Source organism: Nocardia asteroides, assembly GCA_019930625.1.
GTDB classification, from domain to species: Bacteria; Actinomycetota; Actinomycetes; order Mycobacteriales; family Mycobacteriaceae; genus Nocardia; species Nocardia sputi.
The window spans coordinates 6670101-6727771 of record CP082844.1; the positions used below are offsets into that span (position 1 = coordinate 6670101).

The following is a 57671-nucleotide window of genomic DNA, read 5'->3' on the forward strand; positions in this document are numbered from 1 at the left end:
GCATCGAGAACGCCGACGCAACCGGCATCGCCACTGCCAACGCCCGGCTGGCCAGATCGGCAGGCTGAGCGCCTTTTAGTAGGAATCCTGAGTGCCATACAACAGACCCAGGAACCCGACCCTCGCCCCACACGGCATGCCCCGAATCCCCTCACCACCGAACAGGAGTACCGAATGACAAGCAATCCCCCCAACCGCCACCACGACGCCGAGCAGACGCCTCGTCGTTCGCACGCCGGGGAAATCGCGCACGCGCTACCCCCGCACAGACGGGAAAGATGAAATGCGCAAAGCCCCGGCACTCGACGGGATGCCCGACTTCCACGACTCGCTCGAATGGCTGCGCCACCACCATCACCTCTCCCGCGAGTCCGCCGCCCAACAAGCCGGCTTCAGCAGCTCCTACCTCCACCAGCTCGTCCGGGATCGGACCTACCCCGGCCCTCGTATCTTCACCAAACTGGCCGACGCCTTCGACCTCGACCCCTCACAGCGACGACACCTGCACGAACTGTGGCACCCCTCCCTCGACCTGCCACCCGCCGAGGAACTACGTCAGCACCTCATGCTCCTGGGCATCCAAGCCCACCTCGACCACCTCGATACCCGCCAGGTCCTCGCCGTCTACCTCGACCCCCTCCGAACCGTGCTGCACGGCAACCGAATCTTCCACCGCATGGTGCCCAGCCTCGCCGAGGCCGGCAACAACTACTTCCAGTGGATGTTCTCCCCCGCCGCCCGCGACCACATCGACAACTGGGACAACGAGGCCCGCTACACCGTCACCATCCTGCGCGGAACGCTCGGTCGATACCGCGACCTCCCCCGCGCACGATCCCTGTTCCGGAAACTGCGGACCACCCCCGAATTCCCCCGCGTCTGGGAATCCACACCCATGCAAGTCACCTACGACCGCCCCCGCCCGACACCGATCCACATTCGTACACCCGGCACCGACCAGCCCCTCTCACTCAGCCTCGAGATCAGCGACTACCCCGACTGCCCCGATGTCCTCCTCGCCTACGGCCTCTACGACACATCGGCCATCGCCCGCTAAGGCGGCCCCGTGCGACGGTGGGTGTCCACGACGCTCGCCGCCTGCTGCGATCGATCAAATGGTCAGTCAAACAGTCGCCCGAGCAGGGCGCCCTGGCCGGATTGCAAATACCTCCTCTACGCGCTCAGGCAGGACGATCTCGCACGCCACGAGCAGGATGCAGCCGAATTGTCTTGGTGCATGGAGTCGTTCAACGAGCTGGTGGCTGCGGTACAGGCCGGACGGTTGCAGCTGCCGACGAAACAAAGCAGCGGCAGCCACTTCCGGCGCGCGAGCCCGAAAGTTCGGGCTCCGAATGACCTCGGTGTAGGTCCTGCCCCCTTTGAGCAAACTCGGACCGACTACTGTGGTCGATCGTTTGAGGTACGGGTCGATGTCTCCAGTTCGCGCTCATCGCTACGAACGACCGCGCCGTCTACCAGTTGAAGAATCGCGAACGATCCAAAAGAGGCCGCCTCCAGGCGCTTCAGTTGAGCGCCGAGCTTGCCGCTACGCCGGACAACTTCAACCGTGCGGCTATCGTGCCGCAACTCGCGCGCTGCCGAGAGTGCCTCCGCAACGGGGACGTCGGGTTCGACGAGGATCGCGAGGGCGTCGTGGCGAGCCTGGTGGCCGAGTAGGTTCACAATGCGTTCGAATCCGATGGAGAAGCCGCAGGCGGGTACGTCTTTACCGAGGGATCGGCCGATCAGCTGGTCATAGCGTCCGCCACCAGCGACCGAGCTGGACGACTCGGGGTGGGCGATCTCGTAGATCTGGCCAGTGTAGTAGCCCATGCCACGCACCAGGGTGGGGTCGAATTGCCAAGCGAGCGAACGTTCTTCCGCGAGGAGGTCCAGGCTGGCGGTGGTGGCAGCGAAGTCGTCGAGGGACTGCTGGGGCACGCTTGGCAGCGCGTCGGCCAACACGTCAAGGAGTTTGCCTGTCGGGGTGTCCTGGAGCGCGGCGATCTTGTCCAGTGCTGCGGCCACGGCCTCTCCGGGCATCTCTGACTTGGCGAGTTCGGCGCGGACGCCGTCCCAGCTGATCTTGTCGAGCTTATCCAAGGCGATGAAGAACTTGTCCCAGCAGGCTTCGGGCAGGCCGGAGTCTGCGGCGACAGCGGTGAGGAACCGGCGGTCGGACAGCCGCACGGTCACGTTGTCGAGGCCAACGGCGGCCAGGGCGCTGGTGGTGGCTTCGATCAACTCGGCTTCGGCCAGCACGCCGGGTTCGCCGATCATGTCGATGTCGCATTGGTAGAACTGGCGGTAGCGGCCCTTCTGGGGCCGTTCGGCACGCCAGACGGGGCCGACTTGCAGGGCGCGGAACGGGGTGGGCAATTGAGCGTGATTGTTGCCGTAGAACCGGGTCAGCGGCACTGTGAGGTCGAACCGCAGCCCGAGGTCGACCAGATCGGCGACGATGCTGCGAGGTTCGACTTCGGGGGGCAGGCCGCGACGCAGGACCTGGTAGATCAGCTTCTCGTTCTCGCCGCCCTGGCCCCCCTGCAAGCGGGTGATGTCCTCCAGGGCGGGAGTCTCGATGCGCTGATAGCCGTAGCTGCGGTAAATCTCTGTGATGGTCGACAGCACATGGTCCCGCGTGGCGACCTCTGCGGGGAGCAGATCGCGCATTCCGCGGGCAGGACTGTTGTCGACTTTCACAGGGCATCCTTCGCTGCGTTGGTGGGAGTAGCCCGGCTCACCAGAGTGGGGCCGGTGGCAGGTACATGGACATGCAGGTACTTGGACATGTTAGTCAGGCTGGGATCATGTCCGGTCGGCGACGTGTTCGGCGGCGGCATCGTGCTCAGGCAGCTGTTGGCCTGTGACTGCGAGGTTGGCGCGGGGAATCGCGTGCGGAACGGTCCGCCAGCGGTGACTAGAGGGTCTCGTAGGCATGGAGGCTTTGTTGTGCCTGGCAGAAGTCGGCTCGGGCTTGGTCAGTATCCGACCAGTCGTCGCCGTAGATCAGCTCCAGTTGATCGGGGATCGCGCCGTAGACGTCGCCGGGGCGGCTGCGCGCCCCGAAATCGCCCAGTAGCCGGCGGCGGCGCGGCGTTTGGCGATCGAGGATATCGACGTCGGGAGTTATCCAATAGTCGACGGGTCGGCAGAATAGTTGGCCGTAGCGCAGGACCACGCTAATGCGGGTGGTGTCGCTGGTGTTGGCTGCGACGCCATGACCGAGTGAGAGCGGGAACAACACCACGTCACCGGCATGCGCAAGGATCTGTCTGGGCTCGGCAACCTGTTCGAACGCGATCTTGCCCGGAAAGTTCGCCTGGTGGGAGCCAGGAGCGACGGTGAAGTTCCCAGCATCGGGCCTGGTGAGTTCGGTGAGGAAGAACTGGGCTTTGATCTGCACTTCCTTGACGCTGGGTGCGGCGTGGATGAGCGACGGGCCTTGGTCGGTATGGAAGGCCACGAGAGGCTCGGGTGCGGGGTATCGGAAGAAGATCTCCGAGCCGAGCACCTGCACGTACGGGCCGATGAGCCCGAGAATCCGGCCGAACACCCCAGGGTGATCGAGCAGCAGATCCAGTTCTGGGCACCAGCGCAGCGCATTCGCGATGCTCAGGTCTCGATTGTTGCCAGCGTCGAAGACATCGGCAAAATCGACGGCAGCGTCGCTGCTGTGCAGGTCGAGCAGCGCAGCGTGAAGCGTTTGTACTTCGGCAGGCGCGAGCGCGCCGCGGATGTGCAGATAGCCCTGTTCGGCCCATTGCTCGCGTTCGTCGTCGGTCATCAGCCGTTGTGTCATCGCTCGATGCCTCCATACAGCGTGGTGATCGAGAAGCGGGATCCGTGTTGGACCGGCCGGACAGCATGCGCTCGTGTGGGTGCTAGCGGGAGAAGCAACGCGGAGTTGAATCGCGGTCGCAACTGCCGTGTTTCGGGTCGCAGGGTCCATTTCTTCAGGGGAAAGAACCAGTCCGGATCGTCGTATTCGACGACCTCTTCGACCAGACCGACGACGGTTTCCCCGCCGTCACCTGAAGTCCAGTCCGCCGTGAGATTGCACACGACCGAGAGCCGGTACTCGGGTGCTGGACAATCATCGTGCGGGTCGACGTAGTCACCGACATCCATACGGTAGGGCGTCGTGGGCCGCAGCACCTCGAGAGGTTGCCCGAGCCATCGGCTCAGCTGGTCCAGCCACCACGGGCTAACGAACATGTCGAGGGCATCGAGCGCAGTCATATCGGGCGCGGCGGCCGTTGCGATGGGACTGTCCGGCATGTCGCCCAGACGCATTGCACGGCTTACACGTTTCGTGTCGCCGATTTCGTCGCGCTCGTAGTGGATTCCACGAGCCAGATGGTCGGCAAGGGAGCTGGCGTAGTCGGGATCGAGCACGTCATCTACACGGATGGCGACAAGTTCATCGGCGATGACCACCGTGTCCTCGATGAAGCAGCGGCCTGCAGCGACCGGACGCGTCTCCAGTTCGAATTGCAGTATTCGCATTGTCTTTTCTCCTCCGTTCAGCAGGCGCCGTTGAGCCGACCGAGGGCCTTCCCTCGTGGCCGGATCCAACGGGAGGTGGATCGCTCCGCGTGGTCATAGGCGGCGGTCACGAGCACGCTGATCTGCTCGACGTCACTCAGCCGGGAACCCATCGGCGGCTCACCTACTGCGATCCGGTGCAGGTCAGTGACCGGGCGCAGCATGGGCTCGGGCGCGATCACGGTGGGTTCTGGCGCGTCGAAAGTGCAGCCGTTCTCGTTCAGGAGGGCGGCACCTTGGTCCGCTTCGAGGGCGATCTGCCAGTCTCCGCAGCCAGGCCCCTCCTCCGCGTCGGCGAGCACCAGGCGCACCTCGACGGCCCCAGCACGGAAACAGAGGTCCGCTTCGACGTCCGCGCCGCGTTCGTTACGGCCAAAGACCGCCGTGATCGTGTTGGGGGTGGGGGCCGGAACGTCGGCGGGCAGGAACATGGCAATGACATCCAGTGCGTGGCTACCGTTGTCGATCAGTACGCCGTGCCGGGGGCCGGCGGACGCCCTGTAGGTGGGTGCTGTGTGGGCATACCTCGTTGCGTACGGTCCCGTCCAGCGAGCCTCGATTCGGCACAGTGACCCGATTGCCCCCTGTGCGACCAGCTCGGCGCTCTCGCGGATGTGCGGCTGATAGCGTCGGTTGAACGGGGCGACCCAGTACGGTCGTTCGCCGGCCAGACGCCGCAGCCGGGGAAGTTCGCTGGAGGTCGCGGCGACAGGCTTCTCGACCAGGCATGGCAGTGTGGCGGGAAGCCCCTCGAGTACATCGAACACCGCTCGCGGCGGCACCGCCACCACGACGGCATCGAGCACGCCAGCGTGCACCATCGAATCGACATCGTGATACGCGGTGCTGCCGAAGTCCTCGGCTGTTGCGGCCGCCGAACTGTGGCGAGCGGCGGCTACGCCAGCGAGGTTCATGGTTGGGTCGGTCACGATGTCGAGGGCATGCGAGCGCGCCGCGAGTCCGGCGCCGACGAGTCCGATTTGGAGGCTCATGCCGGTCTCCCGACGAACGGAAGGTGTTTCTGCACCTGCTCAGCCGCGTGGTCCCATTGGCTGCGGATCGGTTCCAGGCGTCGCAGATTGGCGGTATCGCGGAAGTCGGGAGAGCAGAACTCGTCGTAGCAGCGGCTGACCCAGTCGCGAATGTCCGTGGTGGACATGGCTTCGTTGTGGCAGACGGGCATGTCGAGCCAACTGGTTGTTTCGTACCAGTACTTGTCGGGAATCGTGATGCCGTACCGTCCGGGATTTGCGTACACGTCCGTGCCGGGGCGGGGCTCCATGACGTTGAACGTGGCGACCGTGGGATTCACGAGCCGGATGAAATCCATGGTGGCCGCCAGGGTTTCGGGGGTGTCCCCTGGCGCACCGACAATGAATGACGCATGCAGCTCCAGCCCCGCCGCCATGATCCGCGCAGCCGTCTTGTACAGCCGCGCAGGCGAGGTGCCCTTTTTCACCAGTCGCAGTGTCTGTTCCTGAACGGACTCGAATCCGACGAACACCCGATATGCGCCCGCCTCGATCATCGCGTCGAGCACTTGCGGGCGCGCGTCCTGTGCCCGCATGTTGCTGGTCCACGGGATCGTCAGGCCACGCCCCGTGATCTCCTCGCAGATCGCAACTGCTCGGCGCGGGTCGCCGGAGAAGGTGTCGTCACCGAAGAAGATCGAGGAGAACCCCATCTCGGCGACGGTTTCCATCTCGTCCGCGACGTGCGTCGGGCTGTTCCACCGGGCCGTACGACCAGCGATCGTCGTCGAGCAGAAGGTGCAGCGACTTGGGCATCCTCGGGCGGTCATGACGACCGTCTCGTAGTCGTAGTCGAGGTAGTTGCGCATGTCGAAGATGCTGCGGTCGGGTCGTCCGTATCGGTCGAGATCCATCTCCGGAGGCGCGGGCGCCGTCGTCCGGACGCCGGGTCCGTCTCGGAAGACCAGGCCGGGTACCTTCGCCAGCGTCGAGGTGCCGGCGCCGGAACCAAGAGCGTCAGCGAGGTCGACGATGCTGTCCTCGGCGTCGAACAGCAGCACGAAGTCGACGCAGTCGTGGCGGGAGAGGCATTCGGTGCCGATGAACGAGACATGCGGGCCACCGAACACAATCGGGGTCGTCGGCCGCCAGCTGCGAACGGCTCGCGCGATCTCGAGCGCGTGAAAGTAGCTCTGAGCGACGGAGGTGACGCCGACCAGGTCCGGGTAGATGTCGTCGAGCCTTGCAATCAGCGCATCGACGTTGTTGCCCTCGAAAGGCAGGTCCACGTGCACCACTTCGTGTCCTGCCCTGCGCAGCGAGCGCGCCATGTAGGCGTAGCCGAGAGGGGGATGCAACAGCAACGTATGCGGGTCGTGCGTGTAGTGCGGATTGACGAACAGAATCTTCATCACTCAGCTCCCAAGCGTAGCCGAGGCAGGCCCACGAAGACCCCCGGAGCCCGTTGCGGGGCGGTCGCAGAAATGGTCTGCTGCGCGGTGTCGAGTCCGTGAGGGTTGGAGTCCACGAATCGCTGTGCACCGCAACGCTCGTCGTACTTGCCGTTGTAGTGAAACGCCTTACAGCCGCCCATGCACGGCCCGAGCGCCGAGCAGGAGCCGCATGGTCCGGACGGCGGTTCCCGGCGGTCGGAGTAGCGGTCGACCAGCCTTTGCCAGATGTCGGCGAACGGCTCGTCGCGAACGTTCCCGATGGCTTCTTCTATGAAGTTGCAGCCGGACACGTTACCAACCGGGTCGATCGACACCATGCTGGTCCCCACATTGCACAGATTCGATCCGATGAACAACTCGCGGGCCGCCTGGTCAGTCAGCCGGTCGTCAATCAGCGTCAGCATGAAAGGGTCGTGGGTGTAGATGTCCAGCACGCCTCGGTGATCGAGGATCGACTGATACAACCGCTTACACACTTGCTGGTAACGGGGCCACAGGGTGCGATCGAAGACGCTGTGCAGGTTGTACCGGTTCTGCATGAAACTGATCGCGTCGACTCCGATGTCTAGGGCGAAGTCGACGATGCGGTCGACATCCTCATAGTTGTGGGAGTCGATGGTGGTCGAAAAACCCACCGTTGCCATGCCTTCCTGCTTGAGCATCCGGAGAGCCCGGACGGCGACGTCGAACGCCCCGGCCTTGCCGCGGACCCGATCGTGCACGGCGGGGTCAGTGCTGTCGATCGACACCATCGCGCGACTGATCCCTGCTCGGATGAGCTTCTCCGCGTCCTCGGGCTGGCGGACGTAGAAGCCGTTGAGCATCAGGGTCTGGTAGAAATCCAGGTCCCGGAAGACCGCTGCTGCCTCGTGGAAATCCCGACGGATCATGTTCTCGCCGTGCGAGTACACCAGGCTTGCCGCGCCCTCGCTGTGCAGTTGCTGTGCTAACTGCTCGATCTCGGCGAGCGTGAACTCATCCCGGTTGCGCCGGTACAGGGCGTAGCAGTGACTGCATTTCAGGTTGCATCGATAGGTCAGACCCAGCTGGACCAGGATCGGAAGCGGATGATCGGGAAGCTGGAAGTCGTCGGGCCTGACGAGCACGGCCTCATGCTGCATCGTCGCCCCGCTTCAGCAGCCCGGCATCGGTGAAGTCGGCGATGAAGGCGGTGACGTCGGCGGCGATCTCTTCGGGCGCCGCGTCGAATTCGAGGGTTAGCGCTTCGACGATTTCGCCGAATTCCTGGGGGCCTTCCGCCAGCAGACCGACGATGGCCGACGCGGATTCGTTCAGCTCGTACATCACGCCCTTGGCTCTGTCGAACAGCATTGTCAGGCCAGCGCTTGTCTTTCGCGCCACGGCGTGGGTGTGAAGAGAGATCTTGGTGCTTTCGAGTTTTGCGGACATGGCGGCCTCGCCTTCGAGCAGGAACGGCTTGTCTTTCTGGGTCGGTGCCCGCCTTCGACGACTCGGGCGGGCACCGACAGTCCGACCGGATCAGCAATGAGTCCGGACGTTGCGGGCGCGCCACTGCGGACGACGCCAGGGTCGCTTGACCTTGGCCATGGAGATCCTCCTTCCCCGCTGTTCAACTCGTTGTGACGGTTCGCCACAACGACTTTCAGGATCGCCACTTTCCATGTCCGACGTTGGCCGAATCGGGGCTGTCAGTGCGGACAAACACGCTTGTCCGCATGGCACCGGCCCCAGGGGTTCGATCTCGGTAGACACCTCGGAGGCACTTGAAGGAGACAAACGAGTAGCGGACACGCCGTCGCGATTGCGACAATCGACGTCGTGGGGCGGGCGCCGGATCATCTGCACGGACTATCCGCGAGCGGCGGGTTCGGAGCCGAGTTGCGACGACGACGGGAAGCCGGAGGCTATTCTCTCGCTAACCTGGGCCGACTCGTGCATGTCAGCGGCGACCTGATCGGCAAGATCGAGAAGGGGCAGCGGACGGCGAGCCATGACCTGATCCGGCAGCTGGATGACATCCTCGGCGCGGCGGGCGCTCTGGTTGAGTCAGTGCACCGCCCGCAGCCTCGGGCAGAAGATGTCGTGCTCACCACCAAATACGCTGCCGCAGCGATTCCATGGGCGCGAAAGATGCGACGTCCGTTGGGCCAGATCGCCATCGAAACCCCAGCTGGCCAACGCTTCACTGGTACATCCATCCCGGCCCTCGTTCTGCCTGCCGACAGTAAACAGGAGCGCATTCTTCTTGACGGCGGATCGCAGCGGGTTCGCGATCATGCCCGCATCCGGAGCGGGCTCGTGGTCGCCGCCGTGGAAACCAACGGGTCTTCGCGGTACTTCGGGCTCTCCGCCAGGGCCAGTCGACAACAGGAACTGGTGCTGCCGAGGGCATACGAGCTCGACGAGATCACGTTGGGAATGCTGTGGGCCGTCAGCAACCTCGATGAGGGCCTGCTCGATAGCGATGCGGAACTCGACGCGGCGGTTGCTGTACGTCATCTCTATGACGGTGCCACGGCTTCGGCGATCAGCCGGGACGACTCCCTTTCCCTGGTAGCTCAAATGTGGCTCGGTTCCGACTTCTGCGCCCGCCACATTCTCCACCATGCCGACCGGCTCGGCCAGACACCGCTGTACTGGACGTCAGAACGAACCGGAGAAGAGGCAAGTGCCTGGCTGCTGTTCGCACACAAACTCGAATATCTCCAAGAGACAGCCGCGCGCCATGCATCTGGCACCCCATCGATTCGCGCCTTCCACGTCTCGCCAGATCCATCCGGATCAATGCTGCCGGAGCGGATTCTGCTGCTCCTTGCCGCAGCGTTGATGGAATCGTTCCGCATTCGCGTCGTGGTGTGCCCGGACCCGCTATTCGATGACACGCCCGGATTTGTCTTGGACCCTGGCGCGACAGCCATACTCGCCAACTGGGTGCGGAGCGACGACGTCTGGTTGGTGGACATCACCGACAAACGAACGACCGTCCGTCAGTTCGCCGACGTCATTGGGCACGCCACGGCTCACTCAGCGATCGACGCGCCGGAACCCCTTCAGCGCCTGCACCGCCTCGCCCAGTACCTCGATATCGACTGGAACTGGGTCACCCGCAGATGCCGCGGGCTGGCCGGTACAGGCATAGCTGGACTGGTCCGGCCGAGGAGTCGCCTATTGTCCCTGGCTGGACTCGAACGGGCCTGCGCCTTCCTGGGCATGGCGGCGGTAGCGGGCGGATAGTCTGGCTGGCGTGTCGAACCCTGAAAGCCTCAGCCGAGTCGTCGTGTTCGGACTCGGTGGAACGATCGCCATGACGCCGACCGGCTCGGGGGGAGTCGCGCCCAGCCTCACAGCCGAACAGCTCGTCGCCGCCGTGCCGGGCCTGAACGATGCTGGGGTGAAACTAGATGTAGTGCAGTTCCGGCAGATCCCTGGGGCCTCGCTGAGCTTCGCCGACATCGCCGCGCTCCACGAGGCCGTCGCCGCAGAACTACCGAACGCCGCGGGCGTCGTCGTGACCCAGGGAACCGACACCATCGAGGAGACCAGCTACCTCCTCGACCTCCTTCACAATCGGCCTGAGCCCGTGGTCGTGACCGGCGCGATGCGCAACCCGAGTATGGCTGGAGCTGACGGTCCGGCCAACCTCCTCGCCGCAGTCCAGGTAGCCGCGTCCCCACAGGCGCGGAAACTGGGCTGTGTGGTCGTCTTCGCCGACGAAATCCACGCCGCACGCCGCGTCCGCAAAACCCACACCACCCGCTGCGCCGCATTCGAATCGCCGGACGGTGGGCCGCTCGGCTGGGTTTCAGAAGGCCGCGTGCACTTGGCTAACCGCCTATCTTTCCGAACTTGTCTGCCCGCACCGCCGACCGACGATGTCCGCGTAGCCCTGGTGTCCACCGCGCTCGGCGACGACGGCACCGTCCTGGACGCTGTCGCCGACCATGTCGACGGGATCGTCGTGGCCGCCGTGGGAGGCGGACATGTACCTGCCCACGTTGCTCCGCGCCTCGGCGCGATCGCCGAACGCAAACCGGTAATTCTCGCGTCCCGCACGTGCGGCGGAACGGTGCTGGCCGAGACCTACGGATTCTCAGGCTCCGAACGCGACCTGCTCGCTCGCGGCCTGATTTCCGCTGGGTTCCTCGACCCGGTCAAGGCCCGCCTGCTGCTGCACACCCTGATATGCAACCAAGCCGACCGCGACACCATCGCGTCGGCCTTCGCCGTAGCCAGCGGCCACGCCGATCCAGCCTTGTGGCCCTGGGCCGTACAGATGGCGGGTGCGGACAATGCGTAGCACCGAAGTCGCCATCGGCAGAACGTTTTTGGTCGTGTTCGATCACGGCGACGACTTCTTCCCTGCGCTGCAGGACTTCTGCCGCTCCAACAACGTCAAGCAGGGATTCATCCCGTCCTTCATCGCCGGATTCTCCGAAGTCTCCATCGTCGGCACCTGCGAGAAACTCGAAAACCCCGCAGCCCCGGTTTGGTCCAAGGTCCAGCTCGCCAATGTCGAGGCGTACGGCGGCGGCACCCTCGCCTACGATCCGGACCACGACATCATCCGACCGCACATCCACGTTGCAGTCGGCCTCAAGGAGTTCAGCGCCGCCGGCCACACCAGCCATCTCCTCGAGGCCTCAGTCCAGTTCCTGACCGAAATGATGCTTATAGAAGTGACCTCCCCCGACCTGAGACGCATCCCACGCCCGGACCTATTCGACGTTCCGCTTCTCCGGTTCAATCGGCAAGCAGACCACGAGTGAACCTCCGTTGTCCCAGCCGCCCAGGCAATTGGGCTGGCTTCAGCACCGACGAGTGTGACCTTCAGAAGATCCATTATTGATGGCCCCTGCAAGCCTCTGTCTCACGGCCGCAGAGATCCTTGAGATACCAGTCCCAGGGGACCGCGCTCATCGACGGCATAGTGACTGAAGTGGAATCCGCACCGGGACGCGACGGCCGCGGGGCTCGGTTGCACGATCGCGCAGGCGACAGCGGCGTTCGCGGCTGGCCCCCCAGCACCCAGGAACTCTTCTAGCGCTAGACTTTTGGTGTCCTCACCTGGATAGTGGTGAACAGCGTACGTGATGTAGAGGGTAGCCAGACCCACGAACAGTGCTGCGGTCACCGAGTGTCTCCTCCGGATTAGCGGAGCCAGGCAGCGTTGACTACGCGGTCGGCGCATCGAGGCGTGCGGATCAGTGGGGCATCAGGAATGGTCCCTAGCTGTTGCGGGTCGTGACGTCGGTGACGCGGGAGATCCGGTTTTCGCCGCCAAGTGCCGCTCCACCGATACCACCTTGCCGGTCAGAGCGTCGGTGACGCCCGGCCGAATATCACCCTTCAGCACGATGCTGCATCGGGGTGCGACAGCCATGACCGCGCCAATCGCCTGCTTGATCACCGCCATGACTTCGTCCCATTCCCCCTCGATCGTGGTGAAGAGGGCGTTCGTTTCGTTCGGCAGTCCGCTCGCTCGAATCACGCGGACAGCCTCGGCAACTCCTTCGCCGACGCTCTCGCCGGTCCCCATCGGCGTGACTGAGAAAGCGATGATCACGGCAGCTCCTATCGGTAAGGGCCTGAGGTCATGAGGCGTGGAGCAGATCGGCGATTTCGCGCCGAAGGTTTTGGGCGCCAGCGGAAGATGTCAGATGATCGGCGCTGGCGGCACGGTACACCAGCTTCAGGCCATCGAGGACGCGCGCCGAGCTAGTGCCGCCAGCGCTTTCGACCGCCTGGATTCCAAGCGCCAATCCTTCATCGCCATCCCCGTGGCGCAACTCCAGGGCAGCCAGCCGGATCAGGCTGAGCTGACGTGACCGGGCATGCTCATCGGACAAGTGGAGCGCTGTCCGGAGCCTGGCGGTCGCGCCTCGCACTTCGGCATTTTGGTGGTACGCGAGGTCAAACAGTCCTTGCGCCGTGTCCCCCTGAAGCAGCGACTCGGTGTAGTAGGACTTGAAGCCTTCCTGGTCGGTATCCGGATGGTCCTGCGCCTGCGCTTCGGCAAAGAACTGCTCGGCCTGGTCGACAGCCCGCATACACTCGACCGCATTACCGAGCTTGCCGAATGCTCGTGCCTGCACCGCCGCGATGTCGGCGCGGCGCAGCAGCGACAGCCGGTCGGATCGAACCGATGCCAGCCCAAGCAACGTCAGCGCGTTGTCGGCATTCCCGAGATAAATATCCTGACGGGCCAAGCATGTCAGGACTGCCGCGCGCAGCCACCACTCGTCAGCTTGCTCGGCGCAGTGCCACCCCGCGCGAAAGCTGGTGCGGGCTGCCTCGTGGTCGCCGCGGTCGTACTGTGCCCAACCGACGACCCGAAAGAACGTCCCCACCACCGTGTGCATGGCGCTGCGTACCGGCTCCGACATATCCGCCCGTAGGTAGTCCACTGCCACCCGGAGCTGCGCGACCATGCCGTCCCCGATGTGCATGCCAGCGTCGTCCGCGGCACGGAACAAGAAGGCCCAGTCACGGACGCGGTTGACGTGATCCATACCCACGCGTGCGGGTGCGTGGTCGATTGAGCGGGTGGCCATCGCGACCACATCGTCGGTTACAGCCGTGGCAGATACGGCTACCAGACCGCGAAGAAACTCAGCGCGACGCACATCATCCACCTGATGTTCTGGGGGCCATGCCTCCCCATCATAGGGTGCGCGAACGGCAGGTCCGGCGAACGAACGGCGACTACGATTGTGCCGCTCACGCCACACCGCCTCCCCCTCAGCCACGATCTGCTCGAAGCGGTCGCGGTCCTCGGGTGTCGCCCGCTGCTGGTAGGTCGTATCCAGGATGGCTTGGGTACCAGATCGCGGCGTGACTGCGCTCAGCCCGCTGCGCCAGTTCGTGATCGTGGTGGTCTCGACACCTAGCAGTGCGGCGAACTCACGGATCGACTTGCGCATGGCTTCTTGGAGTGCGGCGGCTTCGAAGCCGGTCCACTGTCGCGCTCGTACCATCGCCTTTGCCTATGTTTTTGAGCCTGACCTGGGCAAATACCTACGCAATGCCCACACTACCCCATCACCGCGCGGTGACGGCCGAAACCGCATGTGCGCCAGGGTCAAAAGCGGTACCCGGTACCGGGCCGACGCCGCAAACCCCTCACGCGGCGCACCGGCGGCCAGGGTGGCGGGCCGGTGGCGAAAGCCCCCGGTGCCGGGTACCACCCGAACTTTTGCCGCCTTGGACCCGGAAAGAAGCACTGCGCGATGCCCACCAGTTCCCTCGCTATCTATCAACTGATCGCCATGACCGGACAGGCGGCGCATCAAGCGCCCCTAGTGCCGTTCACGATCTCGCAGGCGCACACCGTAATGCGCTACCGCGTTGCCTGCCGGGCGAGGTGCTGCCCGCACAAGGCCGCCGCCCTCGACACGCTCGTTCAAGCCGGCCGGGTGGTGCCATCCGAGACGAAGCCGCGGTGAGCCACGATGACCACACTGCCCAGTAGCGGCTCCCCGGACGACCACCTGCCCGATATCAGCGGCAGCGATCCGGCCGGAGTGACGCCGGAATGGGCGCCGGTCGAGCCGCTGCCGTCGAGCGAGATGCTGCTGGCGGCACTCGCTGGACCGATGCAAGTTACAGCCACGGACAGCCTCGATCCGGCGAGCGACTTGGTGATCTGCCAGGAGCGACATCGGTTGGCGATCAGCGTGTTGGCGAGTGGCGCCGTCGCGGGCGAACGGGTGCAATCTGTTGCGACGGCTCTGGATTCGGCGCGCGACCTGCTAGTGACGATCGTCGACGACGCTGTGGGCAATCGACTACTGCGCCGTCGGCGGGATGGGAGGCACCTTGCGGGCACGGATGGGGATGCCCGGCCTGTGTCGGTACATACGGAGTCGATCGGGGAGATCCCGGCTCGGATGGCCGCGCTGTGGGTCGTGGGCTTCCTACCTGGTCGGACGCTGTCGCAGGAGCAAGCGCGAGCCGCGCTGCGAGTGGCAGGGGAGCTAGACGCGCTGCGGGGGTACGCGGCTGTGCTGGGTTTGACGGTGCTCGAACTCATCGGGGTGGCCATGATGGATTGCTCCGGGCAGCAGGCGTATGCGCACGGTAATGCCCCGCAGGCTCTCTCGCGATTGGGGCGAGCGCAGTGACCGGCGAGCAGGCCGCCGCCTCGGCTGCGGCGGTCGCGGCGTTCAGCGCGGGAGCTGCACGAGGCCACCAGGCTGCCGCCCTCGAGCTGGCGGAGCTGGATGCCGCCTTGGATGCGGCGGCATGGCATGTGTTCGAGGCTCGGGCGGTGGTGCGGTGATGTTCGAGAGATGTCACAGTGCGCGGGAGGTCGCCGAGGTTTACCGCAGGCGTGGGTTCATCGTGTCGTGCGCGTTCGATCGAGTGTTCCTGATCGCGTCGCTGACGTTGGGCGCGGTGGCGATGCCCGCGCCGCTGGGTAGGCGGGTGCGGAAGGCACTGCTCGACACGGGCAAGTTCGCCTCGGTGCCGATCCTGACCCATGCCCGCCCGGATCGGGAGTGGGTGTTCCTGGTCGGCCCGGCCTGGGGTGCGGGAATGTCGACGCCGACCGTGGCGAGCCTCGAGGCGCACGGGGTGCGAGTCCTCGACGCTCGGCAACGGATCTGGTTGCCGATGACCGATCACCCGACCGGCTGGCATTGGATCTCGGAGCCGGTCAACGCCACCTCGATCCCGTCGCGCACCACCGTGGCGTGCCGCGCCCGCGACCTCCTCAGCCCCACGCCGTCGTCGCGGACGCGGAGGTGAGTGATGGTCTTCACCCCAGACGACGATGCGAGGGTGCTGCCCTCGGGGGAATCGCTGCTCTCAGCCATCCGTGGCCATCACGTCGACGCCCACCGGCTGACACGGTTCGCCGCCGAGTTCGGGAGGCTGTATCGGGGCTACCGGGCGTGGTTAGTGTGCGGATGTCGCTGCGGCAGTGACGAACTCGTGCTCGCCGTCGACACGTGGGCGGCCATGCATCTGCCGGTGCCGCATTCGGGGGCGCGGTTGCACACCGAGACTCTCGGCGCGGTCATCGACCGCCTCGCTCGCAGCCAGGTGCGCGCCTACCACCTGTTGATGACTGTGGATGTATCCGACCCGCAGGTGCACGCGGCCTGGTATCGGCTGGCGGAACTGGTGGATGGCTACACCGATCTTGCCGACGCGCTGACTCAGCGGTCGGTGCGGTTGCCCGCGCTCGGAGACGGTGGCTGATGAGACCTGTGCTGCCGGGCAAGGATGAACTGCTCATGGCCTGCCGTGGCTTCCCGCTGCCCGCCGACGACCCGGTACTGAGCGCGGCTGCCGAACTGGCCGTGCTGCATCAGCGGCGTGAACAGACAGCGTGGGAAGCGCTGGCGGTGATCGACACTCACCGCGCCCGGTTGATGGACACCATCGACACCTGGGTGCAGGTGCTGATCCCGCAACCGGTCTCGGGCGCACAGGTACACACCGAGACGATGGGCCAGGTCATCGACCGCATCGCCCAGTTGACCGCCCACACCTATACCGCGCTGGCGGGCGCTTCCGAAGAGGTGTTCTGCGAATCAGCGGAAGTGGTCGATGACCTCGCCATCGCCTACACCGACCTGGTCGAAGAACTCCTCGCCGGTTCCCGCCGCTTACCGATGACCCCGACCTCGGTGTAGCCCGCCGCTCGGCTTCCCACCTTCCCCCTACCTGCACGCGGCTTCGGTTCGAGGTCGCCCGTGCAGACACCGCCCACCCATTTGATGAAGGGAGCAACCCCGTGTCCGCGAATTCTGATCTTCGTGACCGCCCCGATCCGCTGCCGAGTATGGATCGGCTACTGCGGGTGTGGGACGGGGGTGGAGAAATCGACATCATCGCTGGAGCACGCCACCCGCGTGTTCCTCACGGTGTGGATCATCCAGTTCGAGGGGATCGACCTGCGCACGGTCGAGGACTGGAGCTTCACCGACCATCAGGCAGCCGTGCGCGAGAAGGCCGTGGCGCTCGCGCGTGCCATCGATGACGAGGTGACCTGGCATCTGGGAAATCGCCCGGAGCTGGTCACGCTGGTCGATGACGATGCCGACGCGCTCACCGTGGGCGAGCTGCTCGGCCAGATCACGATGTATGCGGCCCTGTTCGACAAATGGCCTCCCGGCCACGGCCAGATCCCGTTCGGTCCCACGTTCATGGTGCTCGGCCGCCTCTACGACGCGCTCGTCACGAACTTGGTGACCGGCAGCGCCCGCCAGCCTCGCCGCCGCTCCCACGGCGCGCCTCCAGTCCCCGAACCCCGCCGCGTCGACCTGATCGCCGCCCCACCGGATGGACGGTGACGAACGTGATCCGGTTCCCGCTGGCCGGTGACCCCTGCCGCACCGTCACGATCCGGCTACCGGCGTCGCCACAACCCCCACAGCACAACCTGTTTGACCCCGATGAAGGAGAACCGAATATGACCGACCATGTCCCCTCGACCGACTTGTGGACCGCCGAATCCGAACCCGCGACCGGTGGCCTGGTGGTGCTGTCGACCGACATCGCCTATGACCCGGACGATTTCGTGGCGTTGGTGCTCGCGGCGCGGCTGGTGCCGCCGAGCCAGCTGGTGGTAGTGACCGCGGATGAGGTCGGCGGCCTGCGCGCGCAGTTCGCCCGCCGCGTGCTGGACTCGCTGGACCGCAGCGAGGTACCGGTCATCGAAGGCATCGACCTGGGCGGCAAACGCCGGTTCCTGGCCGATCCCGGCCAACAGATCCCCGACTACATACGCCCGACACCCGAGGAACGCGAGAACCGTCACCACGCGATGATCGATGTCCTCACCGACATGATCGCCTCAGCTGACGGCCCGGTGCGGTGGGTGGGCTGCGGTCCGATGGCCGAGCTGGCCGCTGTGCTCACCGCCGCACCGGAGTACGCCGAGCAAGTGGTCGTCACCCAGATGGGCGGATGGCTCGACCACTACCGCGACCTCGAACGCTCGTCCCACAACTTCCACACCGACATGAGTTCAGCCGGCCTCGCCCTGCGGATACTGTCCCGCCCCAGGTTGGTGATGTCCGAGCACACCAACCATCCCGCGATCCGGGTGACCGAGGACTGGGCGCTGGTCGATGCCCTGAACGCCGATTCCGCCCCGGAGTGGGCGCGATGGCTGTCCACGCATTTCCACCGCTGGTTCGCTATCAAGGACGGCTCCTGGATGCACGACCCACTGCCCCTGTCCGCCGCCCTCGGCTATCCGTTCGTGACCTTCACCAGCGAACGGATCCGCATCGGCCACGACGCACGCCTGTACCGCAACCCGTACGGACGCCCGATGCAAGTATCGGCCCAGGTCGACTACGAAGGGTTCCTGGACTGGATGCGGTCGGTGGTGACGAACTGGTGACGTGCCCCACATGCGGTCAGACAACCCAACCGGCCTGTGACCCGGACAAAATCCGGGCGCGTGAGCGCGCGGTCAACGCCGAGCTGTCAGGACCGACCCACGCTCGCGTCCTCGATGCTCTGCTGCCCTACGACCTCGACCGCCCCTACGACCCCGACCAGATATCCGGCAAGGACAACTTTGCCTGCGACCGCGACATCGCCGCGCTGTTGGACCGTCGCGCGCCGGGATTCCGGGCCAGCGTCCACGCCGGGCACATGTTCTTGCGGCGCGCGGTCGCGGAACTGGCGCGGGCGGGGGTCTCACAGTTCGCGGTCATTGGGTGCGGATATCCGCGCAAACGCAACGTGCACACCGTCGCACGCGAGATCAACCCAGCCGCCGACGTCCTTTACCTCGATCACGACGCGCTCGTGTCTGCGTACGGGCGCGCCCTGCTCGAGACCGAATCCCGATTCGCGCAGGCCGATCCGAGCGACCCGGCCGCGATCTTGGCCGCCATCGGCCACCCGCACGCCCCGACAGGCTGGCTCGACCCCGGCGAACCGATCGCGCTGGTGTTCGGGTCGCTGGTCCTCGAACAACTCGACGCACCCGGACAGCTAATCGCCGAGTTGGTCACCGCACTGGCGAGTGGGTACGTGGCGGTGACCCACATCTGCACCGACACCGCCACCGACGTCGCCCGGCGCGCAGCCGCCGTCTACACCGCCCACAACCTCACACTGCGGCCCCGCACAACCCGCGACGTCACGACCATGCTGACAGGGGTGGAATTGCTCGGCCCCGGCCTGACGGTCGCCCAGGACTGGACACCCGGCCACGCCGCCAGCCCCGGCACGGGCGAGGCGAGCTGGCGGTGCTGCTGGGCCGCGCTCGGAACCTGGGGAGCGACCCGATGAGACCCGAGGACCTACCAGGGCGCAGTGGCCGCGACGCGGGCAGGATCGCCCACCGGCCCACACTGCTGGCCGCCCCGGACAGCAACATCACCGGCACCGATTGCGCGGTCGATCCCGGTGACCTCAGTCCCGACGAGGCGATCCGCACCCTCAGCGTCCACCACCAGTGCCCGTCGCCCTGTCATCCGCGTGACCGTGCGCTGGCGGTACTGGGCACCGAATACAGCGCGGCGGCAACACTGGGCGCGCGTCGGCCCGCGCGTGCACTGGACGAACTGGACCGACGGCTAGCCGAGCTGATCCGCGAATACCTACGCCGAGTCGCCGACCGGTAACCGCAGCCGCGACAGACCGAGCCCGGACGCCATCACCGTCCGGGCTCGTCTAATTCCTGCCCGCAGACACCTTTCCAGACAGAAAGCCGGGCGGCCCATCACCCCTGACACCGTCCCGGCTCGGTCACAGTGACAGCAGCCAACAGCCTCGAGGCGGTAAGGGCGAGCGCCACGGGGATGACACCGAACATCGCGGCCGCGGTCATCGGGTTGCGATCCTCAGGCACCCGTGAGGCCGACCGCCACTGTGGGCACGCGCCCAGCGAACCAACGAGAATGGCCGTTGCGATCCTCGGTCACCGGTCAGGCGACCGCCACGGCCACAAACCCAGAGCAGTCGAACGAGTCGCCGACGTTGCGATCCTCGATCACCCGTGAGAGCGACCGCCACGCATCGAAGGGTGCGCGTTGTCCATTTCATCGAAGTGGTTGCGATCCACGGTCACCCGTAAGGTTGACCGCCACGTGTTCAGCGGCGGAAACATGACCCGACGGCAGATGTTGCGATCCTCGGCCGCCCGTGAGGACGACCGCCACACCACGTTCCCGCAGATCTGACCCGGCCCGGTCGGGTTGCGATCCTCGGCCGCCTATGAGGGCGACCGCCACACGCTGCGCACCAGCACCGCGCGGTGCCCGGAAATGTTGCGATCCTCGGCCGCCTGTGAGGGCGACCGCCACCCCTGGCGATCTCGGAGGTGGGGCCATGGGAGCCGTAGTTGCGATCCTCGGCCGCCGGTGAGGGCGACCGCCACGTCGTTGATGCGGTCCAGCAAGTCCAGGTGGGGCTCGTTGCGATCCTCGGCCGCCCGTGAGGGCGACCGCCACTAGCGGCGACGTTGGGGGCAACACGCACTGCCGAGCAGTTGCGATCCTCGGCCGCCCGTGAGGGCGACCGCCACCTCGTCAGCTGGCTGAGCACGTCCTCGGTGGTGGTGTTGCGATCCTCGGCCGCCCGTGAGGGCGACCGCCACGAGATGGTCGCCCGCGAGGAGCTCGACCAGTCGGTGTTGCGATCCTCGGCCGCCCGTGAGGGCGACCGCCACGGTGCGCGAACTGGGCGAACGTCGACCGGGCCCCGCGACGGAGTCTGTTTGGGGCGCCTCGGTTTCCATAACTGCTGTTCGTCAGTTCGGAACCTCCTTGGGAATCCGTGTGCACTGGGGGTTCTTAAGTGTGGGAACGCCTGCGGTGTGTTCATCGGCGGGTAGCCAGGGCTATCTGACGATTCTGGTGAGTGTGACGCCGTCGGGGATGGCGGCTTCGTCGATGGTGATGGTGTAGTCGGTAAAGTTGCGGATGGGGGTTGTCGGGGTTTGGCGGGTGTCGGGGGTGATGTGGACGGTGTCGGTGAGGGTGTGGGCGGGTGCGGTTCCGTAGGCGTCGTGGTGGGTGAAGATGTAGAGGCCACGCAGGGCCATTTCGCCTCGGGTGGAGGCGCGGTCATGTTCGAACATCAGGGTCATGCAGCGCCAGAGCAGGGCGAGGTCGTCGGTGGTGACACCGGTGCGGGTGGCCAGGGGGGCGCTGAAGTGTCCGATGCCACGGTAGAGGCCGTAGGGAACGGTGTGTTTGCTGCCCATTTCGGTTTGTTTGGTGTCGTCTTCTTTGGTGCGGGTGACGCGGGTAATGCCGTGTTCTTGGGCGAGGACGGGATGGATGCTGCGAGAGAAGGTCAGCTGCAGCGGTCCCTGGACACGACCCGCGGTTTTCGTGCCGGTGGTCATGACGGCTCCGAACATGCGGACGTCGTAGAAGTTTTCACACATCCAGCGCTTCGCGACCGGTTCGGAGGGTTTGTCGCCGGGCAGGTCGAGTTCTTTGTAGGCTCGTTCGTGTTGGGAGTTGAGTGATACTCCGGCTTCGACGTAGATGGCGTTGCCGGGTTTGCCTTCGCCGAGCAGACCGACCATATTGCGGATTTTGCGTTTGATCGCGACGTCGGTGACCAGACCTTGCATGGTTTCGGGGTCGGTTCGGGGGATACCGCCACCGTCGGGGTCGCCGTTGGGGTTGCCGTCGGTGACGTCGAACAGGAACACGAAGTCGTGTTTACGGGTGGGGTCCAGATGCGGGGACGTGGTCATGATCGAAAGCTCCTTGTCGGTCTCTCTCAGGCGGTGAGTTCGGCGGCGGTTTCTTCCGCGGCTATGTCTTCGACGGTTGTTATGTTCTCGACGGCAGCGTTTTTGGCGTCTTTCGCTGCTTTGGCGGCGCGGGCAGCGGTCATGTCGGCGGCTCGTTGGTGGTCGTAGCCGAGGATGAACCGGATCTGGGCTGTGGTGTCGAGGTGTGCGGGCAGCGCGGTTTCGTAACCGAGTAGCTCGGAGATCTTGGCCAGACGGGTGTCGAGGGCCCGCCCGGCGGGGCGGGTGGCTTCTTTGCCGATGAGTTTTTTGAGGTGGCCGTTGGCGTTGAGACGCAGCATCCGCATGGTGGCGGCCGGCTGGCTCATGGCAAGCCCGAAGTAGCGGTCGCGGATGGTCGCATTGATGTCGGGGATCGCTCGCCGTTGGACGGATTCGAGGACGGCGAACATCCGGCCCCACACGTAGGCGGGGTCGGTGGCGGTTTCGTCGAGTCCTGGCATGACTTTCTCTTTCAGGTATGGGGGGCGGTTGAGGGCCAGGCGCAGCATCGCGACGCGGGGCAGGTCGACGTGGTGGTCGTTGCGGATGCGATGCAACAGCCTCACAACCAGGTGCGGTGGTGGTGAACCGCCGTGTAGCGCGCAGCGCAGCAGGTCTCGTTCGATGCCGCGGGCCGCGCTGCCGACGACGTAGGAGCCACGGCGTTTGTCCCAGCGACCGGTGGCCTGGACCATCCGCTTCAGCCCGACTTCGTGAACGCCATCTGCCCAGAGCTGTGTGGTGCCGTGGTCGTCGAACCAATCCCGGAAGCGTTTCTTGATTTCCAGAACCGGGACATCGATCCAGTCCCGCACTACGACGCGGCTTTGATTCGCCGACAGAGTGATGGCGTAGAAGTCGGTGCCCTCGACGACGGTGCCCGACTCCCCTTTCCACACTTCCCGGCGCAGTGCCGCGACCTGCCCAGGGTGGGGTGCGTCGATGATACGGACGTCGAATTCGACGGCGGGGTCGCGCAGCCACCAGGTCAGCACGGTGTCCTCGCCGCGGCGGTGACGCTGTGGGTCCGACAGCAGACTGTTCAGCGCAGCCATGGCCTGGCCTCCGCAGTCCTCGCACAGCGGGGTGTTGGCCAGCTGTAAGGTTCCCATCCGCCCTTGGGCGGAGGTGTTGACCGACACCAGCGCCGCGTCCCTGCCGCGTTTGGGCCGCCCCGACGCGTCGACACCCACAGGGATCAGGCTGCCTTTGACCATCTCCGGAACCGTCTTCAACAGCGGCCCTAGGTTCATACACGACAAGCAGAACCCCTCGCCGCCAGAGCTCTTGCGGATTCGTGCCACTGCTGCCCACAACTTGGTCGCCGACTCCCGCAGGTGCACCAGCTCACCCGCGACGAGGAACATGACCAGATCCGACGACTTGGCCTCCCGCAGCCTCAAATCGGCCAGAACATCGAGATACCTTCCACCAGTGAAGAATTCACACAACTTCTGCGCGACGGGGTCACCGCTGGACTCCTGGTACTCCCGTAGCATGGCGAGGTAGGCGTCGTGACGCCGGCCGGAGTCGCAGCGGGCCTTGTCATCGTCCTTCTTGGCGAGAGCGAAGGCGTATTCGAGGGTGTCGACCAGCAGCATCGCCGCGATACCGCTGGTGCGTGTCAGATACGGTGTCGCCAAAGGTGATCCGGCCTTGTGCTCGGCGTCGGCGCGGTCGATCAGACTCGGATTCCCGGCATCATCGAGCACGACCGACCACCGCACCGTCCTGATCCGGTAGTAGCGGGGCACGCTGTCATCGGTGGTGCGGCTTTTGACGAGTCGGTCAATCAGCATCGGTTCGCCTCCCGCGTTTGGCCGGACCGGCCGAGGGAAGTCGGGTGCCGTTGGGCGGGACGCGCAGGACCCCGTTGGTCAGCTTGGCGGGAAACCAACTGTAGGTTTCGCCTCCGTGCTCGTCGTAGTGGATGCTGTGCAGCATTATCCCGAGTTCTTTGTCCTTGTCGCGGCAGTCCGAAATGGGTTCGGCTGCGGTAGCTTTGCCGAAGCGGGCCGAGAATTCGCGGGTACCGAGGTACGGCTGGGAGTAGCAAGCGCCCTTGTCGACGCGGCGGCGGAACTGCTCCCGGTAGGCCACCTCTGTCGCTGTGGCGTGTGGCCGGAGCTTGATCTGTGCGTGGATGCGGTAGGCGACATCGCGCAGTCCGACGGTGTTGCGTTGATCGCGGTCGTCCTCGACGTCGTAGTGCAGGCCGGCATCGGCCATCGCGCGACGGACCCAATCATCGGAAACAGTCGATTTGACCTCGTTGCGGCGGATGGAGAACCAGCGGATCGGTTTGAGGACCTCTATCTTGACGATGATGTAGTCGAATTCAGGTTTCCAGAAGATGGCGTCCAGGATTCCCCGGGCGGCCGACGGGGTCATTACTTCGTAGCTGAAGCGTTCGGATTTCATCTCCGGGCGGGTGAAGCAGGCGTACTCGCCACTGACCTCGACTACGAGCGGGGGGTTCGGATAGCGCGGATGGGTGTTGTTCACCAGACGTAGTCCTCCGGGTTGGGGTAGCTGAATTCGATTCCGCGGGCGCCGTACTCGCCGCACCACTCATACAGGCGGCCGCTGCCGGGTCTTGCCGGGTCGCCGACCAGTACCGTGGCCAGGCCCTCGGCCGCGGCTCGCGCAGCTAGTCGCTTGGGTAGCGCGGCGAGGTAGGGCTGTAGTCGCCGGTACACCCACGGCTCGACCCTGCCCGGACCGGCCAGAGCTGTCCGCAACTGTTCTCGTTCGGTGTCGTCGCCGTAGCCGACCAGCACCGGGACGGTGTGTTCGTCGATCATGCGGAACGTCTCGGCGACTTTCGGGAAGTCGAAGGACGCCCGCAACTGCTGGATCGTGGCCCCGACGCCGGTGTTGTCGATGTTCTTCACCGCATACCGGGTGGTGTAGTAGTCGCGCAGCAGCTCCAGCCGATCCGGGTCCCGCCCCGGACCGAAGAACGATCGTGTGACATCCAGGGCAGGCCCGTACACCATCGCCGTGCCTTCCACACTGCCGTCGACCGGGTCGAAGACCACCACCCGGCCCTCGTCGAGCAGCCCGTTACGGTTGCAGCGCCCAGCGGCCTGCAACAACGCCTCCGCAGTCGCGAAAGCCCGATACACCACCGGGAAATCCAGATCGACACCCGCTTCGACCAGCTGCGTGGCGACCACCGCCACCGGCTGCCCGGCGGCGAGGCGCGCGCTGATCTGCGCCAGCACATCACGGCGATGGGCACCGGCCATCCGCGTCGACAGATGCAGCACCGGCCCCTGCGTGTCGTGGGATTCGATCAGCCGATGTAGTTCGGCGGCATCAGCGGTCGTATTGACGATCAGCAGCACCTGCCGCTGCCCTGCCGCGTCCTCGGCGATCTGCTCGAGGGTGGGCTTGGGATCGCACCGCCACTCGAACCGGACCCGTCGTAGCCGGTCGTATAACGGCTGCGGTCGCGCAATGACATTGCGTCGCTCGACGTCCCGGAAGATCTCCAAGCTGAAGAACTCCGGCTGGGTCGCCGAGGCCAGCAACACCGTCGTACCGAAGTGCTCGCTCAGATGCCGCAGCACCGACAGGATCGGCAGCAACAACGAATCCGGCAGCGACTGCACCTCATCCAGCACGATCACCGAACCCGCCAGCCGGTGCAGCTTCCGCATCGCCGACGGCTTACGGCTGAACAGCGACTCGAACAACTGGACCGTCGTCGTCACCACTACCGGCGCATCCCAATTCTCCGCCGCCAACCGCTGCCAACGCCCCGCCGGACCGAGCCCGTCCACATCGAGGCCACTGTGATGCTCGAGCACATGCTCATCCCCGAACAACCGCCGATACACCTCCGCGTTCTGCTCGGTGATCGACAGGAACGGCACCGCTACAATCACCCGTGCCAAACCGTGCCGGACAGCGTGATGCACCGCGAAACCACCCGCCGCGATCGTCTTCCCAGCACCCGTCGGAGCGGGAAACGGGAAAACCCCGATCGGCTGCGACGCCGCAGCAACAGCCTGCTCGTACACCTCGCTACGGATAGCGTCCACCCCCGCTGCCCCACCATCCGAACGGGCCGGGCGGCCAGCCAGATACTCGAGACGGTTCCGTTCATACACTTCCGCCAACTCCGACAGCCGACGCGGCGACAGTCGCCGTTGCCCGGTGAAATGCCGCTCTGTGTCGAGGAAGTCGGCATCAACCACAGCGCTGAAAACCATCCGCAGCAGCAACTCCACCACACACCGATCCGCCGGTGGCAGCGCCCACACCGGGATCTCCGGCAATGGATCCGGGAAGATCTCCGGCATCACCGCCACCACCCGAGCGACCGCCTCCTGCACCGCGACCCGGTCCGGCCCCTCGGCACGCCCAAGCGCCTTCGCCAGTGCCGGTCGATCGCTCAACCCACCGTGATGACCGAGAACCGCCATCGAAAACAGACCCAGCCCGGCCTCTTTCGCCGCCAACCAGGTCCCGGCAAGTTTATGGTCAATACTCCGGCCCTGCCCATCGACCACGCGCCCACCACAGGTTCCGGCCCGCAGCAGCCCCGCCTGCCACGAACAGCCGCCTTTACCCGTGTCATGGACTAAGCCGACATACTCCGCAACCTGCGCGGCCCCGAACACCCTGGCGAACTGCGCCGCCAGCGCGGCAGTGCCTCGTGAATGATCGACCAGATCGTGACGAATCCCCGCCGTATTCTCGCTGTGCGCCCACAAACCCGACGACAAACCTCCCCCTCATATCCAGAGCAAATTCGGCACAGGCAGCGACCGTACGCCAAGGGGCCGACAACCCGTGGCGCATCACAGGATTAGGGACAGCAGCATGCTTTCGCCCCCGTTCCCGAACTACATCGAACGATCTTCACCCTCGCGGCGCTGATCATGAGCGCGAAGGAAGTCGACGCCGAGACGGCGATCCCACTGACCGTCCTGCTCGTGTCCGGGATCGTGACGTGCATAATGACTCCGACCAACCGAAAAGACCGATACCAGCGACGGATCGGCAGGACCCGCGCACGGGTTTGCGCGTCGGAGGCAAAAACCTCCAATGCACAGAGATTCCCAGGGAGGTTCCGAACCGGCGAACAGCAGTTATCAAGTTCGACACACTCGAAGCAGTGCCTGCGCGCGGCCCCAGTCGACATCCGCCCAGCTCACGCACCGTGGCGCTCGCCCTCACGGGCGACCGAGGATCGCAACCCCGAGCACCTGGACACCGGCAACTGGTGGCGGATGTGGCGGTCGCCCTCACGGGCGGCCGAGGATCGCAACACCTACGAAGCCGAAGCGTGGAATGCCATCCGCGAGGAGGTGGGCCTTCAGGGCGGCCGAGGATCGCAACTGGGACATGGTGGAGATCACCGAGCACTACGGGCAGTGGCGGTCGCCCTCAGGGGCGGCTGAGGATCGCAACTGGCCGTCGCTGCAGCGGGAAGTGTCGTGGGTCAACACCGTGGCGGTCGCCATTACGGGCGGCCGAAGAGTACGAAGCCGACGCGTCCATGACTCAGATCAAGGCGGAGCACCACATGGCCAAGCGGACGGCAAGAGTGCTCCGGGAGGCCGGAGCGACGATCCGGCCCAGAGGTGGACGACAGCTATAGGTGACACCCGGCTCGAACTATCCACTACGCCACGACTGGTAGCTACTGACGAAAACAATCAAGGGGCTGCACGGCCTGCGCCGACTAAGCCAAAGCTCGAGGCGGCGTTCGAGGATGGCATTGGCGAATTCGATTGCCAGCCTGGCCTCTTCGCGGCTGGCGTGGTATACGTCGACCATGACAATGCGCGGTTAGGGTCCTCGGCGGCGCGGATGTTCCAGCACCCACACCGTCGTATCCACCGACCACACCGGGAACAGGTCCCTCGACAAGCGAATGACCGCGCGCATCGCGCCCCGGTCACCAACTCCTTGCGGACCGACTGTTCATGTTCATCCGATGACGCCGCCGCCGATACCGGCATCAGCACCGCTGCCCGCCCCTGCTCCGCTGTTGCTTTCAGCGCGGCCTCCAGCCAGGCGACGTTAGCGTGTGGCTCGCCACCAGCAGGCCAGCTCAGCCACCTGGACTGCGGCCTGGAGGACAACGCACGAAGCACCTCTGCCTGACCGATCCGCCCCGCCGAGTACCACCAGTACTCGATGACTCTCTTGCTCTCACCTCCGCATCGCGACCCGCCGATGGCCAGAGTCTGACAACCCCCTTGTTGCACCTCTAGTGGTTGGCCGCCTACGGTCGCAGGGGTCCGAGACGCGGTTCCCGGAGCGGAGGGGCAGTACACCATGTTCGTTGACGAGTTCGTCTCGCGCACGACTTGCCGACTTGGCCGACGTCAGGCGGCCGACGATTACCACGTGGTCGACCCGGCACGACGACTTCCCTCGGCCGGAACCCGGCTCTCGCCATGTGCGGCTCCCGGCAGCGATCAAATGGCTCGCAGGCGCCCGATCCCGGCCAAGGAACTCCAGGACGGCGAACCCGCCCGGTTCACCTACGGCGCCCGCGTCCTCGCCCGGGTCTCGACATCGAAACGAAGGAGCCGGAGCAGGCCACACCAACCGAGAGAGAAGACGGACGGGTGGTCGTCGATGAGCTCGTTGGCCCCCAAGCCGCCAGGATCCGGGGCAATGGATCACACGCGGACTATCTGGAGTACTTGTTGTGCTTGATTTTCCTGCTGCGTTTCGAGAGCCCCGCCAGCATTAGGGACAGAATATTCTACCGCGCTGGTAGCACGGGCGAGTTCCTGGAGAATCCCGAGCGCCTCACCCACGAGCTGATGCTCCAGCACGCAATCCCCGCCGGATTGGAAACGGCGTTCCGGCGCGTAGAACCTGCCAACATCGCTGACCTCGAACGGATAGTCGAGATCTGCTCGACCGTGGGCACCAACTCGTTCCGGTATCTGCTCGACCTGCTGTCACACGAGAGGAGCGCATCCGGCAGCGAGTTCTTCACCCCGCCCCGGATCGCTGCTCTTGCCGGAGCGTTGGCTGTCGGGCCAAGGGGCGAGCCGGGCAGTGTCTACGACCCCTACGTCCGCGGCGGCGAGCTAAGGGGTGAAACTAGCAGCAACGCACGCCAACCCCTATCGGAGGCCGACCGTCAGCGCGATCCTGCATCGGCACAATGTTCCGTTGCGTTCCTCGCTCCAACAGGGCCGGGCAGTGCAGGTCGCCAACCCTCGGTGGCTTTGTTCGCGAATTCGGACGGCACATGCTCACGAATTCCAGCGTCGATCGGACCGAACGATGCGCCCGGCTGTTCGCGAACGTCGACGGCACCCCAACGGCCCGAGGACGGCCGTTGGCTCGAAAACGATTGCAGCGCTGCATTATACGAGCAGGACGGATCAAGGCTTGGTGCTGTCGACATTCGTGGACATCGAACCCGCCAGTTGGGTGTCTCCGTCGGTGTTCGTGAACATGTGCCATCGCAGATGGCGGACAGAGCCACCTCGGCGACTTCAGATTAGAAACCCTCCAAGACCGTACGCCGCGGGATCAGCGCGCTACGTCAGCGACTGCAGGCCGCTGGCGAGGTCGGCGTTGATCAGCGCATCACGCTCATCAACGGTGAGCCACCGTGCCGTCGAGCTGCCGCCCGTCGGCCGCTCGACCCACAGCACATCGTCGACGGCTTCCGCGACTGCGTGCAGGTGGCTGATCACCATGACCATGCGGTCCTCACCGGTCTGAGCCCGCAAGACTTCGAGAGCCGAATGCAATGCCTCAGTGTCCAGCGTCGCGAAGCCCTCGTCGAGGAACAGAGACCCGAGTCGGGGCCCGCTGAGCGAATGCAGTTCGGCCAGGGCGAGAGCCAACGCCAACGAGGCCAGGAACTTCTCACCTCCAGACAGTCGATTGGCGCTGTGCGCTACTTGACTGCCGCGACTGACGATGTCGCAGTTGGGGGCGAAGCCGAACTGGTCCTCGGTCAGTTTCCCGAGCAGCGAACTGGCGATTCCGAGGAGCGTCTTGGTGTTCAGAGTGGTGAGGTGGCCCAGGAACTTTGCGTCAACCAATTCCTTCTTGAGTACTTCGAGGGCTGCGTGGCGAGCCTGGCCGGCGGCGATCGCGAAGTCGAGGTCGGCTGCCTGCTGTACCTGCGCTGTGGCCTCGCCTTGTGCCGCACGCAACCGTTCAGCATCCTTGCGTGCATTCGCCATCGCGACGATGAGCGGGCGAACAGCCTGGGACGTGGTCCAGTCGACCGTCTCCGCGATCTCGGGTATGTCGGGCAGTTTCTCCACCTCGACTTTGATACTGGCGATGGCGTTATTGGCTACAAGAGTGTGAGCAGCGCTCGCACCGGTCAGCTTCGAGTTGGCCGCAGCCGTCGCGTCGTTCAGTCTGTCGACGAACTCACGTGCGTCACCTATCCCGCGGCCCTTTGGGGCATCCGGAATTAGGCAGTCGCCATCCTCGAGATAGTCAACCGCGCGACCTAACGCTCTTGCCCAGTTGCCCAGCGCATTGCGCAGGTCCGACAGCGGATTGTCCAGAAGTTGGTTGGCTTCCTGGTCCAGTCGGCGCTGCTGGTTGAGCACATCAGCAGCCTCACGGCGTACCCGTTCGAGGGATTCGGTCAGACTCTCCATCTCAGCCTTCGAGGCGGCGACTGCTGCGGTTGCCTCGTGAACAGATTCAGCAGTGATGTCGATCACTTCGCTCGGCAGCATGTTGCGGGAACCGACGGGCAGGCCGTTGATCTCGGCTGCGGTCAGGGCGACCGCCGCGTTCTCACGGGCCTCCGCTTGTTGAACCTCGTCGACACGCGAAATATGGGCCTTCTGTCGGTCGACTAGCGCCTTGCGGTCGGCGTCGATGCCGATGGTGGCTTGTGACGCTCTGCCGCGCTGCAGGTTGACGTCGGCTGCGACCGCCGTCTCACATGTGGCGATCGCCTCGATAATTGGGTTTGTCGCAGTCTTGTCCGGTGCCGAGTCGCTGGGCAGAACGGCGAGTTGAAGAGCGGCAGTGAGCGTCGCCCAGGATGCGGCTGCGTCGAAGTGTCCACCGACTTCGCCGGCTGCGGCGGCGAACTCATTGAGCTGCGTGCACGACGCGTCGGCGGATCGTTGCGCTTCGAGCTCCGCGTCACGGTGCTTCTTCGCACTGATCGAGACTGTCCGTTCAGCGGATGCGACTGCGGCTTTGGCATCGGCGATGTCGTCGCTGATCTTCTCCCGCAGCGCCGTGGCCTTGCCGAGCGCCGTCTGGACCTTGCGGATCTCGTCCGAGGTCGCGGTCCCGCCCGCTTCGAAGGGATCCGGTACTTGCTGGTGGCAGACCGGGCAATCGTCTCCGGGATGGATGTCCGCGGCGATCAGTGCGGCCCGATTCTGCAGTTCCAGTGCACTTTTTCGCGCCTCCGCGAGGGTGACCGCGTCCTTGGCGGCCACGAGTTCCTGCGTGAGATCTGCGAACAGTTTATTGGCCCTTGCCAGTTCGTCGTTGGCTTCCTGCCGCGCATTGGTTGTTTCGGCGACATGGAAAGCCGCCTCGAGCGCCTCGCGGACTTTCATTCGGAGTTCGTTGGCGCGGCTGCGCACGTCGTCGCCGACTGCGGCGGCCGTGTCGGCGGCGTCGATGAGTGGCTGAGTCTTCTCGCTCCGCTTGTTCAATTCGGCTTCATCGGCAGCGATTTGGCTGGACTCCTCGGCCAGGCTCGTCGTGCGGTCGTCGAGGCTTCGCCGCTCCTGGCGATGGCCTTCAGCGCGCTCAACGAGGCGCGCCAAGATCCCTTCGGCGTTGCCCAACGAACTAAGGCCCTCACCTGCCTGTTCACGCAGTCGGATCTGATCGACCAGACTCTGCTCACGAGTGTCGATCTCGGCAGCGCTCTCGTCGAGCGATGCCCGTTGTTGCCCTATTCTCTCGGCGATCGGTCCGAGCTTGTCCAGGGTGGGGATCGCCTCGTGAACAATCCCTTCGGCGAGGTTGTCGGTGGCAGTCCGAGCCGCGATTGCTGCCGCACGAGCCGCCGAAACCGTCTCCTGCAGTGCGGATATCGTGCCGATGGTCGTGTCCAGTTGATCCGCCAATGCTTCAGCGACCGAGGCCTTCGAGCCGTATTCCGCTGCGGTCTGTGCCGGATCCGGCCACATGCCCTTGCGTTTCTCCGTCGCTGTTGCGAGAAGCTTTGCGAGGTCCGTCGCCCTGTCCCGGGCGGTTTCCTGGACCTTCACCAGCGATTCCGCCCCGAACAGCTCACGGAGGTGCCTCTTGCGCTCGCTCGCCTTCGAGGTCAAAAGCTGGTCGAACTTTCCTTGTGGCAGCAGTCCCACTCGAAGGAACGTGTCGTAGCCCAGCTGCAGGATGCCTTCGATGCGCTTGGTCACCGCCGTAGCGCCGTCGACTTCTTCGCCGGTATCGAGGTTCTTCAGGTGGTGTCGCCCGGCATTGGGATTGGTGGCATGAATTGTGCGGTGCACCCGCCAGCGGACGCCACCGTGGATGAAGGTGAGTTCCACGCTGCCGACGCTGGCCTTGTCGGCGATGAGAGGCTTCGTCTCTCGGCCGTCCCACGAACTCTTGTTGAACAGCGCGAAGGTGACCCCTTCGAGAATACTGCTCTTCCCGGCTCCAGTGTCACCAAGTACCGCGGTCAAGCCCTTGCCAGCGAAGTCGATGGTCGCGGATTCTGGGTAGCTGCGGAACCCTTTCATGGAGAGCGTGACCGGCTTCATCGCAGTGCCTCCGAATCTGTCGTGTGTCCGGTTGTCAGGACGCCGGCGCGGTCGATGTTCTCTGGGGTATGGCCGTCTATCGCGGCAGCCAGCAGGCTCATCTCGCAGCAGCGCGTGCCATCGGCGGGATCAGGGTCGGCTTGAATGTCAGCGAGAGTGGCCATGACGTGGTCCAGCGCTCGCCCTGCCACGCGACCGTCTGCTAGGTACTCGCGCAGGATCTCTTCGACACTGGGGAGGTCGTCGGCAGTCGTGGTCCTGTCCATGATCTGCTTTTCGGCCCCTGGCCGGCATTCGTCGATCCCCACGATCGTCGCCTTGGGCAGCATCTCGGAGAGAGTCTCCGAGAGTCCGAGTACGGGGCTGTCGGCATGGACGCTGACTTTCACCCACGCATCGCCGACTCGACTCGCATCCGCCCTAATCTGATCCAACGTTCCGGCGAGCCTCACCAGGCGGCGGCCGGACTCCAGTGCCACGAGCTCGATTCGAGGTTCCCGTCCAGGCGCGATCTCAGCGAGAACCACGCTCTTAGTGTCCCTTATCTCACCGAAGTCCATCTGAAGCGGACTGCCCGCGTAGTGCGCGCTGAAGCCGACCCCGTCGATTCGTTGTGGCTTATGGATATGACCGAGCGCGCCATAGTCGACCTCCGGCAGCCCCATTGCACTCGAAGCGAAGTCCGGCCCAATGGAGATCTTCCGCTCGGAATGCGACGGCGTCGCACCCTCAACGAACAGGTGCGCGGCGTACACCAGCACATCCCGAGGACCACGGTCGCGAGCGAGGCAACGGTAGACGTCGGCCTGCACGGCCCGCATCCGTTCGGCGTAGGTCGCGGTCGCCGTCGCTGGGTCAGAGAAGTCGTAGGCGAACCGGTTAGGGTGCAGATACGGCAGCCCACCCACCCGAACCGTCAATTCTCCTTGCGCTGCTGGATACTCGGCGACCAGCAGGCCGCCGGGACGAGCGTCGGTCGCGAATCGCACCCTGGATTCCGTGCATGTACGGGCGCCCAGGTCGCTGATCATGAACTCCAGGAACGACAGCACGTGCCGGGTGTCGTGGTTGCCCGCGACGACTACCACGGGTGCGATGTCGCCAAGCCGTCGAAGTGCCAGCGCGGCACGGCGCATGTCGTCCAAACTGGGTCGATGACCGTCGAATAGGTCACCGCTGTGAACGATCAAGTCAGGAGCGAAATCAGCTGCGATACTCCCGATCTCATTCAGTACGGCGTCGAACTCTGCGTCGCGTCGATGACGTCCGATTTGGCGCCCCAAATGCCAATCGGAGGTGTGGAACACGCGTGCTGTCACGGGGTTCTCCGAAGAAGGTAACGGGCGGGCATCCCATGCGCCGCCGCGGTCGAGTGGAGTCGAGCGACACCGAGACTACACCACACTCGGGAGAATGTCGGGAAAAAGTCTGGAACTCTGGTAGTCTCCAAAGCTATGAGCAACCCGCTGGACGAGTTGGACAAGAGCATCGCCGAGCTGCGGCGCGCGATCCGCGATGCATCCGCCGCCGGCGACACGGAGCGGGTCGGCGAACTCCGAGCGCAACTTCGCCGAACAGAACGTGCGTGGGATGCACTGCTGGAGACCGACGAACCGGCCCAGTCGGCCACCATGCCGGGCCAGCCGACATCGGCCGAACCCCCATCAACGACGCTACCTGCTCGCGAGCACGTACAGCGAGCGTTGGTGCTCCTCCAGACACCCGCCGCGCCGAAGCTCATCGTCGACGTCCACGACGCGTTCTTCCCTGGAGACCTGACGACAGCCAAACTGTCGAGTCTTCGCCGCGACGAAGAGCGGTCCTACCGTGCTGCTCCCGGCGCTCGCCCCTACTACCTGTGCCCGGCACTCAACCACGAGCTTCTGTCGCCGGCCAGAGCATTGCTCACGATCAGCACCTGGTCGCTCGAGCAACGCATCGTCGGCCCACTCTCGCCGCGGGTGAACTTTCTTACCGGCGCGATTCGAATCGCCGAGGCAATTCGTGGGATGCGAACAGCTGGTTCGGAACCCACGCCCGCCGCGATGCGCTTGCTGTGGCGGTTCGCGACCAACATCCCCGACGCGATGCCGCCGGAGGCGAGCCTCGTCGTCAAGGATCTGGACCAGGTGATCGACGCGGCCCTCACCGAACTGGAAGTTCACTCAGACGCCGATCACGCGGCCAGAACCGCGTCCGCGCGACGCGCACGAAAGCAACTGAACGACGACCAGCAACTGTTCGGCGCACCGCTGCGACAGGCCCGGCTCGAGCAAGCCGACTCCTGACACAGGAACAACCCTGATAGACCCTTCTGCCCCTTCTCCTCAAGGAACAACACTGCCGTGAAGGTAGCTCCTGACAGCCGTTTGGACGCGTTGCGTGGGTCCGCGACCCGTCTGAACTTCAACGCTCGGTCACTGGCCGCGCTCGAGAACAATCCGCGCTGCACCCTGCGGTCGGTCCTGGACGCCTCCGGCTCCAACAAGAAGGACATCGCGGAACATGCTGGGTACCGAACTCAGTTCGGCCAGTCCATCTTCGCCATCACCCGCGGGAACAACTTCGAGAAGATGGTGAAGGCCAATGGATGCGCCGAACTGCTGCGCGTACTCCGAGACGTCCTCGACCTCCCCATTCCGCAGGTCGGGTACCGGGATCTCAATGACATCGGCGGGGTCAGCACACCGTCCGTCCGTCACAGCGAGACCGAAAAAGCGCTGGTCGGTGCTGCCCGGGGCGATGGAGATGGCACCCTGTACGACCATCCGCTACTGCGTTTGGAGGTCGGCGGCCAGTTCGTATTCCTCGAGCCGGACCTGGTCGCGTTCAAGTTCGGCGACAAGTTCTACGTCGTGGAGATCAAGAGCTTTCCGGTCGTCGACGGACAGGCTGACCCCGCACTGGTGAAGTCCGCGACCACCCAGGCATGCGCCTACATCCTCGCGCTCCGCACGATGCTCGCGGCTGCCGACATCAACCCCGACGTCGTGTCCGACAAGATCGTCCTCATCGGGCCGAAGAACTTCACCAACCGACCGACCGGCGCATTTGTCGACGCGCGGAACCAGGTGAAGAACCTCGCCCGACAGCTCGACCGAATCGAACGCATCGGCAACCAGCTCGATCTGCTGCCTGAAGGCACGACATTCGACCTGGACAAAGACGAGGACGGACATCCTCAACGTCCGCAGTCCGAACTGTTGGAAGCGCTCGACTCCGTGCCGGCCGCGTACCGTCCGGACTGCCTCAGCCATTGCGAAATGGCCTTCTTCTGCCGGTCGCGGGCACGGGCCTGCGGAAGTCTCGATGTCCTCGGACCAGCGGTCACCGAGCCCTTGGGCGGCATTGACACCATGACCATGGCATTGGGGCTCGCGCGCGGCAAACTCGAGCCGAACCAAGAACAGGTCGAGATAGCTGTCGCGCTGCGACACGCGGCGCGACTGCGCGCCGAACTGGTCGACATCGGCGGTACCTCGACGAGGGGCGGGCGATGAGCAAGGTCTCGGCCCTGGCGCGCCTCGAAGCGATGGAATCGATGAGGGCAGTGCCCATCACGAAATTTCGCCACCGACGACTTTCAGCCAAACCACTGGTAGTTATCCCGCTAGTCATGGCCGGCGAGGCTGGGTCACCGCTCGCGGTGATGGTCGGATCCGCGAAGCGGTCGGCACGACTGATCATCGTCGGTCAGCCCCGCAATCCTGATCAGCGTTTCATCTTCGCTGCTGAATTCGGCAGCGTCGTGATGAAGTACATTAACGGGTTCCGCACAAACCGCCGCGAGATTCGCACGAAAGGCGGCGGGTCGCGATCTCAGTTCGTTACCGCCCCGCAGATTCTGGTGCCCAACCGTGGTGGGATCCAGGCGCTGAAGGATCTGGGGCGTACCTGCCGCTTCCGCAAGACAACCGGCGACTATCCAGTACCCGCGGTCGTGCCTGAGCTGGGCACATGGCTTACAGCCCTGACCGACTCCGCGGAGCAGGCCGGAACCTCGATGCTACTGGCCATCACCGATCTTCTTACTGAACACTGGGCCACTGGTCAGAGCACCTTCGAGGACCAAAACCTGGCTTCCGTCATGGCTTGGATCGCCCCACCTCAGAACGTCAGTGTCGAGCAGGCCCTTCTCGACGCCGAAAACCCGGTCATCTGCCCACCCGCCGGACCGTCGACGTCTCCGGAATTCGATAATCGACAGCTGCAGCCGGCGATCCGGAACTTCGATACCACGCGGCAGTCCGGAAATGTGGATGCCATCAACGCCGCGCGGCAGGAACTTCAGGACCTCATCGGCGAACAGATCAAACCAACGTGGCGAACGATGTGGGACGCGGTCGCTCAACTGAGCAGTGTCCCCGAGGCGCCGAGCGCGGCAAAGCGTTTCGAATCGGACTGCGCAACGTTCACGGCCTTCTCCGACTACCAGGACGCTGGTACCGCCCTGCCCCAGCGTGCACGAGACAGCGCAGTAGGAGCTGCAAGACGACTCAGCCGACATGAACGGGCCATCGAAGAGTTCGAAGCTGACAAGGCCTTCGACGACCCCTTCGTACTCGCCGACCGACGAAGCATCGGCGAAGCGTTCGCCGGAATCGTTGAAGCTGCAGAACCTAACCGAGTCGTCATCAGCGACAACAATCGTCGGATTTTGCGGCCTCGCTTCATCATCCGGACTCTCGATCCCACCCGACTCACAGATGAAACCCAGTTGATCAGCCCCACCATGCCGGACGGCCACAAGGCCAAGATCATCACAACAGAACTCAACGCCGACTTCAGCCTCGTCACCGTCGAAGTCGTCGGCGGCATGGGCACGCCTGCCAAACCGAAGTTCGGGTCGGTCCCCGAGGTCGGCCAGACCGTCGCCTACCTCCCGGATCCAGGCTGGCGACCCATACCCCAATTCCCATCTGCTGAGACCGCGCTGTGGACACACACCGACACGACGGCTCCCGATCTCGACATCTCGAATTCCATCACAGCGAACACAGAGGAGTGGGGCGATGACGACTGAGGACCTGATCGACGCCGATCCTGCTACACGGGCTGCAGCGGTCACGGACCGAATCATGACCGATCTAGCCAACTCTGATCACCGGGCAGTCGTGGTTGACTCACCACCCGGAGCCGGCAAGAGCACGCTCGTCGTACGCGCTGCGGGCGAGCTCGTTGCCGGAAACGAACGTCCGATGGTCGTGGCACAGACCAACAACCAGGTCGACGACCTCATCCTTCGTCTGGCTCGAGCAAACCCAGGAATTCCGATCGGCAGACTCAGCGGCGGCGAGTACCGGCCATCGCCCGAGACTGCAGGTGCCTGCACCATCGATACGAGCCTCGCTGCCCTGTCCGCGTGCCGAATCGTCGTCGGCACGTCCGCCAAGTGGGCGGTGGTTCGCGACGGCCAGTTCGGTTGGGCCATCCTGGATGAGGCGTACCAGATGCGCTCCGACAAACTCCTGCAGATTGTCGAACGGTTCGATCGAGGACTGTTCGTGGGCGACCCCGGGCAGCTTGATCCGTTCACCATCGCGGAAACAGAGCGGTGGACAGGCCTGCCGCACGACCCGACCAAGAACGGCGTCAGCGTCATGCTGCAGCACAATCCACACACTCCCGTGCACACGCTGCCGGTGTCGTGGCGCCTCCCAGTGTCCGCTTCGCCCACGATCCAGGAAGCATTCTATCCACGGGTCGAATTCACCTCCGGCACGACAGAACGCACACGATCCCTACAGTTCCGAACCAGGAGCTTCGGCTCCAGCGCACTCGACGAGACACTCGAGATGGCGGCTGCAACAGGCTGGGCCTACCATGAACTTCCCCGCCGACATGTCCCCCGAACAGACGGTGAGACAGTCCAATCCGTGGCACAGCTCGCCACCAGATTGCTCGACCGTGGCGCCACCGGATACTGCGAACGCGAGCCTGACGGTCGCGAGCTCCAGGCCACCGACATCGCGATCGGAGTGGCGCACCGCGACCAAGCCGACCTCATCCGAGCCGCGCTGAGTCGATCCAACAACCCCGCTGCCCGAGAGATCACCGTCGACAACGCCAACCGGCTTCAGGGGCGCGAGTACGAGGTCGTCATCGTGATGCACCCGCTGTCAGGCAGACGTGATGCGACCTCATTCCACCTCGAGTCCGGCCGGTTGTGCGTTTTGACCTCTCGGCATCGCCAGGCCTGCATCGTCGTTGGCCGAGCAGGAATCACCGACCTACTGGACAGCCACCCGTCAACCGAGCCGATCCACCTCTCGGTGCCGGCGAAATTCCCTGACGGCTGGCAAGCGAACCAGGTGGTCATGGCTCACCTCACCCAGCACCGGATAGGAGCATGACTGCCATCACCATTCCCACCGGCTCGGGTGCTGACGTGACTCGGGTGCCGCGCGGACTGCCGCCGGGTGACTTCACCTTCACCCTGCAGAATGCGGCACAAAATGATCCCAGACGGCACGAAGACAGATTATTCCCATTCATTTACATTGGGAACGGGTCGCCGGGTGTACGTGCTCTCCTCCTCTCCTCCATGTTTATCCAATACGCTGGAACACACCGTCAGTAGTATTCGCGAACGTAACCGAGTGCCTTCTCGAACACACCGCTGTCCCGAATCTTGAACTGTATGTACAGGGCTTGGCGCAGTACCTGACGAACCTGCTTGTCGCCTTGGATCGTGTCCTGCCAGCCGTCGAAGCGGACACCCCGCACCACTTCGTCGATCCGGCTCACCACATTGCCGACAATGATGGGTGTCTCGTCGGTTTCCAGCGCCTCGAACAGTTCGGTCAGCGCTGCCTGCCCCTGCTCCTCGCGCGGGACCTGCTCGGCAGCCTTTTCCGCCGCTACCGTGTCGCGGGCCAACTCCAGCAGATCACGCAAAAACTCGAGGCTGGATTGCTGGATCCCGGCGTATTTTTCGCGCAGCGCGTTGAGACGCTGACCAAGTTCGACGAAGACCGGGTTGGTGAGGTGACGCGCGATACGTGCGGTGACCTGCTTCTCGATCTCCTCCCTCGGCACATCGGGCCCTTTGCCCTGCATCAGATCTTCGATGGTCGCCGCGTCAAGCACGATCTCCTCGGAGCTCTGCGGAATCTCGACCCGTACATGCTCGTTGATGAGATCGATGGTTTTGGCCCCGAGCGCATGCCACACCAGACGGCCGGTGATGTCGGACGGCCGCACCGACTCGTATACATCTGTGAGCCAACGGTAATCGTCGCGGAAGGAAGTAAGGATCGGATCGGGGCTCAGTGCCTCCCACAACTGGGAGACGATGCTGTAAGCCCGGCCGAACGCGTCTTTGGTGTCATCGTCCGCGATCGCGGACTGAGCCTGGACGAGACCTTCGTACCCGCCGACTGTTCGATCGACCGCCGGGAAGAAGGCCAGTGCCGTCGCGATGGCCGGCGCAAGCTCATTCTTCAATTCCTCGATATTCGACACGACCCGCTCCACCGCCTTCTCGTCGAAGGCCAGCGATTTGGCGACGTCGTCGAAAATACCGAGGTAGTCGACGATCAGACCGTGTGTCTTGGCAGGCGGATACACCCGGTTGGTGCGAGTGATGGCCTGCAGCAGTGTGTGCTCCTTCAGCGGCCGGTCGAGATACTGGCAGTACAGGATCGGTGCGTCGAACCCGGTGAGAAGCTTGGCGGTGACGATGATGATCTTCAGCGGATCGGCGGGATCGTTGAACCGAGTGAGAATTTGCTCGAGTTGGTCTGCGGTGGGCGTCCATTGCGCCCAGTCATTGGAGTCGCCACGGGCTTTCGACATGACGATCGTCGACGCATCCGGACCCAGATATTTGTCGAGTTCGGCCTTGTAGGCAACGCAGCACGCCTTGTCGTAGGCAACCACCTGCGCCTTGAATCCCGACGGCTCGACCTTCGTGCGAAAGTGCTCGGCGATATCGGCGGCGATCTTCGCGATTCGCGACGGACTCTTGATCAACACCTCGATCGACGCCGCCTTCTGCGAGAGGGTGATCTTCTCCTGCTCCGACAGACCACGGTCGGCGACCAGTTCCTCGAAGGCGGCGTCGATATCCTCCTGATCGATGTGGATCTCCGACAGTCGCGGCTCGAAATGCAGTGGGAGCGTCGCCCCGTCACGGATCGAGTCGTGGAAGGAATAGCGCGACAGGTAGCCGCCCTCATCCTCGGGCGACCCGAACCACATAAAGGTGTTGCGGTCGCGCTTGTTGATCGGCGTACCGGTCAGGCCGAACAGGAAGGCGTTCGGCAGCGCCTCGCGCATCTTCTGGCCGTAGTCGCCCTCCTGCGACCGGTGCGCCTCGTCGACCATCACGATGATGTTGTGGCGAGTGTCCAGAACACCTGGCGCCTCACCGAATTTTTGCACCGTGGTGATGATAATCCGGCGGGCACCTCCGCTCAGCATGGTGTGCAGGTCGGCGCGGGAGTCCGCCGATTCGAGGCCCGGCACATCGGCTGCGTTGAAGGTCCCGGTGATCTGGGTGTCGAGATCGATGCGGTCGACCACGATCAGGATCGTCGGATTGGTCAATGCGGCCATCGCGCGCAACTTGAGCGCGGTGAAAACCATCAGCAACGACTTTCCCGATCCCTGGAAATGCCAGATCAGGCCCTGCTTGATCGTGCTACGCAACACGCGTTCGACAATGAGATTGGTCGCCTGGAACTGCTGGAACCGAGCGATGATCTTGATCTTGCGGTGCTGCTTATCGGTCGCGTAGAGGGTAAAGAACTGCAGAAAGTCTAGTACCGCAGCGGGTTTCAATACCCCCTCAGCCGCCTCCCTTACCGCGACCAGCCCGAACCTGGCCGGAGCATCCTCGTCGATCACCTCCTCGCGCCACGGCCCCCACAGTTCGATCGGCATTCCCACGGTGCCGTAGTGGAAGTCCTTCCCTTCACTCGCGAAGGAGAACACGTTGGGGACGAAGAACTGCGGCACCGTCTGTTCGTAATCGCCATGGACCTGTGCAGCCCCGTCGATCCACGTGTAGGCCGATCGGGTCGGCGACTTCGCCTCGCCGAGGACGAGCGGAAAACCGTTGCACCACAACACCAGATCGAAGCGCTTCTCGGCCCGCCCCTTCCTGAAGATGACCTCAGTCGAGATGATCCACTGATTGGACGAGTCATCATCGGGGTCGTCGAAATTGATCAGCCGAACCGTCGTATGCTCTCCGTTCGGCCCGAACGGCATCGACTTCTGCCCGGTCAGCCACGCCATGAACTCCTCATTGGCGACCACCGGATGCCCGCTCTTACGTGCGGAGACGAGGATGGCGCGGAGGTGGTATAGCACCTGCTCTGCCTTGGAGTCGTCGACCTCGGGATTGAGGTTGATCAGGGCCTCGTTGACCCGGCTCTCGAGCATCACTTCATCAGTGCGCCGCGGGAGTTCGGAGCCGGGCACGAATTGGACGTGTGGCGATTCCACGATGTCTCGGATCAAGTCGCGGACGGTGTTGGCTTCGTTGAACTGGGCCATTAGTTAACTCCGGAAACCTCATCGAGAGCACGCGCACGCAGCGCGTCAAGAGCCGCTAACTCCATACGGGCAGATTGGAGCGCAGCGTCAAAGGTGGCTAGGTTTTCGAGTATCGCCACCTGGTCTGAAACAGGCGGTATGACAAGTCGATGCGTCTTTATGTCTTTGCCGTTGATCTTCCATATACCATTGGTGGACTTGGCCTTTCTGAGCAACGCGGTATGAACACTGGCGCTATTCCATTGTTCGGAAGCGAATGCTGGCATCACGCGCGACTCGTCGAATTTCAGGCGAATAAGGAGATCTGGGTAAATACAACCCTCTGGCAAACCGTCGGTGACCAGCCCGCCTCGACCAGTTGAAGTCCGATTCCCATTACCGCGCACAATTAGAAAATCATTGCGCTCAAGCTGGAATGCGGCGACGGCAGGAGGGGCGACCTCAATCCACTTCACAGATTCACCCCCGTGGACGTGGCCGTCACGAATTGCGCTTATACTCAGAGTTGGGACACCTAGTTGTTCGGTGTTGGCTGTTGCCGACTTTCCGTTCGTAGGTCCAGACGTAACGACCGCAGTCACAGGCTCAGATGGCCATCCGCGCTCCCGAGTTCCATATTCCATCAGTTCAGCAAAGAACAAAGACTTGCCCGCCGCGATCTGTGCTACGGATTCAGTTAGATTTACGCTGTGACGCTCTGTCGCCCACAGCAGTTCAGCGATACGCCTCTGCTCATTCAGGGGTGGAAGTTCGAACTCGTACCTGGCGAGTTCGCCCCAATTAAGGTAAGGGTTGACCGATCCTCGAGAGTTCTTAATGGCATAAGAATGAAATACCTCTGCTGAAAGCACGAAGGGCAGAAACTCTTGAAGAAGAATATCGGGGTTGATCGCTTCAAGGACGAAAGTTTTCTCGCCGGTGATACCCATAAAGTCCGGCACTGCCACTTTGCGAAGGTACGTGCGACGGGAAACGTATAGCACGTGCCCAGGCTTGAACCGCTTGTAGAACATCGGTCCGATCGGGTCTCGTCCGACTACTCCCCAATTGGTAATCGATAGACTATTGCTGGGGATGTGCTCCCCGGCAAGGAAGCGCTCGAGTCCGGAAGTTTCAGCATCCACGCGGTCGGTAACGTGTCGGACAACCTCCCCGAGGCTTACACGCTTCCACTTCGATTTATCGAGATTCAGAGTCGTCACGCCGAAATCCCCGATCGAAGTACCGTCAAAACATCTGTTACCGCTCGGTCAGCTGCGCCGGCAGCTGTTCGCCATTGGTTGAGAACCTCCAGCAAGTCGACGTGTTCTTCTGGAGAACTGGATTTGGCGGCATCAACGTACCTCGAAATCTCAAGGCTGTATCCGCTGGCAGCGATCTGGTCCAGTGTCGCAACGGCGGTGAAACTATCCTGCGCCTCGAACCTTCGGTAAGCATCGAGAATCTTGCTCTGATGAGAATCGCGAAGAAAGGACTGCCCCATTTCTCGTGAAACCTCTTTTTCGGCGTTGATGAACAAGATCTTGTTCTTACGCTCCGACGGTTTGCTTGTGCGTAGAACCACCACTGTCGCAGGCATCGGCGAGTTGTAGAACAATCCTTCACTCAGTCCGAGGATGGATTCGATGAGGTCGGACTTCACGAGGGCTTCGCGCATGGCCGCTTCATCGCGCCGGAACAGTACGCCGTGCGGGAAAAGGATTGCGGCGCGGCCGGTCTCGGGATCGAGGCTCGCTGCTATGTGCTGAAAGAACGCATAGTCGGCACGACCTTGCGGCGGCAGCCCCCAGAGCTTCCGGCCGTATGGGTCGCTGGCGAATGCCGTCCGATTCCACGCTTTGATCGAATACGGCGGGTTGGCGAGGACCACATCGAAGGTCTGCAACCGTCCTGACGCGTCGTGAAAAGCTGGCTGCGACAACGTATCTCCGTGAGCGATATGTCCATCCGTCACGCCATGCAGGAACAGGTTCATCCGCGCGATGGCTGAGGTGCCGTAGTTGAGTTCCTGGCCGTACAGATGCAGGTTGCGCCACTCCTTGCCCTGGCGCTTCACCTCGGCGACAGTCGAGATGAGCATGCCCCCGGTGCCGCAGGTCGGGTCGTATACCGATTCGCCCGGTTGGGGTTCCAGCATCATCGTCATGAGGTGGACGAGGGTGCGGTTGGTGTAGAACTCCTGGGCGGTGTGGCCGGAGTCGTCGGCGAACTTCTTGATCAGGTATTCGTACCCGTTGCCGAGCTCGTCTTCGGGGAGGTTGGCGATGGTCAGGGTGCGGGTGGAGAAGTGTTCTATCAGGTCCGCCAGGGTGGAGTCGGGCAGGAGGTTCTTGTTGCCCCAGTTGCCGTCGCCGAAGACGCCGGGCAGGGTGTCCGGGTTCGCGGATTCGATCTCCCGCATGGCGTACAGGATCTTCGCGCCGATATTGCTTGTCACGAAACGGATGTCGTTCCAGTGGCAGCCGTCAGGGATGGCGAAGCGGTGGTTTTCGGGAAGATCCGCGAGCTCGTCGTCGCCGTAGATTTTCGCGGCGGCCGCATGCTCTTCGTCGTAGACGTCAGAGATTCGCTTGAGGAAGACCAGCGGGAAAATGTACTGCTTGTAATCGCCCGCGTCGATGAGGCCGCGCAGCACGATGGCCGCGCCCCACAGGTACGACTCCAGTTCCCGCTGGCTGATACGTGCCGTCATGCCGATGCCCCCAATCCCCACTTCGCCAATTCGGATTCCAGGGCGGCACGCGTCTGCGCGGCTTTCGCCTGGGCTGCTTCGAGATTCGCCAATGCTTCGTCCAACGTTACCTTCTCCTTGGTGTCGGCGGGCGCGAAGTACAGCGGGATGTTGAGGTTGTACCCGTTGGCGGCGATCTCCTCGAGGTCGACCACGCGCGCGAGACCGTCGATATCGCTGAAGGTTTCGTATGCACCAAGGATCTGTTCGGCGTGCTCGGGCTCAAGGGTGTTCTGGTTGCGTCCGCGCTTGAACAGCGTCTCACCGTTGATGAACAGGACCTTGTTCTGCTCCTCGCGCTTCTTCCCGCGGCGCAGAACAAGTACGCAAGCGGCAAGATCGGTGCCGTAGAACAGTTTCGGTGCCAGGCCGATGACGGCGTCGACCGCGTCGGATTCGAGGATGTGCGTGCGGATCTCCGCCTCGGCGCCCTGGCGGAACAGTGCGCCCTGCGGCAGAACGACCGCCACCCGCCCAGTCCGGGAGGCTGCGGAGGTTAGCATGTGCTGCACCCATGCCCAGTCGGCGTACCCTTTCGGCGGTGTACCACCGAGGTTGTTGCGACCCCACCGATCGGTGACCCACTCCCCTTCGCCCCAATTTTTCAGGGAGAAGGGCGGATTGGCCACGACACAGTCGAATCGGGCGAGCCGGTTACCGGAGAAGAACGCGGGTTCGCGCAGGGTGTCCTCGCGGATGATCTTGAAGTCCTCGATGCCGTGCAGCAGTAGGTTCATCCGAGCGATTGCTGAGGTGGTGAGCACCTTTTCCTGACCATAGAGTCTGCCCCACAGCGTTTTCGGGCTACCGCCGGTAGCTTTCACATGCTCGATGACCTCGATCAACATACCGCCGGTTCCGCAGGCCGGGTCGTAGACCGTCTCGCCTTCCACCGGGTTCAGGATGTTGATCAGCAGAGCCACCACCGAACGTGGGGTGTAGTACTCGCCGGCCTTCTTGTTCGACTGGTCGGCGAACCGTTTGATCAGGTACTCGTAGGCGTTGCCGAAGACATCCGGCGGCACTGCCGCATTGGACAGCGTCTTGGTGGAGAAGTGCTCGATCAGGTCCGCGAGCTTGCGGTTGGGCAGTTTGTCCTTGTTGGTCCAGTTCGCGCCGCCGAAGATACCGTAGAGCGTCTCCGGGTTGGCCTTCTCGATCTCCCGGAACGCCGTCTGCAACATATTGCCGATGTTCTCGGTGCGGCTGCGCACGTCCTCCCACAGGCTGCCCTCCGGGATCGAGAACCGGTGATTCTCCGCGAAGGCGGCGAACTCATGGTCCCCTCCCGACTCCTCCAGCGCCTCGGCGAACTCCTCCAGATACACATCGCTGATCCGCTTGAAGAACATCAGCGGAAAGATGTAGGCCTTGAAATCGGCCTGATCGATGCTGCCGCGTAGCAGGTCAGCGGCTCTGCCGAGGTATTGCTCCAGCTCTGGGAGGGATATGCGGACGGTCGTCACGGGGCTCCTTCGGGATCTCGATGACCATTGCGGGCCAGGGCACCGACATATTGTCCGCAGGCCCTCACATAGCGAATCATCCCCCTCCGGCGTCGTACTGCGGCGGAGGGCTCGACGTCGAGTGGATTGTCCGAGCCGGCCGAGGTGCCCCGGAGGGACTCGATCGGCGGAAATGGAGTGTGAACGGATGTGCGGCAGAACAGGTTTTGGTGATCGGAGCCATGGACACGACGCGGGCGCAGCTCGTACAGGTGGTCACGTTGCAGGCGTGAGTCGACGGCCTTGAGATGGTGACCGTCCAAGACGAGGGGCACGCTCCATTTGTCGGCCTACACGGTGACGGCGAAGCCGCCGAAAATCTGTGGTGCCAGCGGGTGGTGCGAGGGACTCATGTCGCGGTAGATGGGCTGCGCAAGGGTGCAGATGATTTCTGGATTACCGCGTGGCAGCGGGAGATCCGGGCAATCAAGTGTACGCCCGGCCGGAAGTCGTCGCGCTGGTGGGTGTTTCATGATTGCTGCACAACGACCGCGCGAGTGTTGGTATTCGACTGGTGACCGGGAGGTGTCTGGACGAGGCCCAGTATCCGCAACGTTGGCTGGTCAATCTGGAGGTGGGGGCGATTCTGTCTGTCATCTCGGCGAGAAGACACTCGATCGACGTGTCGTGGATGCCGGGATGTAGGCAGGACGGTGAAGCCTTCAGCCAGTGACCCGCGGTGCGGTTGACCGGTCCCTGTCTGACCAGCCCCCTGCAGGGTAATGTCGACTCCGCGACCGATGTCTATGGCTACTGGCGTGACGCCCTCTACGGACTCAGCGTTGCGTGAGGTGGTGGGCGCGGAGCCGCTATGGATCCCGTGGCTCAGAGGTACTGAGCGCCTTATATTTCTGGCTTGTGTGTCGGTCACCCGACGTACTCTGGCGCCGATGAGTATTGCAGGCGTAGAGGGTGCGTATCAGGGGGCTCTTCGGGCGTTCAAGACCCCGATGCTCGATTTGCTCCATCAGACGTATGCGCCGTTTGTGGTGACCATGTTGGCGACAGTGTTCACGGTCGAGCGTTCCACGGTGGCCGTGGCGGACGCGCATGCGGAGATCAGCGATGCGTTGAACCAGTTGCGGGCAGTGGGATACGGCGAGGAAGACCAGTTGCCGTTGCCGGTGGGCAGCGCGCGTGATCTGTGCCGTCAGTGGGTGAACGCTGGGTGGCTCGTGCGCCAGGTGCTGGACAACGAGGTCGAGGTGTATCGGCTGTCTGCGCACGGCGTGGGCGCATTGGAAGTTGCGGGCCGGGTGGGAGGTTCGCGGACACGGGTGTCGGAGTCGCGGGTCCGGACGCTGTTGGAAGCAGTTGAGCGGCTGGCGCAGGACGCCGACCCGGATGTGACGGCGCGGATCGCCCGTCTGAGAGGGGAGATCCAGGAACGGCAACAGGAGTTGCGGCGGCTCGAGGCTGGTGGCCCTGTCGAGTCGATCGATGATGAGCGGCTGGTGGAGGAGACGGAAAACGTTCTGCATTTGGCGCGGGAGCTGCCAGCAGACTTTGCCCGCGTGGCGGAGTCGATCAAGGCCATGCAGCGGGACGTGGTTGCTGATCTTCGGCAGGATGTCCGGCCGACGGGGGAGGTGTTGCGTGAATACCTCGAACAAGGACAGCAGATCATGGACGCAACGCCCGAAGGGCGGGCGTTCGCAGGGGCGCTGCGGTTGATCGGCGATCCAGAGCAGATCGATGATTTGTCGAGCAGGTTGCGCACGGTGCTGCGGCATCGGTTCACCGTGCAGTTGACCGAACCGCAGCGGCGGGAGTTCACCGATATCGCACGCCGGATCGAACGAGGCGTCAAGGAGGTGCTGACAGCGCAGCGGCAAGCGTCGCACGTGATCACGACCCAGGTGCGCAACCATGATCCGATGCGGGACCGGCAAGTGGACGAGTTGCTCCGTGAGGTGATGACCGGCTTTCAACGATGGATGCCCGGCTCCCGGCGCGGTGAGCCAATCGAGCCCCTGCGCCGCCTACCAACCGCCAGCGTCGAGCATCTGCGTCAATCGGTGAGCAATCTACGCCCATTCCAGGCGCCCGCACCGCTGGCCGAGTGGAACCCGGACATGTTGCCGGACAACGATACCCGGGCATGGGGCGGCCCGAATTACGCGGCGCTGGATGAGCATCTAGCACGGTTAGCCGCCGAAACGGGCACCATCGAAATCGCGGCTGCGTTCGGTGCGGCACCCGAAAAAATCCGCCGCCCAGTCGATTTGCTCGGTCTGCTCGAGCTCGCGCATCGCGCTGGTATGACCGAAACTGGAGAGGTTGTCACCGTCGAGGCGGTCCGACCGGATCAAACTCGGCGGCGATTCGCGTTCGGTGGCGTGGTCGCGGCGGCGAGGGAGGGGGCGGCGGATGAGTGAGACGAATGCCGACGGCAGCTCGTGGTCGGAGACGGAGGACACTGGGTTCATCGACCCGGTGTCGATGGAGGAAGACCCGACCGAGTTGTTCGCCGGCGACACGGGCACGCTGGACGCGCAGGTGCGGCGGGTGCTGGTGAGACTGCTGCAGCGCCGGTTCCTGCTGGCCGACAAGAATCCGACGCAGTGGCGAACGCTACTGGAGAACCAGCAACTCATCGAGTCGCGGCTACACGACATGTTCGTCCGGCTCGTGATCGATCACGAGCGCGGCATCGCCCACAAGCAGCAGGTGCGATCAGCGGAACTCGATGTGCCGATCCTGTTGAGAGACGACCCCTACAACCGCGCCGAGACGCTGGTACTGGTCCACCTGCGCACGGTATTCCAGCAGGAACGGGTCGCGGGTGAGATGTCGGCGCGCGTCGATATCGAAGAGCTCGAGCAAACGGTGCTGACCTACTTCGATCCTGATGACACCAACCTGGCACGAGGGCAGCAAGAGATCCGCAGCGCGGTGACGCGGTTGGCCAAGGAGGGGTTGATCGAGGAGGAAACCTCGGGCCGGTACCGGATCACGCCGCTGGTGGAGGTCGTGATGAGCACGGAGAAACTCAGTGAGCTGAGTCAGTGGTTGCGTGAACGCAACGACGGCCCAGGCCACATGGTCGACGACGCCACGGGAGATATCGCGTCATGAATATGATCGACACGCTGTTCGGGCTGATCCCCGAGGCGTCCCGCGGCGAGCAGTGGGTGGCGCGGGATCTGCAGCTGGTCAACTGGGGCGGGTACGACGGGCATCATCGTGTGCGGTTCGCGCCCGGCGCGACCCTGCTGTGCGGTGAGTCCGGATCGGGCAAATCGACTCTGATGGACTCCTATATCGCGTTGATCATGCCGCACACGATGCCGTTCAACGGAGCCTCCAATGGTGGTGTCGTCGGTCGGCCGCGTGGCAAGGATCAGCGCAACATCCTGTCGTATGCGCGGGGAAAACTCGATGAATCCCGTACTGGCGGCGAGACGAAGGCCCGGGTTCTGCGCGGCGACGGCCGGGACACCTGGTCGGCGATCGCGATGACATGGGTGGATCGGTCCAGTGCACAGTTCACTGCTGTGCGGGCATGGTATGTGCCGTCGTCGGCCCGCTCCCTCGACGACCTCGTCAAGGTACGAGCCACCTGCGACGGACCCTTCGACCTACGCACGCTGGCGGGACCGGCGAACAAGCGGCTCGCCGAGCCCGCAGTGAAAGCACTCGGACTTACCTGCCACCCCACAGATCTGGAGTACACCGCACGGCTGCACACCGCCCTCGGGATCGGCGCCGCCGGTGACGGAAACAAAGCAGTCGCGCTGCTGGGCCGGATTCAGGCAGGACAGCAGATCACTACCGTCGATGCGTTGTACAAAACGATGGTTCTCGAGGAACCCTCCACCCTGTCCACCGCTGATGAGGTGGTCAAGCAGTTCGACGAACTGTCCAGCACGCGCAAACAGATGACCACCGCGCGCCAGCAGGTCAGGGCTCTGACCCCGATCCGGGAGCATTGCAGCACAATCCACGACGCGCGCGAGCGCGTGCGCATGATCGAGGTCATCGGATCGTTCACCGACTCCTCGTCGCCAGCGTGGTTGTGGCGGCACGAACGACGAGTCGAGTTGCTGCGCGCTGCCAAGGAAGACCTACGGCAACGTCGCGAGGGAGCCGACCGAGAAGTAGATGCGCAGTCGGCTCTCGCCGATGCGGCCAAATCCGAATTGGATGGAGTAGCAGAGACTCTGCGTGCTTCCGGCGGCGACAGGTTGGACAGAGCCCATGGCGCGCTTCGCGAGGTGGACAAGCGACTCGACGAGGTCAGACGGGCGCGCACACGACTCGACAAAGCGTTGCATGTCCTGGACGCCGAGGTAGCCGGCGAAGAGGATTTCGCTGCGTTGGTCATAACCGCACGCCGATTGCTCGATGACAAGATATCCAGGCAAACCGCTCAGAACAACTTCGCCGAAGCTAAGGCGCACCAGACGACCGTGAAGCACGGACTGGTGGAGTTACGTGCCGAGCGCAAGGCCGTCGCGGCTCGCCGGGGCAATATCCCCACCGAGTTGCATCGAGCGCGCGCGGCGCTCGCGGAGGCCGCTGGTCTCACGCTGGATGATCTGCCGTTCGTCGGTGAACTGATCGAGGTGCATACCGTATTCGAGCCGTGGCGCGAAGCGTTCAACCTCGCCCTGGGCGGGTTCGCCACCAAGATGCTGATCGACATCGCACACCTGAACACGTTTCGCGAAAAGATCAACACCGTGCGCACCGTTAGGCGCATCCAGTTCGAGGGCGTGCGGACCGGATTGCGGGACGAGATCGGGCTCGACGATCGCAAGCTGCCCGGCCGCCTCGACTATCGTCCCTCGCCGTTCACGGCCTGGCTCAAAAGCGAACTCGTCAACCGGTTCGACTATGTCTGCGTCGAAAACCCCCGTCTGCTGCCACAGCATCCCAAGGCACTCACGATCACCGGTCAGATCTCGGACGGCACACGCGGTGCGCACGGCGGCCAGGGACGGGCCAACGTCCTCGGCTTCACCAACGACCGGCTGCTGAGGGGCCTCGATGAACAGATTCGCGACGCCGAGAAACACGAGACCACCGCAGACAAGCGATTGAAAGACGCGCAGGACGCCCTCGACTCCTTCGAAGACCGCCGCAGCGCCTACCGTACTGTAACCGAACTGTCCTGGGATCAAGTCGATGTCGACTCCGTCTCGGCCGAACGGGACCGATGGACAAAAATCATCGACGAGGTTCACTCTAACAACCCCGAAATCGACCGGCTGCAAGCGCAATTGAATGCGCTAAAGGCCAAGGTGAAGGACCTCGCCGAGAAAGCGGTCCGGGCCAAGCTGAAAAGGGAAGGCCTCGACGACGCTTGGAAAACAACCACCGCCGACGCAGCCGACGCCCAAGAGGAACTCGACACCGCCCGCCAGTCTGGTCGCGAGATCACTGCGGAGCATCGCGACTATCTCACCGCATTGTTCGGTACGGGAATCACTGGCGATGTCCCAGCCGACGAGGCCCTCAAGCTATTCGATGCCGCCACCCACCGTGTGACCGATCGGCTCGCCACCGATCGACTGACGGCGACGAACGCGATCGCCAGCGCCAGAAACGCACTGTCCGAAACGTTTTCGACATTCGTCGAACGCTGGCCGAACCCGAACCTCGGTACCGACCCTGATGCCTCCTACGATGATTTCGAACGCCTGCTCACCGACCTGGAGACCAGCCGACTGCACGAGCTGGAAAGCCAATGGCGCGACAGCCTGCTGAAACTGTCGGGCAACGACCTCACCAGCCTCGACAGCGAACTCGCCACGGCCATCCGGGAGATCCGCGACCGGATCGAACCGGTCAACCGCATCCTCGCCGACCTGGCCTTCTCCGATGATGACCATCGACTGCAGATCGACCCACAAGAAAGCCACTCGACCGTTCGCGCTCGCTTCCGCAAGGAGCTGCGTGATGTCCGCCGCCTGATCGACCAGGCCGGCACCGACACCGAACGCGAGCGTGCCTACGGCCGGATGGCCAAGGTGATCGACCGCATCCGACGCACGGCCCCGGACTTCGCCGACCTGATCGACGTGCGCAACCACATCCGCATCAGCGCCGAAAAGCGCAACGCCGCAAACGAACACGTCGCGCTCTACGACCACATCGGAGAGAAATCCGGCGGCGAGTCCCAGGAACTGGTGGCCTTCATCGTCGGCTCGGCCCTGCGTTATCAGCTGGGCGATGCGGGTGCTGAACGACCCCGCTACGCTCCAGTCTTTCTCGACGAAGCGCTCATCAAGGCCGACGCCCGCTACACCGGTCGCGCCATCGGTGCCTGGCGTGGCCTCGGATTCCAGCTCATTATCGGCGCCCCCAACGACAAGAACAGCGCCATCGAACCGCATGTCGAGGCCGAGTATCTGGTGCTCAAGGACACCCAGAGCCGCTCGTGGGCCAAACCCATTATCGGCGTGCCTGAGGAGCAGGAGTGACCGCCCGTCTGGTGACAGTGCAGGAGGCCGTTGACTCGGTTTGCCGCAGAATCGACCAGAAGTGGGCTGACGCTGTGTGCGCCGAGCACGGTATCAGTGCCCCCCTGACCTTTTCGGTGCCGCTTCGCCCTGGCCTGTCGACGGGGAAAAGAGTCGGGCAGATCGGGTACGACCGCTGGCACGAATGGCATGTGGCCTGGCGCCTATTCGAGACACAAGTCATCAGTGGAATCGAACGGGTCCAGATCATCCGCAAACCGGTGACGATCCGCGGTGTAGCTGATGAGTTCCCGGCGATGCTCGTAGCCGAAACTACCGCCGCTGCTATCGAACTCGTGGCCCGAGCCCAAGCGAGCCCCCTGGCCGTCGACATCGATCGGGCCCGCTCCCTCGCCGCGGCACTCGCCGCCGTCGGTGCGACTCTGACCCCTGCAACCTTGAAGGCCACCTACCGGCTCGCGGATTCTGACACAGCAGTTCTGTTCGAGGCTGTGTCCTGGTTACGCGACCACCCCGACGTGGGCGGCTGGACCGCCCGCCAGCTCCCGGTGCCCGGTATGCACTCCAAGTGGCTCGAAACCCACAGTGCGCTCCTGGCGATGGTGGCAGGCCGCGACGTGCGCGCCGAAGTCAGGCCACGACTCGCCGTCGTTCACTTAACCTACGTAGACCCCGACTACACCGCTTCGGGCAGGCGCAGGCACGACTCGTGGACCACCGGCGACGTACACGATCTCGCGTACGAGCCACGGGTCGTCCTCATCGTCGAAAACCGTGACTGCCGCCTCTGGTTCCCACCTGCTCAGGACACGATCATCGTCGAAGGAAACGGCAAGGCCGCCGCGTCTCTTCTTGCCAGCATCGCCTGGATACGCGAGGCCGAACACGTTGTCTACTGGGGTGATATCGACGCCGACGGCTACGCGATCCTCGACCGGCTTCGCGCCACGATGGGCACGCCCGCCACCGACAGCCTGCCTGTCAAAACGGTCCACTCCATACTCATGGACGCTGCCGACCTGCACCGGTACGCCCGTCACGGCGTGAACCACGACAAAGCCGGTCACCCGATCAAGCCTTCCCCGGCGCGTCTCACCCACCTCACCCAGGCCGAAGCCGACGCCTACGACTCCGTCGCCACCGCAGGACCCGCGCCTTTCCGGCGAATCGAGCAAGAGGCAATGCCACTTTCTGACGTTGCGGCACGACTTGAATCATTGATCAACACTCTCGACTCCGACCTTGCTTCCCGATCGGTGACACCTTGAGGTTGCCTCGGTGGCTACACCGAAGATGTCCTGGAAGCGCTGGCCATCCTTTCGACCTGCTTGCCACTTGGCAAGGTCGATCCATTTCGCCTGGTCAGGTAGACGCGCAACATTGTTTGATGATTCCGCACCTCGTCCGCCAATTACCGACCAGCAGGGAACACCGCTCGGCTGGAACGCCGGACGCCGCCCGCGACGAGCACGCCGTGGCAGGTGTCTAGCTACCCCTCCCCACACCCCCTCGTCGACGGCCGCCGCGGCACCCCAGTGGCAAGGGTCGCAGGCCCGCGGCAGTACCTCTCAGTCAGAACCTCATCGAGGTGGTCTCGCTGAGGAGGTCCCGGCGGCCGCCGACCATCCACGTTGACGATGCGGAGTCGTCGCCGAGGTATCGGCCGCTGAAATGTCGGAGGGTGGGGAGACGATGTTCAGGCTGACCGTATCCGCCTACTCGAAAGCTGGGCCGCCGACAATGACTGTCGCCCTGGTTGAACTCCTTGACTCGCTCGATGAGCGGGTAAAAACCGAATTGTCCTGCAAGCCTGACGTGGTTGACCGCGGCCACGAGCTGAACGTCGACGCCTTACCGATTCAGGCCCGTCGGTGGCACAAGTCCACCGATGTGGTGGCCGTGTTCGCTGATCTGAAGAACAGCAGCCAGCTCGGCGTCAGCATGCACGCCGCGAGCACTGCGAGCGTGTACGAGGCCGCCGTGGGCGGAGCCGTCGACATCCTGGATAAGTTCGGCGCCAACTACCTCGACATCCAGGGCGATGCCGCCTTCGGCGTCTTCTGGGGTGACATGCGCACCGAACGTGCCCTGTGCGCCGGTATCACGATCAAGACCTTCAGCCCCGCGATGGCCGAGCAGTTCGAGAGCAAATGGCCGACGCAGCCCGATACCGGGTTCCGGGTAGGAATCGCCGCAAGTACGATCCTCGTCAAACGAATCGGTGTCCCCCGGCACCCGAACAAGCAGAAGCCCGTATGGGCTGGCCGGGCCGTCAACTACGCGAGCAAGGCCGGTTCTGCGTGCGACCGCCACGGCCTCGTCGTCACTGGCACGGTCTGGGACCGTATTGAGACCAACGACTATCTCACCGCCACTTGCGACTGCGGGACCCCGAGCGACCGCCTCTGGGAGGACATCACCATCGAGCGCCTCAGAGCTGGTGATGAGGCCGACGCTGCGGGACGGCAACTCACGGCGCCCTGGTGCAGGATCCATGGCGAACAGTTCTGTAGAGCCATCCTGGACGGAAAGAAACGGCGCGCCACTGTTTCCGAGGCTCTGCACGCCTCGATCCTGGCGAGCCAGAGCAGGGACGAGTTCCGCGCTTCCGCCCGCCGCGAGCGGCGGCGGTGGTCGATGAGCGGTGCGGCGGTCCGATGACGATGATCAACCGTCCCCACCACACTCTGCGCCCGACTGTCACTGCGTCAGCGCCGGATCACACAAACGCGATCACCTTCGGTTGGCGAGTACACCAAGCTCAGGAAGCGTGGACCGCGAAGGTTGATGTCAAGGCCAGCATCGTCCTCGCTCTCGACGGCGCGGTACTGGTCTCGATCATCGCCGGCCACAACAAGGATGGTGTGCTCACTGAACTGACCGGCTGGCGCAGCCTCATCGAGGTTCTCGCCGCGATCTCGATACTCGTCGCTCTCGTACTCGCTGGCCTGGTTGTTCGACCGGCGCTCGGCCCCAGCCGCCAGCACCGCGCCCAGCACAGCACCCACATCATCTACTTCGGGCACCTACGGCACTGGGACCCGCCGCAGCTCGCCACGAGATTACGATCGCTGACACCTGACGAAGAGACCGACCAACTGGCCCAGCAGGTCGTCTCGATGAGCCAACGCAACTGGTGGAAACACCGACTCCTTCAATGGGCGCTCTACACCACCGCCCTCGCCGCCCTGCTACTCGCTGTAGCCACGCTGTGGCCGCGCTGACCATTTCGCACGCCCTCGGGTAGGAGTCGTGGGGCTTCCAAGCGTTCGCCGTCGAAGGAAGGTGCTCGTATGGGCTTCAAGGACGACTGCACAGCAGCGGTCGCTGAGATCGCCAAAACGCCGTTCAACCACCGGTACGGCCAAGTGGTGCCGAAGACCGAAGACATTGTCATGCGAGACGGGGCGGTGAGACTCGAAGCGGTCTACCTCTACTCCGACATGGCGGATTCGACGGGACTCGCCCGCCATTTCAGCCCGGATGACGCCGCCCGGATCATCCGGGCGTACCTCAATGCCGTCTCACGCGTGATCCGCTTCCGTAACGGGGCCATCAGGAGCTTCGACGGTGACCGGGTTATGGCGATTTTCGTCGGCGACAACGCAGCCTCCGTCGCGGTCAAGACAGCACTCAACATCACCTGGGTGGTCGAGAAAATCGTTCACGAACAGCTGAAAGACCACATCGACCGGTATTTCGACTGCTACATCGAAGATCGCTGGAGGATCCGGCATCGCACTGGTGTCGACCTCGGGGATGCGTTGATAGTGCGTGCCGGCGTGCGTGACAACAATGACTTGGTTTCTATAGGCGATGCCCCCAACATCGCCGCGAAATTGAGCGACGTGAAGAAGTTTCGAACGACGATCAGCGATCGTGTGTACGACGAGCTCGACTACAACTGCAAGTACGGCGGCAAGGACGACGTCGACATGTGGACGGGCCCCCTTGTCGCCGATGTTGGTAGCGGAAGGACCGAAGTCGTACACGGGTCCAACTGGAAGTGGGGCCTGTCCTGATCCTGCATCTCCCGATGCGGGTGGGCCGGTTCAGTCCGGCCGTGTGACGGAGCCCTTCCAGGGATCGAGCATCCATATCTGCTGGGGGTGCTCGGTACCGCTGAGGATCATCCATGGGATTGGGCTCTGCGGGTGCCACAGTCACTCATCGACGACGCCAGCGCGTCGGTAGTCGCGGTGTCGATCGCCCCAGTCGGCATCGGTCAGTCGATAGCTCTGCACCTCGAGCACAACCTCGCTGCCGTCAGCGAACACGACACGGACATCGCAGCGTCGCTTACGGTTCGGCAGCCACACCTCGCTGCGACGTCGACGACATCCGGTTGTATTCGAGCCCACGTCGCGACAGCTTCCTTGCTAGAAAGGTGCCACTCCGACTCCGGCTCATGCTCTCCCTCCGGCGGGCCCCTGGCCCGATGGATGCGCGAAATGGGGTCGCCGAACCCCGCCGATGGGGCCTTTCACCACCAGCGGCACTTCGGTACCCGGCGCAGCGTCGATGCCCGCATAGCACAGCGCACACACCAAAGTCCGGTCGCCGCGGTAGCTCCTCGCCCGCAGCTCGTCCATACGCGGATCGGCGGGATCCGTTGGCGCATAGTCGTACTGCTGGCGAACGAGGTCCAACGCGACTGTGAGTTTGTTCGAGGTACCCACCTCAGAACACCCCTCTTCTCGAATGGGCGGTGGCCTTCCAGCAGCGGCAGCTGCAGGAAGCCTTGGCAAGGCCGCGCTAGTCGAAGTGGGATGTGTTTAGAAGTCCGGCTCGAAGTCGAGTCTGAGCGCATGTGATGCGGTAGCAGTAAATGTCAGTCACGTTGGCGCGCCGAAAAGTTCGAGATGCACCAGTTTCAACAACTTTTGATTGCGGCCTGTCTCGATCGTACGACGGCCTGGCCGCGATGTCACGACGATCTCGGCGAGCATGGATGCACAACCCAGCACTCTCGCCAGCCCGCTGGTGTCAGCAGGACGCTACCGGCCCCAACGGGTGCGGGAAGTTGGTCGCCCGGTCCTATGCCGAGCCGTCGCGGTGCGCGAAGGCCCACAGCTGTGTCACCGCTAGCTCGACGTCGGTCATCGAGCCTGCGGTAA

45 protein-coding genes and 1 CRISPR repeat array are annotated in these 57671 nt (G+C 63.9%); of the genes, 26 read left to right on the forward strand and 19 right to left on the reverse strand.

Features of this window, described 5'->3' with window-relative positions; genetic code table 11:
• Positions 1 to 283 precede the first annotated feature (283 nt).
• Complete coding sequence (locus tag K8O92_30105) at positions 284 to 1057, forward strand: helix-turn-helix domain-containing protein (GenBank protein ID UAK31939.1); 774 nt, start codon at positions 284 to 286, stop codon at positions 1055 to 1057.
• A 341-nt stretch (positions 1058 to 1398) separates the two neighbouring features.
• Here K8O92_30105 and hisS read toward each other — a convergent pair whose 3' ends face one another.
• From hisS to K8O92_30140, 7 genes are all read right to left on the reverse strand, one after another.
• Positions 1399 to 2703 carry a histidine--tRNA ligase gene (hisS, locus tag K8O92_30110; GenBank protein ID UAK31940.1) on the reverse strand — a complete coding sequence of 435 codons (1305 nt, stop codon included), beginning with the start codon at positions 2701 to 2703 and terminating at the stop codon, positions 1399 to 1401.
• 217 nt (positions 2704 to 2920) lie between these two features.
• Positions 2921 to 3787, reverse strand: a complete 867-nt coding sequence (locus K8O92_30115) for a phytanoyl-CoA dioxygenase family protein (GenBank protein UAK31941.1) — start codon at positions 3785 to 3787, stop codon at positions 2921 to 2923.
• Positions 3788 to 3798: 11 nt separating this feature from the next.
• Complete coding sequence (locus tag K8O92_30120) at positions 3799 to 4440, reverse strand: 2OG-Fe(II) oxygenase (GenBank protein ID UAK31942.1); 642 nt, start codon at positions 4438 to 4440, stop codon at positions 3799 to 3801.
• An 86-nt stretch (positions 4441 to 4526) separates the two neighbouring features.
• The gene (locus K8O92_30125) at positions 4527 to 5540 is read right to left on the reverse strand and encodes a Gfo/Idh/MocA family oxidoreductase (GenBank protein UAK31943.1); all 1014 of its coding nucleotides are present in this window, start codon (positions 5538 to 5540) and stop codon (positions 4527 to 4529) included.
• Complete coding sequence (locus tag K8O92_30130) at positions 5537 to 6931, reverse strand: B12-binding domain-containing radical SAM protein (GenBank protein UAK31944.1); 1395 nt, start codon at positions 6929 to 6931, stop codon at positions 5537 to 5539. The genes K8O92_30125 and K8O92_30130 overlap by 4 nt, the downstream gene beginning before the upstream one ends.
• Complete coding sequence (locus tag K8O92_30135) at positions 6931 to 8094, reverse strand: radical SAM protein (protein ID UAK31945.1); 1164 nt, start codon at positions 8092 to 8094, stop codon at positions 6931 to 6933. Before K8O92_30135 ends, K8O92_30130 begins: the two co-directional genes overlap by 1 nt.
• Positions 8084 to 8383 carry a PqqD family protein gene (locus K8O92_30140; GenBank protein ID UAK31946.1) on the reverse strand — a complete coding sequence of 100 codons (300 nt, stop codon included), beginning with the start codon at positions 8381 to 8383 and terminating at the stop codon, positions 8084 to 8086. The genes K8O92_30135 and K8O92_30140 overlap by 11 nt, the downstream gene beginning before the upstream one ends.
• A 390-nt stretch (positions 8384 to 8773) precedes the next feature.
• Here K8O92_30140 and K8O92_30145 point away from each other — a divergent pair, with 390 nt between their 5' ends.
• Genes K8O92_30145 through K8O92_30155 form a run of 3 tightly spaced genes read left to right on the forward strand, consistent with a single transcriptional unit; the run spans position 8774 to position 11721 of the window.
• Positions 8774 to 10189: a helix-turn-helix domain-containing protein gene (locus K8O92_30145; protein UAK31947.1), complete on the forward strand. Its 1416-nt coding sequence runs from the start codon at positions 8774 to 8776 to the stop codon at positions 10187 to 10189.
• A gap of 10 nt (positions 10190 to 10199) precedes the next feature.
• Positions 10200 to 11252, forward strand: coding sequence for an asparaginase (locus K8O92_30150; GenBank protein ID UAK31948.1), 1053 nt, complete (start codon positions 10200 to 10202; stop codon positions 11250 to 11252).
• Entirely contained in the window at positions 11245 to 11721 is a 477-nt protein-coding gene (locus tag K8O92_30155) for a DUF296 domain-containing protein (GenBank protein UAK31949.1), read from the forward strand. The genes K8O92_30150 and K8O92_30155 overlap by 8 nt, the downstream gene beginning before the upstream one ends.
• Positions 11722 to 12167: 446 nt before the next feature.
• Here the strand turns inward: K8O92_30155 and K8O92_30160 are convergent, their stop codons facing one another.
• Both K8O92_30160 and K8O92_30165 read right to left on the reverse strand, forming a co-directional pair.
• A complete protein-coding gene (locus K8O92_30160) occupies positions 12168 to 12518 on the reverse strand; it encodes a thiamine-binding protein (GenBank protein ID UAK31950.1) in 351 nt (116 codons plus the stop codon).
• Between the two features lie 28 nt (positions 12519 to 12546).
• Positions 12547 to 13875, reverse strand: a complete 1329-nt coding sequence (locus K8O92_30165; protein UAK31951.1) for a hypothetical protein — start codon at positions 13873 to 13875, stop codon at positions 12547 to 12549.
• A gap of 528 nt (positions 13876 to 14403) precedes the next feature.
• Between K8O92_30165 and K8O92_30170 the strand changes: the two genes are divergently transcribed.
• From K8O92_30170 to K8O92_30210, 9 genes are all read left to right on the forward strand, one after another.
• Positions 14404 to 15075: a hypothetical protein gene (locus K8O92_30170; GenBank protein UAK31952.1), complete on the forward strand. Its 672-nt coding sequence runs from the start codon at positions 14404 to 14406 to the stop codon at positions 15073 to 15075.
• Complete coding sequence (locus tag K8O92_30175) at positions 15072 to 15233, forward strand: hypothetical protein (protein UAK31953.1); 162 nt, start codon at positions 15072 to 15074, stop codon at positions 15231 to 15233. The genes K8O92_30170 and K8O92_30175 overlap by 4 nt, the downstream gene beginning before the upstream one ends.
• On the forward strand, positions 15233 to 15703 hold the full coding sequence (locus tag K8O92_30180) for a hypothetical protein (protein ID UAK31954.1): 471 nt from the start codon (positions 15233 to 15235) through the stop codon (positions 15701 to 15703). Before K8O92_30175 ends, K8O92_30180 begins: the two co-directional genes overlap by 1 nt.
• A gap of 3 nt (positions 15704 to 15706) precedes the next feature.
• On the forward strand, positions 15707 to 16159 hold the full coding sequence (locus tag K8O92_30185; GenBank protein UAK31955.1) for a DUF4254 domain-containing protein: 453 nt from the start codon (positions 15707 to 15709) through the stop codon (positions 16157 to 16159).
• Positions 16159 to 16596 carry a DUF4254 domain-containing protein gene (locus tag K8O92_30190; protein ID UAK31956.1) on the forward strand — a complete coding sequence of 146 codons (438 nt, stop codon included), beginning with the start codon at positions 16159 to 16161 and terminating at the stop codon, positions 16594 to 16596. Before K8O92_30185 ends, K8O92_30190 begins: the two co-directional genes overlap by 1 nt.
• Positions 16597 to 16719: 123 nt before the next feature.
• Complete coding sequence (locus K8O92_30195; protein UAK31957.1) at positions 16720 to 17256, forward strand: hypothetical protein; 537 nt, start codon at positions 16720 to 16722, stop codon at positions 17254 to 17256.
• A 119-nt stretch (positions 17257 to 17375) separates the two neighbouring features.
• A complete protein-coding gene (locus K8O92_30200) occupies positions 17376 to 18314 on the forward strand; it encodes a nucleoside hydrolase (GenBank protein UAK31958.1) in 939 nt (312 codons plus the stop codon).
• Positions 18311 to 19216, forward strand: coding sequence for an SAM-dependent methyltransferase (locus K8O92_30205; protein UAK31959.1), 906 nt, complete (start codon positions 18311 to 18313; stop codon positions 19214 to 19216). The genes K8O92_30200 and K8O92_30205 overlap by 4 nt, the downstream gene beginning before the upstream one ends.
• Complete coding sequence (locus tag K8O92_30210; GenBank protein UAK31960.1) at positions 19213 to 19551, forward strand: hypothetical protein; 339 nt, start codon at positions 19213 to 19215, stop codon at positions 19549 to 19551. The genes K8O92_30205 and K8O92_30210 overlap by 4 nt, the downstream gene beginning before the upstream one ends.
• 209 nt (positions 19552 to 19760) lie before the next feature.
• Positions 19761 to 20597: a CRISPR direct-repeat array (repeat unit 37 nt; unit sequence GTTGCGATCCTCGGCCGCCCGTGAGGGCGACCGCCAC).
• A gap of 171 nt (positions 20598 to 20768) precedes the next feature.
• Here the strand turns inward: K8O92_30210 and cas7c are convergent.
• The 4 genes from cas7c to cas3 form a co-directional block, all read right to left on the reverse strand.
• Positions 20769 to 21593, reverse strand: coding sequence for a type I-C CRISPR-associated protein Cas7/Csd2 (cas7c, locus tag K8O92_30215; GenBank protein ID UAK31961.1), 825 nt, complete (start codon positions 21591 to 21593; stop codon positions 20769 to 20771).
• Positions 21594 to 21664: 71 nt separating this feature from the next.
• On the reverse strand, positions 21665 to 23479 hold the full coding sequence (cas8c, locus tag K8O92_30220; protein UAK31962.1) for a type I-C CRISPR-associated protein Cas8c/Csd1: 1815 nt from the start codon (positions 23477 to 23479) through the stop codon (positions 21665 to 21667).
• Positions 23469 to 24185, reverse strand: a complete 717-nt coding sequence (cas5c, locus tag K8O92_30225) for a type I-C CRISPR-associated protein Cas5c (protein UAK31963.1) — start codon at positions 24183 to 24185, stop codon at positions 23469 to 23471. Before cas5c ends, cas8c begins: the two co-directional genes overlap by 11 nt.
• The gene (gene cas3 / locus K8O92_30230; protein UAK31964.1) at positions 24182 to 26416 is read right to left on the reverse strand and encodes a CRISPR-associated helicase Cas3'; all 2235 of its coding nucleotides are present in this window, start codon (positions 26414 to 26416) and stop codon (positions 24182 to 24184) included. Before cas3 ends, cas5c begins: the two co-directional genes overlap by 4 nt.
• Positions 26417 to 28273: 1857 nt before the next feature.
• On the opposite strand from cas3, the gene K8O92_30235 reads away from it, so the two are divergent.
• The gene (locus K8O92_30235; GenBank protein ID UAK31965.1) at positions 28274 to 29170 is read left to right on the forward strand and encodes a hypothetical protein; all 897 of its coding nucleotides are present in this window, start codon (positions 28274 to 28276) and stop codon (positions 29168 to 29170) included.
• Between the two features lie 36 nt (positions 29171 to 29206).
• Here K8O92_30235 and K8O92_30240 read toward each other — a convergent pair whose 3' ends face one another.
• Together K8O92_30240 and K8O92_30245 are read right to left on the reverse strand one after the other, a co-directional pair.
• Positions 29207 to 32386 carry an SMC family ATPase gene (locus K8O92_30240; GenBank protein UAK31966.1) on the reverse strand — a complete coding sequence of 1060 codons (3180 nt, stop codon included), beginning with the start codon at positions 32384 to 32386 and terminating at the stop codon, positions 29207 to 29209.
• Positions 32383 to 33705, reverse strand: coding sequence for an exonuclease SbcCD subunit D C-terminal domain-containing protein (locus K8O92_30245; protein UAK31967.1), 1323 nt, complete (start codon positions 33703 to 33705; stop codon positions 32383 to 32385). The genes K8O92_30240 and K8O92_30245 overlap by 4 nt, the downstream gene beginning before the upstream one ends.
• A gap of 135 nt (positions 33706 to 33840) precedes the next feature.
• Here K8O92_30245 and K8O92_30250 point away from each other — a divergent pair, with 135 nt between their 5' ends.
• Genes K8O92_30250 through K8O92_30265 form a run of 4 tightly spaced genes read left to right on the forward strand, consistent with a single transcriptional unit; the run spans position 33841 to position 38739 of the window.
• Positions 33841 to 34674 carry a hypothetical protein gene (locus K8O92_30250; GenBank protein ID UAK31968.1) on the forward strand — a complete coding sequence of 278 codons (834 nt, stop codon included), beginning with the start codon at positions 33841 to 33843 and terminating at the stop codon, positions 34672 to 34674.
• A 57-nt stretch (positions 34675 to 34731) separates the two neighbouring features.
• Positions 34732 to 35886 (forward strand): hypothetical protein, encoded by a 1155-nt coding sequence (locus tag K8O92_30255; GenBank protein ID UAK31969.1) that lies wholly within the window; start codon positions 34732 to 34734, stop codon positions 35884 to 35886.
• Positions 35883 to 37409, forward strand: coding sequence for a hypothetical protein (locus K8O92_30260; GenBank protein UAK31970.1), 1527 nt, complete (start codon positions 35883 to 35885; stop codon positions 37407 to 37409). The genes K8O92_30255 and K8O92_30260 overlap by 4 nt, the downstream gene beginning before the upstream one ends.
• On the forward strand, positions 37399 to 38739 hold the full coding sequence (locus K8O92_30265; GenBank protein ID UAK31971.1) for an AAA family ATPase: 1341 nt from the start codon (positions 37399 to 37401) through the stop codon (positions 38737 to 38739). The genes K8O92_30260 and K8O92_30265 overlap by 11 nt, the downstream gene beginning before the upstream one ends.
• A gap of 220 nt (positions 38740 to 38959) precedes the next feature.
• Here K8O92_30265 and K8O92_30270 read toward each other — a convergent pair whose 3' ends face one another.
• From K8O92_30270 to K8O92_30285, 4 genes are read right to left on the reverse strand one after another with little or no spacing between them, the layout of a single operon-like run.
• Complete coding sequence (locus tag K8O92_30270) at positions 38960 to 41890, reverse strand: HsdR family type I site-specific deoxyribonuclease (protein UAK31972.1); 2931 nt, start codon at positions 41888 to 41890, stop codon at positions 38960 to 38962.
• Positions 41890 to 43092 (reverse strand): restriction endonuclease subunit S, encoded by a 1203-nt coding sequence (locus K8O92_30275; protein UAK31973.1) that lies wholly within the window; start codon positions 43090 to 43092, stop codon positions 41890 to 41892. Before K8O92_30275 ends, K8O92_30270 begins: the two co-directional genes overlap by 1 nt.
• Positions 43089 to 44582 (reverse strand): type I restriction-modification system subunit M, encoded by a 1494-nt coding sequence (locus tag K8O92_30280; GenBank protein ID UAK31974.1) that lies wholly within the window; start codon positions 44580 to 44582, stop codon positions 43089 to 43091. The genes K8O92_30275 and K8O92_30280 overlap by 4 nt, the downstream gene beginning before the upstream one ends.
• Positions 44579 to 46087, reverse strand: a complete 1509-nt coding sequence (locus K8O92_30285) for a type I restriction-modification system subunit M (GenBank protein ID UAK31975.1) — start codon at positions 46085 to 46087, stop codon at positions 44579 to 44581. Before K8O92_30285 ends, K8O92_30280 begins: the two co-directional genes overlap by 4 nt.
• 514 nt (positions 46088 to 46601) lie before the next feature.
• On the opposite strand from K8O92_30285, the gene K8O92_30290 reads away from it, so the two are divergent.
• The 8 genes from K8O92_30290 (at position 46602) to K8O92_30325 (ending at position 56576) form a co-directional block, all read left to right on the forward strand.
• Entirely contained in the window at positions 46602 to 46799 is a 198-nt protein-coding gene (locus K8O92_30290) for a hypothetical protein (protein ID UAK31976.1), read from the forward strand.
• Positions 46800 to 47016: 217 nt separating this feature from the next.
• A complete protein-coding gene (locus K8O92_30295; protein ID UAK31977.1) occupies positions 47017 to 48504 on the forward strand; it encodes a DUF3375 domain-containing protein in 1488 nt (495 codons plus the stop codon).
• Positions 48505 to 48568: 64 nt separating this feature from the next.
• Entirely contained in the window at positions 48569 to 49204 is a 636-nt protein-coding gene (locus K8O92_30300) for a DUF4194 domain-containing protein (GenBank protein UAK36027.1), read from the forward strand.
• Positions 49201 to 52554, forward strand: coding sequence for a hypothetical protein (locus K8O92_30305; protein ID UAK31978.1), 3354 nt, complete (start codon positions 49201 to 49203; stop codon positions 52552 to 52554). The genes K8O92_30300 and K8O92_30305 overlap by 4 nt, the downstream gene beginning before the upstream one ends.
• Positions 52551 to 53822, forward strand: coding sequence for a hypothetical protein (locus K8O92_30310; GenBank protein ID UAK31979.1), 1272 nt, complete (start codon positions 52551 to 52553; stop codon positions 53820 to 53822). Before K8O92_30305 ends, K8O92_30310 begins: the two co-directional genes overlap by 4 nt.
• Before the next feature lie 472 nt (positions 53823 to 54294).
• Positions 54295 to 55215: a hypothetical protein gene (locus tag K8O92_30315; GenBank protein ID UAK31980.1), complete on the forward strand. Its 921-nt coding sequence runs from the start codon at positions 54295 to 54297 to the stop codon at positions 55213 to 55215.
• Positions 55212 to 55778, forward strand: a complete 567-nt coding sequence (locus tag K8O92_30320) for a DUF5706 domain-containing protein (protein ID UAK31981.1) — start codon at positions 55212 to 55214, stop codon at positions 55776 to 55778. Before K8O92_30315 ends, K8O92_30320 begins: the two co-directional genes overlap by 4 nt.
• 69 nt (positions 55779 to 55847) lie before the next feature.
• Positions 55848 to 56576 (forward strand): adenylate/guanylate cyclase domain-containing protein, encoded by a 729-nt coding sequence (locus K8O92_30325; GenBank protein ID UAK31982.1) that lies wholly within the window; start codon positions 55848 to 55850, stop codon positions 56574 to 56576.
• Positions 56577 to 57671: the final 1095 nt, after the last annotated feature.

Excerpts from the sequence above, each read along its gene's own strand:
- K8O92_30320 (UAK31981.1), top strand. The coding sequence starts at position 55,212 with ATGACGATGATCAACCGTCCCCACCACACTCTGCGCCCGACTGTCACT.
- K8O92_30155 (UAK31949.1), top strand. The coding sequence starts at position 11,245 with ATGCGTAGCACCGAAGTCGCCATCGGCAGAACGTTTTTGGTCGTGTTC.
- K8O92_30270 (UAK31972.1), bottom strand. The coding sequence starts at position 41,890 with ATGGCCCAGTTCAACGAAGCCAACACCGTCCGCGACTTGATCCGAGAC.
- K8O92_30300 (UAK36027.1), top strand. The coding sequence starts at position 48,569 with ATGGAGGAAGACCCGACCGAGTTGTTCGCCGGCGACACGGGCACGCTG.
- K8O92_30165 (UAK31951.1), bottom strand. The coding sequence starts at position 13,875 with ATGCGCAAGTCGATCCGTGAGTTCGCCGCACTGCTAGGTGTCGAGACC.
- K8O92_30250 (UAK31968.1), top strand. The coding sequence starts at position 33,841 with ATGAGCAACCCGCTGGACGAGTTGGACAAGAGCATCGCCGAGCTGCGG.
- K8O92_30135 (UAK31945.1), bottom strand. The coding sequence starts at position 8,094 with ATGCAGCATGAGGCCGTGCTCGTCAGGCCCGACGACTTCCAGCTTCCC.
- K8O92_30125 (UAK31943.1), bottom strand. The coding sequence starts at position 5,540 with ATGAGCCTCCAAATCGGACTCGTCGGCGCCGGACTCGCGGCGCGCTCG.
- K8O92_30115 (UAK31941.1), bottom strand. The coding sequence starts at position 3,787 with ATGACCGACGACGAACGCGAGCAATGGGCCGAACAGGGCTATCTGCAC.
- K8O92_30240 (UAK31966.1), bottom strand. The coding sequence starts at position 32,386 with ATGAAGCCGGTCACGCTCTCCATGAAAGGGTTCCGCAGCTACCCAGAA.
- K8O92_30200 (UAK31958.1), top strand. The coding sequence starts at position 17,376 with ATGACCGACCATGTCCCCTCGACCGACTTGTGGACCGCCGAATCCGAA.
- cas8c (UAK31962.1), bottom strand. The coding sequence starts at position 23,479 with ATGCTGATTGACCGACTCGTCAAAAGCCGCACCACCGATGACAGCGTG.
- K8O92_30105 (UAK31939.1), top strand. The coding sequence starts at position 284 with ATGCGCAAAGCCCCGGCACTCGACGGGATGCCCGACTTCCACGACTCG.
- K8O92_30180 (UAK31954.1), top strand. The coding sequence starts at position 15,233 with ATGTTCGAGAGATGTCACAGTGCGCGGGAGGTCGCCGAGGTTTACCGC.
- K8O92_30260 (UAK31970.1), top strand. The coding sequence starts at position 35,883 with ATGAGCAAGGTCTCGGCCCTGGCGCGCCTCGAAGCGATGGAATCGATG.
- K8O92_30190 (UAK31956.1), top strand. The coding sequence starts at position 16,159 with ATGAGACCTGTGCTGCCGGGCAAGGATGAACTGCTCATGGCCTGCCGT.
- K8O92_30305 (UAK31978.1), top strand. The coding sequence starts at position 49,201 with ATGAATATGATCGACACGCTGTTCGGGCTGATCCCCGAGGCGTCCCGC.
- K8O92_30325 (UAK31982.1), top strand. The coding sequence starts at position 55,848 with ATGGGCTTCAAGGACGACTGCACAGCAGCGGTCGCTGAGATCGCCAAA.
- K8O92_30210 (UAK31960.1), top strand. The coding sequence starts at position 19,213 with ATGAGACCCGAGGACCTACCAGGGCGCAGTGGCCGCGACGCGGGCAGG.
- K8O92_30295 (UAK31977.1), top strand. The coding sequence starts at position 47,017 with ATGAGTATTGCAGGCGTAGAGGGTGCGTATCAGGGGGCTCTTCGGGCG.
- K8O92_30170 (UAK31952.1), top strand. The coding sequence starts at position 14,404 with ATGACCACACTGCCCAGTAGCGGCTCCCCGGACGACCACCTGCCCGAT.
- K8O92_30140 (UAK31946.1), bottom strand. The coding sequence starts at position 8,383 with ATGTCCGCAAAACTCGAAAGCACCAAGATCTCTCTTCACACCCACGCC.
- K8O92_30185 (UAK31955.1), top strand. The coding sequence starts at position 15,707 with ATGGTCTTCACCCCAGACGACGATGCGAGGGTGCTGCCCTCGGGGGAA.
- K8O92_30280 (UAK31974.1), bottom strand. The coding sequence starts at position 44,582 with ATGACGGCACGTATCAGCCAGCGGGAACTGGAGTCGTACCTGTGGGGC.
- K8O92_30130 (UAK31944.1), bottom strand. The coding sequence starts at position 6,931 with ATGAAGATTCTGTTCGTCAATCCGCACTACACGCACGACCCGCATACG.
- K8O92_30315 (UAK31980.1), top strand. The coding sequence starts at position 54,295 with ATGACTGTCGCCCTGGTTGAACTCCTTGACTCGCTCGATGAGCGGGTA.
- K8O92_30265 (UAK31971.1), top strand. The coding sequence starts at position 37,399 with ATGACGACTGAGGACCTGATCGACGCCGATCCTGCTACACGGGCTGCA.